The 57124-nt window shown below is 71.5% G+C and carries 49 protein-coding genes and 1 pseudogene (2 of these 50 cut by a window edge); 30 read left to right on the top strand and 20 right to left on the bottom strand.

All coding sequences use genetic code 11. From position 1 onward, the window contains the following. The 4 genes in view from ACQPZA_RS07075 to ACQPZA_RS07090 are tightly spaced (each overlapping or abutting the next) and all read left to right on the top strand, a layout consistent with a single transcriptional unit that may run on beyond the window. Nucleotides 1-455: the 3' portion of an alpha/beta fold hydrolase gene (locus ACQPZA_RS07075; protein ID WP_433279435.1), read on the top strand. It extends 412 nt beyond the left edge of the window; 455 of the gene's 867 nt are visible here — the last part of the coding sequence; its start codon lies beyond the left edge, outside the window; the stop codon is at nucleotides 453-455. After that, nucleotides 452-751: a hypothetical protein gene (locus ACQPZA_RS07080; protein WP_433279437.1), complete on the top strand. Its 300-nt coding sequence runs from the start codon at nucleotides 452-454 to the stop codon at nucleotides 749-751. The genes ACQPZA_RS07075 and ACQPZA_RS07080 overlap by 4 nt, the downstream gene beginning before the upstream one ends. Beyond that, a complete protein-coding gene (locus ACQPZA_RS07085; protein ID WP_169396007.1) occupies nucleotides 744-1025 on the top strand; it encodes an SH3-like domain-containing protein in 282 nt (93 codons plus the stop codon). Before ACQPZA_RS07080 ends, ACQPZA_RS07085 begins: the two co-directional genes overlap by 8 nt. Beyond that, entirely contained in the window at nucleotides 1022-1609 is a 588-nt protein-coding gene (locus ACQPZA_RS07090) for a nitrile hydratase subunit alpha (RefSeq protein WP_433279439.1), read from the top strand. Before ACQPZA_RS07085 ends, ACQPZA_RS07090 begins: the two co-directional genes overlap by 4 nt. Before the next feature lie 5 nt (nucleotides 1610-1614). Here ACQPZA_RS07090 and ACQPZA_RS07095 read toward each other — a convergent pair whose 3' ends face one another. The 3 genes from ACQPZA_RS07095 to ACQPZA_RS07105 form a co-directional block, all read right to left on the bottom strand. Further along, nucleotides 1615-3519, bottom strand: a complete 1905-nt coding sequence (locus ACQPZA_RS07095) for a multicopper oxidase family protein (RefSeq protein WP_433279441.1) — start codon at nucleotides 3517-3519, stop codon at nucleotides 1615-1617. A gap of 544 nt (nucleotides 3520-4063) precedes the next feature. Continuing rightward, nucleotides 4064-4738 (bottom strand): response regulator, encoded by a 675-nt coding sequence (locus ACQPZA_RS07100; protein ID WP_433279443.1) that lies wholly within the window; start codon nucleotides 4736-4738, stop codon nucleotides 4064-4066. 34 nt (nucleotides 4739-4772) lie between these two features. Continuing rightward, nucleotides 4773-5990 (bottom strand): sensor histidine kinase, encoded by a 1218-nt coding sequence (locus ACQPZA_RS07105; RefSeq protein WP_433279445.1) that lies wholly within the window; start codon nucleotides 5988-5990, stop codon nucleotides 4773-4775. 247 nt (nucleotides 5991-6237) lie between these two features. On the opposite strand from ACQPZA_RS07105, the gene ACQPZA_RS07110 reads away from it, so the two are divergent. The 6 genes from ACQPZA_RS07110 to dhaK all read left to right on the top strand — a co-directional run bounded on the left by ACQPZA_RS07110 (nucleotide 6238) and on the right by dhaK (nucleotide 11785). Next, nucleotides 6238-6378 carry a DUF6223 family protein gene (locus tag ACQPZA_RS07110; RefSeq protein ID WP_433279447.1) on the top strand — a complete coding sequence of 47 codons (141 nt, stop codon included), beginning with the start codon at nucleotides 6238-6240 and terminating at the stop codon, nucleotides 6376-6378. A gap of 150 nt (nucleotides 6379-6528) precedes the next feature. Beyond that, nucleotides 6529-8349 (top strand): response regulator, encoded by a 1821-nt coding sequence (locus tag ACQPZA_RS07115; protein ID WP_433279449.1) that lies wholly within the window; start codon nucleotides 6529-6531, stop codon nucleotides 8347-8349. Nucleotides 8350-8419: 70 nt separating this feature from the next. Beyond that, the gene (locus ACQPZA_RS07120; protein ID WP_433279451.1) at nucleotides 8420-9280 is read left to right on the top strand and encodes a class II fructose-bisphosphate aldolase; all 861 of its coding nucleotides are present in this window, start codon (nucleotides 8420-8422) and stop codon (nucleotides 9278-9280) included. A 3-nt stretch (nucleotides 9281-9283) separates the two neighbouring features. Then, nucleotides 9284-10078 carry an HAD-IA family hydrolase gene (locus ACQPZA_RS07125; RefSeq protein WP_433279452.1) on the top strand — a complete coding sequence of 265 codons (795 nt, stop codon included), beginning with the start codon at nucleotides 9284-9286 and terminating at the stop codon, nucleotides 10076-10078. A 2-nt stretch (nucleotides 10079-10080) separates the two neighbouring features. Continuing rightward, nucleotides 10081-10734 carry a dihydroxyacetone kinase subunit DhaL gene (dhaL, locus tag ACQPZA_RS07130; protein WP_169396001.1) on the top strand — a complete coding sequence of 218 codons (654 nt, stop codon included), beginning with the start codon at nucleotides 10081-10083 and terminating at the stop codon, nucleotides 10732-10734. A 55-nt stretch (nucleotides 10735-10789) separates the two neighbouring features. Beyond that, on the top strand, nucleotides 10790-11785 hold the full coding sequence (gene dhaK, locus ACQPZA_RS07135) for a dihydroxyacetone kinase subunit DhaK (protein ID WP_169396000.1): 996 nt from the start codon (nucleotides 10790-10792) through the stop codon (nucleotides 11783-11785). 4 nt (nucleotides 11786-11789) lie between these two features. Here the strand turns inward: dhaK and ACQPZA_RS07140 are convergent, their stop codons facing one another. The 8 genes from ACQPZA_RS07140 to ACQPZA_RS07175 all read right to left on the bottom strand — a co-directional run bounded on the left by ACQPZA_RS07140 (nucleotide 11790) and on the right by ACQPZA_RS07175 (nucleotide 23125). Then, entirely contained in the window at nucleotides 11790-12593 is an 804-nt protein-coding gene (locus tag ACQPZA_RS07140) for a polysaccharide lyase family 7 protein (RefSeq protein WP_433279455.1), read from the bottom strand. A 133-nt stretch (nucleotides 12594-12726) separates the two neighbouring features. Further along, nucleotides 12727-14076, bottom strand: coding sequence for a right-handed parallel beta-helix repeat-containing protein (locus ACQPZA_RS07145; RefSeq protein ID WP_433279457.1), 1350 nt, complete (start codon nucleotides 14074-14076; stop codon nucleotides 12727-12729). Continuing rightward, a complete protein-coding gene (locus ACQPZA_RS07150; RefSeq protein ID WP_433279459.1) occupies nucleotides 14073-16565 on the bottom strand; it encodes a right-handed parallel beta-helix repeat-containing protein in 2493 nt (830 codons plus the stop codon). The genes ACQPZA_RS07145 and ACQPZA_RS07150 overlap by 4 nt, the downstream gene beginning before the upstream one ends. After that, complete coding sequence (locus tag ACQPZA_RS07155; protein ID WP_169395896.1) at nucleotides 16562-17776, bottom strand: glycosyltransferase; 1215 nt, start codon at nucleotides 17774-17776, stop codon at nucleotides 16562-16564. The genes ACQPZA_RS07150 and ACQPZA_RS07155 overlap by 4 nt, the downstream gene beginning before the upstream one ends. Then, on the bottom strand, nucleotides 17773-18690 hold the full coding sequence (locus ACQPZA_RS07160; protein ID WP_433279461.1) for a hypothetical protein: 918 nt from the start codon (nucleotides 18688-18690) through the stop codon (nucleotides 17773-17775). The genes ACQPZA_RS07155 and ACQPZA_RS07160 overlap by 4 nt, the downstream gene beginning before the upstream one ends. 472 nt (nucleotides 18691-19162) lie before the next feature. Continuing rightward, nucleotides 19163-21256: an iron ABC transporter permease gene (locus tag ACQPZA_RS07165; RefSeq protein WP_433279462.1), complete on the bottom strand. Its 2094-nt coding sequence runs from the start codon at nucleotides 21254-21256 to the stop codon at nucleotides 19163-19165. 4 nt (nucleotides 21257-21260) lie between these two features. Next, a complete protein-coding gene (locus tag ACQPZA_RS07170) occupies nucleotides 21261-22256 on the bottom strand; it encodes an ABC transporter substrate-binding protein (RefSeq protein WP_433279463.1) in 996 nt (331 codons plus the stop codon). Then, the gene (locus tag ACQPZA_RS07175) at nucleotides 22253-23125 is read right to left on the bottom strand and encodes an ABC transporter ATP-binding protein (protein WP_433279465.1); all 873 of its coding nucleotides are present in this window, start codon (nucleotides 23123-23125) and stop codon (nucleotides 22253-22255) included. Before ACQPZA_RS07175 ends, ACQPZA_RS07170 begins: the two co-directional genes overlap by 4 nt. Before the next feature lie 50 nt (nucleotides 23126-23175). Between ACQPZA_RS07175 and ACQPZA_RS07180 the strand changes: the two genes are divergently transcribed. From ACQPZA_RS07180 to ACQPZA_RS07220, 9 genes and pseudogenes are all read left to right on the top strand, one after another. Further along, nucleotides 23176-23790 carry an MSMEG_1061 family FMN-dependent PPOX-type flavoprotein gene (locus ACQPZA_RS07180; RefSeq protein ID WP_433279467.1) on the top strand — a complete coding sequence of 205 codons (615 nt, stop codon included), beginning with the start codon at nucleotides 23176-23178 and terminating at the stop codon, nucleotides 23788-23790. A gap of 4 nt (nucleotides 23791-23794) precedes the next feature. Then, a pseudogene (locus ACQPZA_RS07185) lies at nucleotides 23795-25292 on the top strand (amidohydrolase). A 280-nt stretch (nucleotides 25293-25572) separates the two neighbouring features. Continuing rightward, nucleotides 25573-25893 (top strand): 2Fe-2S iron-sulfur cluster-binding protein, encoded by a 321-nt coding sequence (locus ACQPZA_RS07190; RefSeq protein WP_433279469.1) that lies wholly within the window; start codon nucleotides 25573-25575, stop codon nucleotides 25891-25893. Between the two features lies 1 nt (nucleotide 25894). After that, nucleotides 25895-27130 carry an NAD(P)/FAD-dependent oxidoreductase gene (locus ACQPZA_RS07195; RefSeq protein ID WP_433279471.1) on the top strand — a complete coding sequence of 412 codons (1236 nt, stop codon included), beginning with the start codon at nucleotides 25895-25897 and terminating at the stop codon, nucleotides 27128-27130. Between the two features lie 637 nt (nucleotides 27131-27767). Further along, nucleotides 27768-29129: a PepSY-associated TM helix domain-containing protein gene (locus tag ACQPZA_RS07200; RefSeq protein WP_433279473.1), complete on the top strand. Its 1362-nt coding sequence runs from the start codon at nucleotides 27768-27770 to the stop codon at nucleotides 29127-29129. A 315-nt stretch (nucleotides 29130-29444) separates the two neighbouring features. After that, the gene (locus tag ACQPZA_RS07205; RefSeq protein ID WP_433279475.1) at nucleotides 29445-31649 is read left to right on the top strand and encodes a copper oxidase; all 2205 of its coding nucleotides are present in this window, start codon (nucleotides 29445-29447) and stop codon (nucleotides 31647-31649) included. Nucleotides 31650-31718: 69 nt separating this feature from the next. Next, nucleotides 31719-32522, top strand: a complete 804-nt coding sequence (locus ACQPZA_RS07210; RefSeq protein ID WP_433279477.1) for a DUF1775 domain-containing protein — start codon at nucleotides 31719-31721, stop codon at nucleotides 32520-32522. Next, on the top strand, nucleotides 32519-33889 hold the full coding sequence (locus ACQPZA_RS07215) for a copper resistance protein CopC (RefSeq protein ID WP_433279479.1): 1371 nt from the start codon (nucleotides 32519-32521) through the stop codon (nucleotides 33887-33889). Before ACQPZA_RS07210 ends, ACQPZA_RS07215 begins: the two co-directional genes overlap by 4 nt. 26 nt (nucleotides 33890-33915) lie before the next feature. Beyond that, on the top strand, nucleotides 33916-35940 hold the full coding sequence (locus ACQPZA_RS07220; protein ID WP_433279481.1) for a PepSY domain-containing protein: 2025 nt from the start codon (nucleotides 33916-33918) through the stop codon (nucleotides 35938-35940). Nucleotides 35941-35966: 26 nt separating this feature from the next. Here the strand turns inward: ACQPZA_RS07220 and ACQPZA_RS07225 are convergent, their stop codons facing one another. Further along, nucleotides 35967-37355 (bottom strand): MFS transporter, encoded by a 1389-nt coding sequence (locus ACQPZA_RS07225; protein WP_433279483.1) that lies wholly within the window; start codon nucleotides 37353-37355, stop codon nucleotides 35967-35969. 198 nt (nucleotides 37356-37553) lie between these two features. Next, entirely contained in the window at nucleotides 37554-38330 is a 777-nt protein-coding gene (locus tag ACQPZA_RS07230; protein ID WP_433279485.1) for an IclR family transcriptional regulator, read from the bottom strand. Between the two features lie 87 nt (nucleotides 38331-38417). On the opposite strand from ACQPZA_RS07230, the gene ACQPZA_RS07235 reads away from it, so the two are divergent. Then, the gene (locus ACQPZA_RS07235; protein ID WP_433279487.1) at nucleotides 38418-39185 is read left to right on the top strand and encodes an SDR family NAD(P)-dependent oxidoreductase; all 768 of its coding nucleotides are present in this window, start codon (nucleotides 38418-38420) and stop codon (nucleotides 39183-39185) included. A gap of 93 nt (nucleotides 39186-39278) precedes the next feature. Here ACQPZA_RS07235 and ACQPZA_RS07240 read toward each other — a convergent pair whose 3' ends face one another. Further along, nucleotides 39279-40280: an aldo/keto reductase gene (locus ACQPZA_RS07240; RefSeq protein WP_433279489.1), complete on the bottom strand. Its 1002-nt coding sequence runs from the start codon at nucleotides 40278-40280 to the stop codon at nucleotides 39279-39281. A gap of 127 nt (nucleotides 40281-40407) precedes the next feature. Here ACQPZA_RS07240 and ACQPZA_RS07245 point away from each other — a divergent pair, with 127 nt between their 5' ends. Continuing rightward, nucleotides 40408-41268 carry a helix-turn-helix domain-containing protein gene (locus ACQPZA_RS07245; RefSeq protein ID WP_433282705.1) on the top strand — a complete coding sequence of 287 codons (861 nt, stop codon included), beginning with the start codon at nucleotides 40408-40410 and terminating at the stop codon, nucleotides 41266-41268. Between the two features lie 27 nt (nucleotides 41269-41295). On the opposite strand, the gene ACQPZA_RS07250 is transcribed toward ACQPZA_RS07245, so the two are convergent. Further along, nucleotides 41296-41862, bottom strand: a complete 567-nt coding sequence (locus tag ACQPZA_RS07250) for a TetR/AcrR family transcriptional regulator (protein ID WP_433279491.1) — start codon at nucleotides 41860-41862, stop codon at nucleotides 41296-41298. 67 nt (nucleotides 41863-41929) lie between these two features. Between ACQPZA_RS07250 and ACQPZA_RS07255 the strand changes: the two genes are divergently transcribed. Together ACQPZA_RS07255 and ACQPZA_RS07260 are read left to right on the top strand one after the other, a co-directional pair. Continuing rightward, nucleotides 41930-42424: an FBP domain-containing protein gene (locus ACQPZA_RS07255; RefSeq protein WP_169395882.1), complete on the top strand. Its 495-nt coding sequence runs from the start codon at nucleotides 41930-41932 to the stop codon at nucleotides 42422-42424. Nucleotides 42425-42522: 98 nt separating this feature from the next. After that, a complete protein-coding gene (locus ACQPZA_RS07260; protein WP_433279493.1) occupies nucleotides 42523-43461 on the top strand; it encodes a CPBP family intramembrane glutamic endopeptidase in 939 nt (312 codons plus the stop codon). A 29-nt stretch (nucleotides 43462-43490) separates the two neighbouring features. Here the strand turns inward: ACQPZA_RS07260 and ACQPZA_RS07265 are convergent, their stop codons facing one another. Next, nucleotides 43491-45437, bottom strand: a complete 1947-nt coding sequence (locus tag ACQPZA_RS07265; protein ID WP_433279495.1) for a response regulator — start codon at nucleotides 45435-45437, stop codon at nucleotides 43491-43493. Between the two features lie 219 nt (nucleotides 45438-45656). Here ACQPZA_RS07265 and ACQPZA_RS07270 point away from each other — a divergent pair, with 219 nt between their 5' ends. From ACQPZA_RS07270 to ACQPZA_RS07285, 4 genes are all read left to right on the top strand, one after another. Next, nucleotides 45657-45869 carry a hypothetical protein gene (locus tag ACQPZA_RS07270; protein WP_433279497.1) on the top strand — a complete coding sequence of 71 codons (213 nt, stop codon included), beginning with the start codon at nucleotides 45657-45659 and terminating at the stop codon, nucleotides 45867-45869. A gap of 246 nt (nucleotides 45870-46115) precedes the next feature. Beyond that, a complete protein-coding gene (locus ACQPZA_RS07275) occupies nucleotides 46116-46871 on the top strand; it encodes an amino acid ABC transporter substrate-binding protein (protein WP_433279499.1) in 756 nt (251 codons plus the stop codon). Further along, nucleotides 46872-47540, top strand: a complete 669-nt coding sequence (locus tag ACQPZA_RS07280; protein ID WP_246266260.1) for an amino acid ABC transporter permease — start codon at nucleotides 46872-46874, stop codon at nucleotides 47538-47540. Then, entirely contained in the window at nucleotides 47537-48289 is a 753-nt protein-coding gene (locus tag ACQPZA_RS07285) for an amino acid ABC transporter ATP-binding protein (protein ID WP_433279501.1), read from the top strand. Before ACQPZA_RS07280 ends, ACQPZA_RS07285 begins: the two co-directional genes overlap by 4 nt. Here the strand turns inward: ACQPZA_RS07285 and ACQPZA_RS07290 are convergent. Beyond that, entirely contained in the window at nucleotides 48286-50430 is a 2145-nt protein-coding gene (locus tag ACQPZA_RS07290; protein ID WP_433279503.1) for a DEAD/DEAH box helicase, read from the bottom strand. The genes ACQPZA_RS07285 and ACQPZA_RS07290 overlap by 4 nt on opposite strands. A gap of 511 nt (nucleotides 50431-50941) precedes the next feature. Here ACQPZA_RS07290 and ACQPZA_RS07295 point away from each other — a divergent pair. Then, a complete protein-coding gene (locus tag ACQPZA_RS07295; RefSeq protein ID WP_433279505.1) occupies nucleotides 50942-51844 on the top strand; it encodes an LLM class flavin-dependent oxidoreductase in 903 nt (300 codons plus the stop codon). 69 nt (nucleotides 51845-51913) lie between these two features. Here ACQPZA_RS07295 and ACQPZA_RS07300 read toward each other — a convergent pair whose 3' ends face one another. Then, a complete protein-coding gene (locus ACQPZA_RS07300; RefSeq protein ID WP_433279507.1) occupies nucleotides 51914-53092 on the bottom strand; it encodes an acyl-CoA dehydrogenase family protein in 1179 nt (392 codons plus the stop codon). Between the two features lie 291 nt (nucleotides 53093-53383). Here ACQPZA_RS07300 and ACQPZA_RS07305 point away from each other — a divergent pair, with 291 nt between their 5' ends. After that, a complete protein-coding gene (locus tag ACQPZA_RS07305; RefSeq protein WP_433279509.1) occupies nucleotides 53384-54667 on the top strand; it encodes an MFS transporter in 1284 nt (427 codons plus the stop codon). Between the two features lie 38 nt (nucleotides 54668-54705). Here the strand turns inward: ACQPZA_RS07305 and ACQPZA_RS07310 are convergent, their stop codons facing one another. Further along, nucleotides 54706-55209 carry a DUF4142 domain-containing protein gene (locus tag ACQPZA_RS07310; protein ID WP_433279511.1) on the bottom strand — a complete coding sequence of 168 codons (504 nt, stop codon included), beginning with the start codon at nucleotides 55207-55209 and terminating at the stop codon, nucleotides 54706-54708. Between the two features lie 163 nt (nucleotides 55210-55372). Here ACQPZA_RS07310 and ACQPZA_RS07315 point away from each other — a divergent pair, with 163 nt between their 5' ends. After that, entirely contained in the window at nucleotides 55373-56413 is a 1041-nt protein-coding gene (locus ACQPZA_RS07315; protein ID WP_433279512.1) for an amidohydrolase family protein, read from the top strand. A 24-nt stretch (nucleotides 56414-56437) separates the two neighbouring features. Here the strand turns inward: ACQPZA_RS07315 and ACQPZA_RS07320 are convergent, their stop codons facing one another. Further along, a protein-coding gene (locus ACQPZA_RS07320) for an alpha/beta fold hydrolase (protein WP_433279514.1) crosses the window boundary here: on the bottom strand, nucleotides 56438-57124 show its 3' portion. Its footprint extends 147 nt past the window's final position; only the last 687 of its 834 coding nucleotides appear in the window; the start codon falls outside the window, past its right edge; the stop codon is at nucleotides 56438-56440.

Here is a 57124-nt window from a genome sequence, read left to right on the forward strand (position 1 = left end):
CCGTCACCTCGGCGATCGAGGACATGTACGAGACCTACCAGCGCGACGGGCTGGGTCCGGCGATGGCCAAGTTCCTCATCATCGTCAGCTACGACGGGGAGTTCCCCGACGGTTACCGGTTCCCGCCGGTCGACCCCGCGCAGTTCGGCCTTCCCGTCGAGGACGACGGCAGCCGCGACGACGCACTGCTCGGCCAGAACCTGCGCAACTGCACGGGCTACCGGCTCGACCTGGAGGCGCTGCGGGCGTCCGGCGCCCGCATCGTGCCCGCCCGCGGCGAGGCCTCCCACCAGACGCTGGCGGCACGCGGCGCCGATGCGGTCGCGCAGGCGATCGGGGTCGAGCCCGCGCGTTTCCCCGGTGACCACGCCGGCTTCCTGGGCGGCGAGTACGGCATGCACGGTGAGCCGGACGCCTTCGCCCAGCGGCTGCGCGAGGTGCTGGACGGGGCGTGACGGTTACGCTGCACGCCATGGCGCGGGTGAACGACGTCGGTGGGCAGTCGGGCTTCGGACTGATCGCCGTGGAACCGGACGAGCCCCCGTTCCACGCCGACTGGGAGGCACGGGTGTACGCGCTCAACGTCGCGATGCTGCGGCAGGGGGTCTACAACCTCGACCAGTTCCGCGATGCGATCGAGCGGATGCCGCCTGCCGAGTACCTCGCCGCGTCGTACTACGAACGGTGGATGGCGGCCGTGGAGTCGTTGACGGCGGCTGCGGCTCCCGCGCCGCGTGGCGGCGATGACTGAGCCCCGGTTCGCGATCGGCGACCGGGTTCGCGCACGAGCGGTGGACCCACCCCACCACACCCGGGTTCCCCGCTACGCGCGCGGCCAGGTGGGCGAGGTGGTGGAGATCCAGGGCACGTGGCCGCTGGCCGACGACCGGGCGCAGGGGTTCGCGGAGCCGCGGGTCGAGCCGGTGTACACGGTCCGGTTCCCCGCCGGGGCGCTCTGGGGGCCGCCGGGCGGCCACTGGGTGCAGGTGGAGTTGTGGGAGTCCTATCTGGAGGTCGTGGCGTGAGCGGGCACCACTCCGACTCGGAGATCGCCGTCCGGGTACGCAGGCTGGAGGAGCGGCTGATCGACGCCGGCCTCACCAGCGACGAGCAGCTCGACGGCATCATCGGGCAGATCCTGTCCGGTTCGCCGGCGAACGGGGCCCGGGTCGTGGCCCGCTCCTGGGTCGACCCCGCGTTCCGCGGGCGGCTGCTGGCCGACGCGAGCCAGGCGCTGGGCGAGCTCGACCTGTCGATGAGCACCGGGCCGCAGACCCAACGGTTCACCGTCGTGGAGAACACCCCCACGGTGCACAACGTGCTGGTCTGCACGCTGTGCTCGTGCTATCCGATCGGGCTGCTCGGCCCCTCGCCGTCCTGGTACAAGAGCGAGGCCTACCGGGCGCGTGTGGTCCGGGAGCCGCGCGCGGTGCTGGCGGAGTTCGGGCTGGAGCTCCCCGCGGAGACGGAGATCGTCGTGCACGACACCAGTGCCGAGAGCAGGCACATGGTGCTTCCCCTGCGCCCGGAGGGCACGGCCGGCCTGGGCGAGGCCGACCTGGCGGCCCTGGTCACCCGGGAAGGGCTGATCGGAACAGCCGCGGTGTAGCGCGGTCAGCCGTTCATCATCGCCATCATCAGGTTCTGGATGGTCAGCACCGCGGGCGGCATGAGCACGAGCGGCCGCATCATGCCCTCGTCCTCGTGGTCGAGGATGTGGCAGTGGTACACGAACCGGCCGGTCTTCTCGCCGAACCGGCCGGCGACGGTGACCGCCTCGTTCACCGGCACGCCGACGGTGTCCTTCCAGCCGGACTCCGAAACCGCGATCGGCAGGGTCGCGCCGAGCGTGAGTGGCGTGGTCGTGCCACCGAGGGTGGCGTCCAGCCCGGCGGGGTCGAGGGCCCGGCGCTCGATCAGCTGGAAGTTCATCAGGTGGATGTGCATGGGGTGCACCAGCGGCCGACCGACCGGATCCACGTTGAGGAAGGTCCACTTCTCCCAGCTTCCCGACGCGGCGAAGAAGTTGGTGGTCTCCTCGAAGCTCTGGGCCGCGATGCGGAAGGTCCTCGTCCCGCCGGGTACCGCGATCTGGACGATCCCGGCGCCGGTCTTCGCCCGGGGGCCCGCGTCCACGAGCTCCATCATCTTCGGCATGCCGCTGGCGTCCCTCGAGAGCATCACGAAGCGCTCGACCGCGTCCTTCGGCACGTCGGCGGCGGTGATCCGGGTGAAGCTGCTGAGCTTCTTCGGTGGCTGGTAGGCGCGGCCTGTCCGCGGGGCGCCGGCGACCCGGAATTGCATGACCTCGGGGAACGGGATGCCGGCGCCGGGTGCCGGGCTGCCGGCCGGAACGGTGGGGATGGTGTTGACGAGCCGGAGGTTCTTTCCGGCGAACCCGGCGAAGTCGATCAGCAGGTCCACCCGTTCCGCGGCGTTGATCGTCAGCACCCCGTCGACCGGGTGCGCCCTGTCGAGCAGGCCCCCGTCGGTGCCGATCACCTGGATGGCGCCCGTGACCGGCTTGCCGGTCTTCTCGTCGAGAACGGCCAGTGCGTAGCCGCGCGAGACCGAGGCGTTCACCACCCGGAAGCGGTAGGCCCGGGCCTCCACCTCCAGGTACGGCCACACCACACCGTTCACCATGGTGAACGGGCCGGTCGTCGAGACGGCCGGCGGCATGGCCCCGGGCGTGACGGGGCCGGTCAGGACACGCTTGACCAGGATCTGGCCGTTGATCCGGCCGGCGGGGTCCGTGTCGAAGTTGATGTCCGCGAGCATCAGCGGGATCTCGTACGCACCGCTCGGCAGGCCGAGGTGCTCCTCGTCCGGGTCCCGGATGATGTAGTTGCCGATCAGCCCGGCCGTCACGTTCAGGGCGGTGATCGGCATGGCGTGGTCGTGGTAGAAGAGGTGGGCTGACGCGTCCCCGTTGGGGTACTCGCAGAGCTGCGCACCACCGGGCGTGACCCCGGCGTCGGGTAGCCCGTCGGCAACGGCGTTCTGCTGTCCGCCATGGACGTGGACCGAGGTCCACGGCGTCAGCCGGGTGAGCTCGGAGCGCGCCGGAGCCCCCTGCGCGCCGGGCGGGTTGGCGGCCGAGACACCGGGCGGCGGGCCCACGGGCTGCACGAAGACGCCCTTCACCGGGCTGGTGCCGGTGAGCTCGTTCTGCCACGCGATCCGGACCTTCTGACCGCTCTGCACCTCGATCGTGGGGCCGGGGTAGTGGCCCTCGTACGTCCACATCGGAGTGGGCGGCAGCTGGGAGTGCAGCCGGACCTTCTGGGCGACGAGCTTCACCACGTTCGTCACGCCGGTCCGTGGCTTGAGTGTGGGAGGTATCCGCAGGGGGTCCAGGAACGGGGTCAGCGTGGAGACCTGCGGACTCGACGGGCCGTTCGGCAGCGCACCCGACCCCGCCGCGCTCCGCGACATCTCGTCCGCCGACGCCCTGCTGACGTCGCCGCTCAGCAGTTGGGTTCCCCCGTAGACGGCGGCCGCCGCGGCCCCGGTCATTCCGATGAAACTACGTCGACTGTGTTTATCCACAGTGTGGAAACTTTCGCATGGACCACTCCGTCAGATGGTGGGAACCGGCATTTCCGGGGTGGCTCGTGGTATGCCTGCGAGCCATCTGGGGTAATTGTGCGCGACCGGACGACCGCGCGCGGACGGCCAAGATGTCGGATCGGGCGGATAACAGCGTTCCCTGTTTCTCTCCCGTGCCTGACCGCCCGACGCACGGGTTGCATGCGGGGAGCCCTTATTCACTTACGTGTATGAAACCTGGCGAGTTCAGCTTGTGAAACATGGCGCGCGTCACAACGTCGACGATCGGGGGACGCCCCGCGCAAAAGATGCGGAAACGACCTGGATCGCCCGGAAATAGATGACCGTCTCAGTCGGCTGGGTAGCGGTTCCGACCGGTACGTAAGTCGTTTGTTTCATTGCGCCGCGCATCCAGACAGGTGGCCGTCACGAAATGATCAGGGGATCAGCTCGCGCCGGGAGGGCTCCGCGTGCCGAGCCGGCCTGCGGAGCTGCTGCCTGCGGCGCGGGGTCATGGGGCGGGGTCGGGCGGTTCGACCAGGCGGTGCTGGTAGGCCAGGGCGACCAACTGGGCGCGGTCGCGGGCGCCGAGTTTCGTCATGGCCCGGCTGACGTGGGTCTTGACGGTGGCGTGGCTGATGGTGAGGGCGTCGGCGATGTCGGTGTTGCTCAGGCCGTGGGCCACGAGTCCGACGACCTGTTTCTCCCGGGCGGTGAGCTGGGCCAGTGCGTCGGCGTCGAGCCGCGGGGTCCGGTGGGTGAGCCGCGCGATCAGACGGCGGGTCAGGCCGGGGGAGAGGAGGGCCTCGCCGCCGGTGACGACGCGGATGCCGTGCAGCAGTTGGCGGGGTTCGGTGTTCTTGATAAGGAAGCCTGCGGCACCGGCTCCGAGTGCCTCGATCACGTACTCGTCGTGGTCGAAGGTGGTGAGGATGAGCACGTGGACGGCGGCGAGGTCCGGGTCGTCGGCGATCTGCCGGGTGGCGCGCAGCCCGTCGACGCCGGGCATCCTGATGTCCATCAGCACGACGTCGGGGCGGGTCTGGCGGGCCAGGTCCACCGCGGTGGCTCCGTCGGCGGCCTCACCGACCACGATCATGCCGGGCTCGTTGTCGATGAGTACCCGGAAGCCGCCCCGGACGAGGGCTTCGTCGTCGGCGATGAGCACGCGGATGGGCTCGGTCACCGCTTCGCACCCCGGGGGTTCGCGCACGGGGACATCATCGCGGGTTCGGTACGGGCAGCTCGGCGCATACCTCGAAGCCGCCGTCGGGGTGCGGCGCCGCGGTGAGCCGGCCGGACAGCGCGCTGGCCCGCTCGCGCATCCCGTCGATGCCGTGCCCGTGCTGCTCCGCCTCGGTGTGGTGGGTGTCCGCGCCGGTACCGGGGCCGTCGTCGTGGATCCGGATGAGCAGCCGCGCTGGTTCGTGCCCCAGCGTCAGCCGCACGGTGCGAGCCCCGGCGTGGCGGAGCACGTTGGTCAGCGCTTCCTGGACGATCCGGTAGGCGGCCAGATCGACGGGGGCGGGCAGCCGCCGCGGGTCGCCGTCGACGGTCAGCTCCACCCGTAGGCCTGCGGCCTCTGCGGTGTCGAGCAGCTCGGAGAGCCGGTCGAGCCCGCCCCGGGGCGCCCGCGGCTGGCCGGCTTCCTCCGCTGTGGACGTATCCGTGCGCAGGATGCCGAGGATGGTCTTGACGTCGGTGAGGCCCTCGTCGCAGATCTTCTTGATCGTGGTGAGGGCCTCGCGGGCCTGACCGGGGCGTTGTTCGATGACGTGCAGACCCACCCCGGCCTGCACGCTGATCGTGGCCATGGTGTGCCCGAAGACGTCGTGCAGTTCGCGGGCGATGCGCAGCCGTTCCTCGGCCGCGATCCGGCGGGCCCGCTCCTCGCGGCTCCGGGCCTCCCGGGCGAACCGGGCGCGGGTGGCCGCGAGCACCGCCCGGTTGTAGCCGACGGCCGCCCCGGCGCTGCCCGCGGTGGCCACCAGGAGGGCCACCTCCGGGACCACACCGGCGGTCTCGGCGTCGCCGAGCACCACCCGGATCGCGATGATCTGGATCAGCGCGGTGGGCACGGCGCCCGCGACACCCCACCGCCAGCCCCGGTGGGCCGCGAGGGTGTAGCAGCCGATCAGCGGCGCCAGCGTGATCAGCCGCCCGGGATAGGCGCCGAGGAACCAGACGAGGGGCACGGCGTTGAGCACGAGCAGCGCCGCGATCGGGTAGCGGCGGCGCACCGCGACCGCGGCGGCGACCGCCGCCGCCAGCGCGACCGCTCCGGCGTCCAGAGGAGCCGGGCTCGCGGCGGCCGCGGGCCCGACCCCGGCGACCGCGGCGGCGAGGAGCCCGGCCGCCACACCGACACCGAGACCCGCGTCGGCCACGACCGGCGAGAGCCCGCCGCGGCGCACCGCCTCACGCACGGTGGTGACCATTCTCCGCCCTTCGATCCGGGACCAACCGGACACCTGCCCGGATCATCTTGCGGGTGCCACCGCGGGATGTGCATCCACCGGGCGTGGTGTCCCGGCACTACCGCACCGGGCGGGGGCGGCTACCACCGGCGGCTGACCGTACGTCGGGGGCGGCAGCCGGGAGACACCACGCTCGCCCGACGCGCAGGCGCCACCCGCCCACCACTATCGGACACCAGATCCACAAACCTGGCGAAAGGACCCCCCGATGTCCGTCCGACACCTGATCGCCGTCGCTGTCTTCGGCCCCGGCTCCGGCCGGCTCGGAGCCAACCTGGCCGCGGCGGTGGCACTGATCGGCCTGGTACTCGGCGGGCTGACCCTCGCCCGCTCCCGCCACGCCGGCTGACCGGACACCTGTGCCGCACCATGCCGGTGGCGGCGACCGCCACGGTGCGGACCGTGGTGACCAGCCGTTCGAGGGGGAACCGGGCAGCGCCGGCGCGGCTACCATCCGAAACATGGGTGACCGACGCCAGCGCGTGCCGGGGCGGCCGGGGTGAGCGGTGAGGAGACCGTGGCCCTCGGGGGTCGGCAGCGCGCCCGGGTCAGCCCGCACGAGCAGGTCGACGCTCTGACCGGAGCCGTCGAGGACCTCGCCGGTCAGTTCAGCCTGCAGCCGTTGTTGCACCGCATCCTGCGGCGGGCGGTCGTGCTCCTCGGTGGCGACGCGGGCTCGATCTCCACCGTCGACGAGGCGGCCGGAACCTATCGCAAGCAGGTCGACCTCGGCGTCGGCTGCCAGGAGGGCAAGGTCTTCTCGCTGCGCGAGGGTGCCACCGGCGCGGTCGTCTCCAACCGGGCGCCGGTGGTGTTCGACAGCTACTCCCAGGTCAGCGGGGGCCACGTCGCGCCGTCCGACCGGACCCGCCTGCACGCCACCATCGCGGTGCCCATCGAGTGGGGCGGCGAGATCATCGGGGCGTGCGTCGTGTTCAGCACCGATCCGCAGGTTCGGTTCCGGGACGAGGACATCGAGCTGCTGGGTCTGTTCGCCACCCACGCCGCCATCGCCATCGTGAACGCGAGGCTGCACGCCGAGGCCGCCGAGCGGGCCCGGCGACTGGCCGTGAGCGCCGAGCGGGAGCGGGTGGTCCGCGACGTCCACGACACCGTGGCCCGGGCACTCGGGTCGATCCTCCTGCATCTCGACGCCTGCGCCGAGCCGGCCGGGTCGACGCACATCGCCGCGGCCCGGGCGGCGGCCCGGGCCGCGCTCGCCGAGACCCGACGGACCGTGCTCGGCCTCGGGCCCGCCCTGCTCGAGCAGGGCTCGCTCGAGGACGCTGTCTCGGCCGAGCTCGCCTGGGCCCGCTCGACCACGGCGCTGCGCACCGACCTCGTCGTCACCGGCGAGCCGCCCCCGTTGCCACCCGAGATCAGCCAGCAGGCTCTGCGCCTGGTCCAGGAGGCGCTCACGAACGTCGTCATCCATGCCAGGGCGGCGTCGGTCCGGGTCGGGATGATGTACGGCGCCGAGGACGTCGCCGTCGTCGTCGAGGACGACGGCGTCGGGTTCGACCCGGCGGTGCTCACCGATCGCCGGCGGTCCGGCCTCGGCCTGCACGGGATCGTGGCGAGGGCGCACCGGCTCGGCGCCGAGCTCGAGATCGAGTCCACGCCGGGGTGGGGCACGCGGGTCCGGGCGCGGATCCCCTACGAGCCACGCGATGCGGGCAGCGCGGTCCGCGCCGACGTGCCGTGGCGCGTACTGGTCGTCGACGTGCGTCCCGTCGTGCGAGCAGGGCTCGTCCGGCTGCTTGCGCAGGCCGAGCCCGACATCGTGGTCGTGGGCGAGATCGGGGACGCGCGCGAGGTGGTCGACGCGGTGCGGGTGCTCGACCCCCACGTCGTACTGGTCGACCTGCGGATGCCGGTGCTCGACGGCGCCCGGCTGACCTCCTACATCCGCGCCGCCGGACCGGGGGTCTCGGTGCTCGTGATCACCGACGACCTCTCCGACGAGCTGCTGCGCGACGCCGCGCACGCCGGTGCCTCCGGGTGCATCGGGACCGACCTCGACGGCTCGGCGCTCGCGCGTGCCGTGCTCGCCGCGGCCCGCCGGGACGCGCCGCTCACCGAGACCGTGCTCGGCACCTTCCGGGAGCGCGACCGCGCGGGCAACGGCCGGCTCACCAGCCGCGAGCGCGAGGTCCGCACCCTGGTGGAGCTCGGCATGCGCGACAAGCAGATCGCCGACCGGCTCGGGATCTCGGCGAAGACCGTCGAGAAGCATGTGGGGGCACTGCTGCGCAAGACAGGTGCACCCAACCGGACGTCGCTGGCCCGCTGGACGGACCTGTCCGAGGCGACGCGGTAGGGATTTCCCCCAGTCGAAGATGGGGAGAACCACGCCTGGAAATGCGATGCCGCCTGGCTAGCCTGAATCCGTGCCCGTCGTGACGCTCAAGGACATCCTGTCCGATGCCTTCGACAAACGGTACGGTGTGCCCGCGATCAACGTGTTCAACGACCTGACTCTCGAGGCCGTTCTCGCGGCGGCCGTCGAGAAGTCGTCGCCGTTGATCGTGCAGACATCGGTCAAGACCGTGAAGTCGATCGGTGTCGATGTGTTCTATTCCATGTGGACCGCGATGACCGCGGGTATCGAGGTGCCGGTCGCCCTGCACCTCGACCACTGCCCGGAGCGCGAGGTCATCACGACGTGCCTCGACCGCGGCTGGAACTCGGTGCTGTTCGACGCCTCCCACCTGCCCGTCGAGGAGAACACCCGGCAGACCATCGAGGTCGTCGCCGAGGCCCGCAGGCACGGCGCGCACGTCGAGGGGGAGATCGAGTCGATCACCGGGGTGGAGGACGGGATCGGCTCCGACACGGTGGCGCGGCGCCAGGACCTGCAGGTCGCCCTCGACTTCCTCGACGCCACCCAGGTCGATGTCTTCGCCCCGTCGATCGGCAATGCGCACGGCACGTACAAGGCCGCGCCTCAGCTCGATTTCCAGCGGGTCTCCGACATCGTCGCCGTCCATCCCGTCCCCATCGCGTTGCACGGCGGGAGCGGTCTTTCCGACGAGCAGTTCCGCGATTTGATCGACCGCGGTTGCGCGAAGGTCAACATCTCCACAGCGCTCAAGGAGACCTTCATGAAGTCGAGTCTCGCTTTTCTGCAGGAGACCGCGGCCAAGGACAAATGGGACCCGCCGTCGCTGTTCCGGTCGGTGCGGCAGGAGGCCGTCGACATGGCCGGGTCGCTGATGGAGCTGTTCGGCAGCGCCGGCCGAGTCGGCTGACCCGTGCCCGCCCTCGTCTTCGACTGCGACGGTGTCCTCGCCGACACCGAGCGCTACGGCCACCTGCCCGCCTTCAACGCGACGTTCGAGGAGTTCGGCCTTCCCGTCCGCTGGAGCGAGGCGGAGTACGGCGAGAAGCTCCTGGTCGGCGGCGGCAAGGAGCGGATGGCCACGATGCTGACGCCCGACTTCCTCGCCGCGGCCGGGCTCCCGTCCGACCCCGGTGAGCTCGCCGAGCACCTCGCGAGCTGGCACCGCCGCAAGACCGAGATCTACACCGGGATCATCGCGGGCGGGTCGATCCCGCCGCGGCCGGGGGTGCGGCGGATCGCGGAGGAGGCCGCCGACGCCGGCTGGTCGCTCGCCGTGGCGTCCACGTCGGCCGAGGTCTCGGTGTACAGCGTCCTCGCGCACGTGATGGGCGACGCGCTGGCCGGCCGGTTCGCCGTCTTCGCAGGCGACGTCGTCCCCCACAAGAAGCCCGCCCCGGACATCTACCTGCTCGCCGTGTCGGAGCTGGGGGTGTCGCCGGATGACGTCGTGGTCGTGGAGGACAGCCGCAACGGGATGCTCGCCGCGCTCGACGCCGGGCTCGCCTGCGTGGTCACCCCCAGCAGCTACACGGGCGGAGAGGACTTCACCGGCGCCACGCTCGTGGTGTCGTCGCTCGGCGACCGGCAGGAGACCACACGGGTGCTCGACGACCCGTTGGGGCTCGACCCGACGCCGTTCGTCCGCCTCGACCACCTCCGGACGCTCCTCACCGAGGCTGCGCCGCGCCCGTCCAGCAGGGAGTGAGCATGACGTCGCCGTCATCAGCGAATCTCGAGTTCGTCGTCCGTACGATCGCGCAGACCGCCGTGGACAACGAGCGAGCGTTCGGTGAGCTGGACGCGGTCGTCGGCGACGGCGACTTCGGCTACTCCCTGGCTCGCGGGTTCGAGATCGTGCTGGCCGACTGGGACTCCTTCGACCGCACCGAGGCGTCGGGGCTGCTGCAGAAGATCGCCCTGACCATCTCCAAGCGGGTCGGTGGCACGTCCGGCCCGCTGTGGGGCACGGCGTTCCTCCGGGCGTCCGCGGCGGTGAAGGGGAAAACGGAGCTGACCGGCGAGGATGCCGTCGCGATGCTCCGGGGTGCCGCCGAGGGGATCAAGAAGAGGGGCAACTCCGACGTCGGCGACAAGACGCTCCTGGACGCGCTCGTACCGATGACGGACGCGATCGCCGAGCGGCTCGCCGCCGACCCGGCGACGCCCGCCCCCGAGGTCGCGAAGGTCGCCGCGGGCGCCGCCAGGGCCGCCGCCGACGCGACGACATCCATGCAGGCGAGGCGGGGCCGTGCGAGCTACACGGGTGAGCGCAGCGTCGGATCACCCGATGCGGGTGCTGTCGCCGTCGCGGTGATGGCCGAACGTGTCGCCCAGACCTGGCCGGGATCGGCGAGCTCCTGAGCAGCGCGAACGCAGGACGGCGAGTCCCTCAACGACGAGACCGATGGAGTACCGCATGAAGAAGTTCGTCAACGACCCGAAGAACTACGTGCCGGAGATGCTGGAGGGCCTGGCGCTGGCCAACCCGGACACCCTCCGCTACGTCCCGGACTACAACCTCATCATGCGGGCCGATGCCCCGCGTGCGGACAAGGTCTCGATCATCCAGGGGTCCGGGTCCGGTCACGAGCCCGCCCACGTCATGGCCGTCGGCCCCGGCATGCTCGACGCCGCCTGCCCGGGTGACGTGTTCGCCGCCCCGCCCACCGACTACGTCTACGAGACGATCAAGCTGCTCGGCACTCCCAAGGGCGTGCTGCTACTGGTGAACAACTACACCGGCGACCGGATGGCCTTCGACATGGCCCAGGAGCTCGCCGAGGCCGAGGACGTGAACGTCCGCACGCTGTTCATCGACGACGACGTCTCGGTCCAGGACTCCACCTACACCGTCGGCCGACGGGGTGTGGCGGGCAACTTCTTCGTGATGAAGGCGGTCGGGGCAGCGGCCGAGCGCGGTGCCGACCTCGACGAGATCTACCGGATCGGGGAGAAGGTCAACAGCGTCACCCGGACGATGGGCATGGCCCTCACCGCGTGCACGCCGCCCGCGAAGGGGGCACCCCTGTTCGACCTGCCGGCCGACGAGATCGAGATGGGCGTCGGCATCCACGGCGAACCGGGCCGCCGGCGGGTGAAGCTGATGCCGGCCGACGAGATCGTCGACGAGCTGCTCGACGCCGTGGTGACCGACCTGCCGTTCGAGTCCGGCGACCGGGTCGCCCTCATGGTCAACGGCCTGGGCGGCACCCCGATCAGCGAGCTGTACATCGTCTACCGGCGGGCCCACAACCAGCTCGCCGACCGCGGTATCACCGTGGGCCGCAACTACGTCGGCGAGTACTGCACGTCGCTGGACATGGCAGGCGCGTCGATCACCCTCGTCCGGCTCGACGACGAGATCGAGTCCCTGCTCGCCGACCCGGCGGAGATCGCGATCCGGGTGTTCTGACCGCTCACATGGAGTGCTGGACCTGCAGCGAGTAGATGACGACCTCGCCCTCGGCGTCGGGGCTGTCGCCCGTGTCGGTGTTGGACAGGACGTAGGCACCGGCCTTGAAGTACCACCCCGAGCCGCTCAACGGGATGTCGGTGGCGAGCTTGCCGTTGTAGAAAACCTGGATGTGGCTGTCGGCGGCGACGAGCTTGAGGTCGTACGGCGTGCCGAGCTTGTAGGCGGGGTCGATGGTGACCCTGGTGGAGTCCCTGCCGTACTCGGCCACGAGACGCTGACCGATGAGCCGGATCAGCACCACGTCGTTCTTGGCGTCGTGGATCTGGGCACCCACCACCTCTGGCTTGGCCGGGGGCAGCTTCGTGAAGGCTTCGCGGACGGTGAGCGTGTGGGTGCCGCTGGTGTTCGACCAGCTGGCCTTGTCCGCCCCTGTCATCTCGCGGAGCTCGGAGCGCGGGTAGTCGCTGCCCGACGTGGTCGCGCCGCCGGCGTTGGCGGCGAAGACCACGCCGTCCTTGGCGTCGTCGAGGTGGAACCAGGGCCCGCTGAACGTGGCGAGATCCGGTTGGTGGACCTGGTCCGGGTCGCCGTCGTCCCCGGTGGGCAGGGTGAGGTACCAGTTCGAGAGGTCGAGGAGATCGGCCGGGTAGCGCGCACCCGGCTTCGGCGGACCGCCCGGTTCCGGGGTTGCGGGGGCCGGGGTCGCGGGGGCCGGGGTGGTGCTCGACGGCGGCGGCGGGGCGGAGGGACCGGCGCACGCGGTCGCGATCAGCAGTACCGCCAGTGCCGCGGTCATCGGCATCATCCGCCGCATGGTCACCTTTCCGCTCGCCGGGCTACGCCCCGGTGCTGGCAGGGGAACGGAACGGTGCACCCTCATCGGTCGGTTCGTCCTCCGGGTGGTCGTGGCCGGTCGTTCGTTTCTGACGCGACGCGGACTAGTCCGGCGCATTCTTGATGTCGACGTCCCGGTTGTCGTAGACGCTGTTGTCACCCGCGGGGCTCGCGGCAGCGACGTTCAGAACGATACCGGTGCGGTTCTCGAAGATGGTGTTCTTCGAGAGTGTGAATCCGCCCTCGGTGTCGACGTAGAGGCCGTAGCGGACGTTCTCCCCGACCACGTTGTCGCGCACAGTGGTGCGTACGGCGTCGCTGACCAGCCGGAGACCGTCCTGCTGGTTGCCGCGCACCTGGTTCTGCTCCACCACGTTGTCCTGTCCGAGCGACACGCCCACGCCGGTCCCGTGGTTGTCGTAGACGCGGTTGTCACGGATCGTGTCGGTCGACGACTCGTTGATGTTGATGCCCTGGTCGGCGTTGCCGAACGACTCGTTTCCCTCCACGAGGTTCCGGTCGGAGTTCAGGTAGAGCACTATCCCGTGGTCTGCGTTGTTGTAGACGACGTTGTCGCGAATGATGCTGTCGGTGCAGTCATCGGCCAGGATGATCCCGTGTTTGCCGTTGTCGTGCACACTATTGCCCTCGATGCGCAGATCATGCGATTTCGTGTGCGGGTCGATGGCGTACAGCTCGTTGTCGTAGAACTCGTTGTTCTGCACCACGAGGCCGCCGATCTCGAAGGTGTAGAGCCCGTAGTACAGGTTCGAGACGATGCTGTCGGTGATCCGGCCACCGGTGCCCGGCAGGCGCCAGGACAGCCCGTACGACTCGACGTCGCTGTAGCCCAGGTAGCGCAGCTCGGCATGGTCGATCGTCATCTGCGAGCCGTCGCGGGCGAGCAGGAAGCTGCGGCCGTCGGCGTCGTCGGTGTCGACGCGGTTCTGCGTCACGTCCCAGGACGTGACGCAGGTACCGCTGATGTCCAGGCCGCCGCCGAGTGCCCGGACGGACACGAAACCGGCCGGGTCGCTGGTCAGCTTCAGCCAGTGGACGGCCGGCGCGGCGATCTGCAGCGAAGCGCCGGGGAGCACCTGGATGTTCGCGCCGAGCAGCCACTCGCCGGGAGCGACCTCGCGCAGTGCTTCCGGTCGCTTCACCGCCGCGCTCAGATCGGGCAGGGTGACGGCCTCGCCGCGATGGAGAGTGATCGTTTTCGTTGCGCTGTCGTACTGGACGTCCAGGCCCGCCGGCACGGTCCGGGCGGTCCGTGCGGTCTGGGCCACCGCAGGCGCCGGTCGGCTGCAGGGTCGTGCCGGATCGACCGCCGCGGTCGCCGGGACCACGCGGCGGACCAGAGGTGGTGGCACAGACGCGGAACAGGCGCTGCCCAGCAGGGCGAACGCCGCGACGACGAGCACGGCACGGACCGCGGTGGACGTCCGGGTCACTGGTCCGGACCCTGATGCGAACCGGGGCCGCTGAGGGAGCTGCCGGCGAGCTGCCTGCCGGCTCTCTGGGGCGGCGGCAAGCGGTGCTTCGGTCCGGGTCGGGGCCGAAGCCGGGCAGCGGTGACGCGCCGTTGCCGGAAGGCGTGCACCATCTCCAGCAGGATGGCCAGCAGGATCACGGGCACTCCGATCGCCCCGAGCAGGTTGAGGGGCGGCAGGCTGAGATCGTTGATCCCCTGCTGTCCGACCACGCCGCGGATCGCCTCGAGCGCGTGCACGCGCGAGTTGCTCAGCTGGACGGAACTGCCGGCGGCGGCGTACACCCCGGTGTCGATCGCGTCGACGCTGACCCGGTCGGCGCGGACGGATCCGGTCGATCGTGAGTAGATGCCCTGCCGGACGGAGCCGATCGACGTGCCGGAGATGCTGGTGGCCGCGGCGGCGTCGATACCCGTGCTGCCACCGACGATCCGGCCGCCCACGATCCGGGTGTCCGGAGTGAACGTCCGCACCCCGTCGGACGCGACGTGGTTCACCGTCATGTCGGTCACGACGACCCCACTCGTCCCTTCCGCCGTGACGATCCCGTCGTGCCCGTGGTTGACGAGGACGCCCGTGATCGCGACGTCGCTCGCGCCCCGTTCGACCCGCACGCCGGTGCGGGAGTCGTCGACCTGCACGGCGTCCAGCTGGACCTGGTGCCCGCCGACCGCGATGCCTGCGACCTCGGCGCCGGTGAACGTGGACTCGCGCACATCGAGACCGTGGGTGGTCTTCTCGATCACCATGCCGCGGAGGCCACCGGTGCTCCGCATCCGGTCGACCACCGTTCCGTTGCTGTCGACGTGGATGAACAGACCGATCGGCTGGTCGGTTGCGGTGAAGTCGGTGATGACGGAGTTGGTCGACCGGCTCAGATGCATCCCCCCGCCCTTGTCGGATGCGGTCGTGACCCCGTTGATCCGCGCGCCTTGCTGCCCGACGACGGCGACCCCGTAGTCGCCGTTGCCGGTCGTCGAGACGCCGGTGACGGGGCGGCTCGAGCTCACGCCGGTGACGAGTACACCGCTTCCACCGTTGCCCGTCGCGCGGATCCCGCTCATCGTGGTTCCGCGGTCGCCCCTCAGGACGACCCCGTCCGCCATCGAGTCGCTCGCGGTCACGTCCTGGAGCTGCACGCCCACCGATCCGGAGAGCTCGACGCCGGTGCTGTTGCGGGCCAGCGTGGTGCGGATCAGCGAGCCACTGCTGTCGGGGTTGAACAGCACGCCGGCCCGGCCCTGATCGATCCCGATCGGCTGCGTGCCGAGATCGCTGATCGTGGTGTCGGTGGCCTCGAGCCTGCCCCTCGCCGAGACCACGATGGCCGGTCGGCCGGCCGCCGTGGGTGGCAGCGGCTGCTGGGAACCGGGGTCGGCGGAGGTCACCGAGACGCCACGCAGGATGAGCCGGCCACCACCGGTGTAGAGCGAGGCGGCGTCGCCCGGCGTCGCTCCACCGACCAGCTTCAGGGTTCGCACGTCGCCGCCGGAGTCCAGCACCGCGCCGGGGGTCAGGACCACGGCTGCGCTGAGCGCCGCCGTGTTGCCGGCGACCGTCAACCAGGAGCTGGGCAGGTAGCGGTCGAGCGTGCTGATGACGGCGTGACCGGGAAAGGGTTGTCTTCTCATGAGCTGCCCGTCAGCGACCAGGTCGATGTTGTCGGGTCGGAGGATGACCATCCGGCGCGGCTGGCCGTGCGACTCCCACGATGCCCGGACACTGGCGGCATCCGCTGCCAGCTCGGCGGCTTTCCGGGCCGCATCGGTCCGGGTGTTCGGCTGGGCCGGGGCGGCCTCGGTGGGCGAGGGGCCCGGCAGGGGTGCTGCCGGCGTGCGGGGTTCCGGCACGGACGGGGGCGTCGGTTGCTCCGGTTGCTCCGGCCTGAGGGCCTGCGGCGGGGTGCGGACCGGCGGCCGGGCGGGAACTGCCCTCGCGGGTGGCTGCGCCGCGGCGGGTTCCGGTGCGGCGGGTTCCGGTGCGGGGGTCTCCGGTGCGTCGGTCTCTGGTGCGTCGGTGTCCGGCGTGGAGTCTTCCGGTGCGGAGTCTTCCGGTGCGTCGGACTCCGGTCCGTCGGTGTCCGGGGTGTCGGTGTCCGGCGTCTGGGCGGCCGACGGGTCCCCGCGTGGACCGAGCGGCCGGTGCGGGATGTCGCGCGGCCGGGGCGTTCCGTCGGCACCCCGGTCGTGCCGGTGGGGCGGCCGCCTTGCCCGCCGCGACGGATCGCGCCCACGGTCCGGACCCGCGGTGGGTGGTTGCGGACCGTCCGAGTCCGTGCCGGGCGTCTGCGCCGCCCCCGACGTCGCCGCCGCCCGGGCTGCCGGCGCCGTGGTCGTCGGACCGGCCGCGAGCGCCGCGCCGGGCGTCGCGGCGAGGGCGAGCAGCGTGGCGATCGCACACCAGGGGAGCAGTCGGCCGACCCGGTGTCGGCTCGGTCGGGTGCTGGTCATGCCGGTACCCCGTCCGGGGTCGACCCTGGCTGCTCGGTGCGGACGACCTCGCCGTTCTCGACGGCCACCTGCCGGGTGAGCCAGCGCTGCCTGCGGATGGTGAACAGGGCCTGCAGCTTGATCAAGGCCATGATCCACGAGACGACGACGTAGCCGGGGATGAAGAAGAACGAGGAGGGCCGGCGGCGCAGGTGGGGCAACAGCTTCGCCGACCGGCTGATCTGCCACCAGACCGCCAGGACACCGGCGAACACCCAGTTCCGGTTCACCAATGAGTGGATCATGAACGCCGGTCCGAACAGCAGGGTGAAGCTGCTGACGCCCTTGTCGACCATCGTGTAGGCGAGGAAGGGGTGCCGCCACACCCAGCGCCGCGACAGCGCGCGCAGATCGGAACGCCAGGTGTTGCGCGCCCACCTGAGCCGCTGGCGGAAGAAGATCCGCCAGCGGGTGGGGAAGGTCGACCACACCTCGGCCGTCCGTTGCATGTACGTGAGATGGCCGCGTTCCAGGATGAGGGTCGTCAGGCGCTTGTCGTCGCCCGACAGGCACGGCACGCCCCAGAACGTCTCGTGCATGAACTCTTCCTCGACCTCGAGCAGCAGCGCGCGGCGGTAGATCGCCGTGCGTCCGGACAGGCACGACACCGCCTGGCCGAGCAGGCTCTGGCTGGCGTTCTCGTCGAAGTACCGGTGATCGAGGAACATGTCGGTGATGCGGGCCAGGAAGCCCGAGGCCTCGTAGACGTTCTGCCGGGTTCCGACGCCTCCGATCCGGGGGTCCGCGAACGGCTTGCACACCTCGTCCGCGACGTCCGGCGCCCAGACGGTGTCGGAGTCGACGAGGGCGACCAGTTCGGTGCCGGCCGCCCGCCATCCCCGGCGCAACGCGTCCCGTTTCCCCGGCACATCAGTGATCAGCACCCGTACCGGGTAACGGCCGGCGACCTCCTGGCAGTCCGCGTCGGAGACGTCGATGACCAGGATGACGTCGTCGACCCTGTTCGCCAGCCAGGACTCGATCGCGGCGGCGAATATCTCCGGATCCTCCTGGTACACCGGCACGACCACGGTGATCGGCAGGCGATGGTCGTTCATCACCGGCCGGTACAGCACCGCGGGAATCCGCCGTACCAGCCAGCATCCCCACCGGATCAGACCGAGCACGCCGAGTGGCGTGCCCAGCACGTAGTAGTAGAAAGGGAGGGTCATGCCGTCGTGATGCCGGATGCCGCTTTTCCGGCGGCTTCGACCTCCTGTTTGACCACGTTTTCGAGCCGTTCGTTCGTTTCGACCACGGCCTGCAGCAACGGCATGTCGACACCGATCGCGTCGGAGTATCCGAGGAAGCCGCGGGTGTCCTTGGGCAGGCACGCTCCGCCGTAGGGGGCGCCGCCGCGGATCCCGTACTGTGGATTGATCGATCCTTCGGCGGACTTCGCGACCGTCGCCGCGATCGGGTCGAGGTCGAGCCCGATCTCCCGCGCGACGAGCCACATCTCGTTCCAGAAGCTGATCTTCGTGGCGTTGAAGATGTTGTGCGCACATTTGACGAACTCGGCCTCGGCCGGATCGGAGAACGTGCGCATCTCGCCACCGAACGGGGCGAGCAGCGCGCGCAGCTGAGCCACGGCCTGCGGGTCCCGGCTGGCGATGACGGTCATCCACGGGTGGCTGAAGTCCTCCTCCGCGGAGACCGCGCGCAGGAACTCCGGGTTCGTGGCCAGGCGGAACCCGTCACCGGCGGTCATGCCGGAGTTCTCCTCCAGCACCGGCCGCACCAGCTCTTCGGTGGTGCCCGGCGCCACCGTCGACCGCACGACGACGGTGTGCCGTGCGCTCGACCCGGCGAGGGCTCGGCCGACGGCGGCGGACCCCGCCGCGAACGCTCCCAGGTCGTACCCCCGTCCCGCGTTCGGCGTGGGCAAGGTCAGGAAGATGAAGGAGTCGGGCTCGGAGGCCAGGTCCAGCTCCGTGCGTGCGTCCAGGCCCTGGGCCCGGAGGTCACACACTCGTGGCACCGAGATGTCGATGAAGGTCACTGTGTTTCCGGCGGCCCGGAACCCCATGCCTGTCGCTGTTCCGACGACGCCGGACCCAACGACGAATACCCTCGATGGCTGCATTCGCAAGCCTCTCTCGCTCGGCACCGTGATCGATCACTGAGGAGTGTGAGTCTGCAGACCGGATCAAAGGCGCGCACACCGGTGTCGGGTCGCGCCGGGCGCCGGTTTGATCGACTTGTGCGGCGCCTTGGTCAACATTTTCCCAGCTCAAAGGTCTGGGTAGACGTCGCTCTTAGCGGAGCGCCGTTACTCGATGACGAACCGTGTATCAGTGGCCGCCGAGAATAGTGACCAACGCCATCCTCATCTTCGATCATCTCGCATTGCAATCATTTCATAGTGATAAGGTTTATGCGTCGGGCGACCGTTTGGATGCTGATTGTGGTCCCCTTTCGTCGCATTGATCTGCCCGGAGTGTTCCTCCCGCATTCGAGCGCGGCCGGCTCGCCGGGCGGGAAGAGACGATCTGTCCGGGATAACCCGGTCGGCGGCGATGTGCCGGACGTCCCCGCGCCGACCCGCCCCGGAACCGTCAGGCCGCCGGCCGCCGGGAGCGCCAGAGCAGCCACGCGAAGTACGGCGTGCCGATCAGCGACGTGAGCGCGCCCGCGGGCAGCTGGGCCGGCGCGATGACGGTGCGGCCGACGGCGTCGGCGAGCCCGACGAGCAGCGCGCCGAGCAGGGCGGCGACCGGGAGCACGCGGGCGTGCCGGGCCCCGACGAGGGCGCGCGCGGCGTGCGGGGCGACGAGCCCGACGAACGCGAGCACGCCGATCGCGGCGACGGCGGTGGCGGTGAGCAGCGCCGCGGCGCCCAGCAGCAGCACCCGGGTCCGGGAGAGCCGGATGCCGAGCACCTGCGGGGTGTCGTCGTCGACGGCGAGGAGGTCGAGCTCGTGACGCCGCCCGGCGAACAGCGCGAGGGCGAGCAGCAACGCACCGACCACGGGCAACACCTGCGGGAACGTGCGCCCGTACGTCGAGCCGGCCAGCCAGGTGAGCGCCTTCGTCTCGTTGAACGGGTCGGTGGACACGATCATGACGGTGATGAGCGCCATGGCCCCGTAGGAGACCCCGACGCCGATCAGGACGAGCCGGTCGGACGCCATGCCGCCACGCACGGCGAGCCCGAACACGAGTGCGGCGGCGAGCAGCGCACCGAGCGCGGCGCTGCCGGCGAGCGTCCAGACCCCGACGGCCGGGACGACCGTGATCACCACGACGGCCGCGACCCCCGCGCCGCCGCTGACGCCGAGGAGAGCGGGCTCGGCGAGCGGGTTGCGGCAGACCGCCTGCACGGCCGTGCCTGCCACCGCGAGCCCGGCTCCCGCGAACAGGGCTGCGACCACGCGCGGCACCCGCGTGTCCAGCACGAACGTGGTGATCGGGCCGGCGCGACCGGTGAACCAGTTGAGGACGTCGCCTGCGAGGAGCAGCGTGTCACCGAGCAGCAGGCCACCCGCGGCCACGACCGCGGTGGCGGCGAGTGTCACGGCGAGCACGACGAGGAAGCCCCGGCGGTCACGCAGCCGCCCCGGGTGCGCGGCGGCGACCTGCCGCACCGGGCCCGACTCGCGGAACCGGCGGGCCACGGCCACCAGGACGACCGCACCGAAGAGGGTGGTCACCACCCCCGTCGGCACCTCGACGCCGCCCTGCCCGCCGAGCACGAGCCGCACGAGCACGTCGGCCGCGAGCACCACACCGACCCCGGCCAGCGCGGACATGGGCAGCAGCACCCGGTGCCGGCGCAGCCCGGGAACGAGCGGCGCGACGAGCCGGAGGACGGCGGGCGCGCACAGGCCCACGAAGCCGACCGGGCCCGCCACCGTCACCGCGGAGGCGGAGAGCAGCACCGCGAGCACGGTCACGAGCACGCGGGTGCGGCGGACCGGGACGCCCAGCACCGCCGCGGTGTCGTCGCCGAGGCCGAGGACGTCGAGCCTGCGGCCGAGCCCGACGAGACCGGCGAGGGCGAGCAGCACGACCGGACTCATCCGGGTCACCGCGTCGAGCCCGGTCTGCGCGAGCTGACCGCTGCCCCAGGCGTAGAGCCCCGAGGTCTCCTGCGAGAACAGCAGCAGGAGCACGCTCGTGAGCGAGAAGAGCGCGAGTGCGACCGCGGACCCGGCCAGCACGAGCCGGGTCGGCCCCGTGCCGCCGCCCGACAGCGCGAAGACGAGCGCCGCGGCGGCGAGACCGCCGGCGAACGCGAGCAGTGCCGACAGCTCGACGGGCACGACCAGGCCGAACGCCGCGGCGGCGACGACCGCGAAGTACGCGCCCGCGTCGACCCCGAGGGTGTCCGGCGAGGCGAGCGCGTTGCGGCTGACGGACTGCAGCACGGCGCCTGCCGCACCCAGCGCCGCCCCGACCACGACGGCGGCGAGCAGCCGGGGCACGCGCGAGGCGACCAGCACCGCGGCGGTCCCGTCGGTGCCCGATCCGGTGAGCAGCGCCAGCAACTGGCCGACCCCGACACCCGATGTGCCCTGGGTGAGGTGCACGGCGGCGAGCAGCAGCACCGCGCCGACCCCCAGCACGGCAGCGGCGGCGACGCGCGACGGCACCGCACGCGGCGCCGGCCGCGGGTCGGCGGAGACCTCCGAGACCCCGGCCCTGCCCACCGTCTCAGCCGGCCAGTGCCGCGGTGACGGCGTCGACGTACTGCCTCATCGATGCCGGCCCGCCGAACATCCAGATCCCGTCCGGGAGCCGCGTGACGTTGCCGGCCTGCACGAACGGCAGCGACGCCCACACCGCGTTGCCCGCGAGCCCGTCGACGAAGGGGTCGGGGCCGTCGGCGTCGTTGGCGTAGTAGACGAACTCGACGTCCCCGAGCGTGGTCAGGCCCTCGACGTCGGTCGTGGCGAGGCCGTAGTCGGCGTCGCCGGAGAGTGGCCACGCGTTGACGAGGCCGAGCTCCTGCGACACCGACTCGACCAGCGATCCCTCGGTGAACGGGCGGATCGAGAGGCGCCCACCGTCGAGGTAGCCGTCGGCGAAGGCGAACCGGCGCCCGGCCAGGCCGGCTGCCGCCAGCCGCGCCGCGCCGTCGGTGAGTGCGGTGTCGAAGTCGGCGAGCACGCGCTGCGCAGCGGCCTGGGTGCCGGTGAGCGTGGCGACCAGCTCGACGTTGCGGCGCATCTGGCCGATGCTGTCGGAGGCGTCGGCCGGACGCACGAGCACCACGGGCGCGATCGCCTCCAGCTGCGTGACGGCGCCATCGGGCAGGTCGGTGGTGGCGAGGACGAGGTCCGGGCGCAGGGCGGCGATCGCCTCGACGCTCGGCTCACCCCGCACCCCGACGTCGGTGACATCGCCTGCCAGCGGTGCGGCCTTGACCCAGTTGGTGTACCCCTCGACGTCGGCGACACCGACCGGCGGCACGCCCAGCGAGACCAGGTGCTCGGCGACGTTCCACTCGAGCCCGACCGGCCTGGTCGCCGGACCGTCGAGGGTGACCTGCCGGCCACGTCCGTCGGTGACGGTGATGGGTGCGCTGTTGCCGGTGGTGGGTGTTGACCCCGCGTCGTCCGGCGCCTCCGTGGTGCCGCAACCGGCGAGCGCCACGGCGACCAGGACGGTCACCGCCGCCCCTGGACCGCGCCGCCAGGATCGTCTCATCTGGTCTCCTCCGTACTTCCCGCTGTCGCGGTTCCCTTCCTGCGCGTGCTGTGCCGGCCCACCGGCCGGATGCGCAGGGACTCCGTGACCGGGTCGTGGTCGACCGCGACCTCGATCCCGTAGGCCGCGGTGAGGATCTCGCCGGTGAGCACGGCCTCCGGTGGGCCGGCGGCGCGCACCCGCCCGTCGGCGAGCAGCGCGACCTCGTCGGCGACGGCAGCGGCGTGCTCCAGGTCGTGCAGCACCACGCCGACCGCCACCTGGTCGTCGTCGGCGAGATCGCGCATCAGTTCGAGCATCTCGACCTGGTAGCGCAGGTCGAGGTGGTTGGTCGGCTCGTCGAGCAGCAGGACGCCCGTGTCCTGGGCCAGGCAGCAGGCGAGCCAGACGCGCTGCAGCTGGCCGCCGGACAGCTCGTCGACGGGGCGGTCGCCGATGCCCGCCACGCGGGTCGCCTCCATCGCTCGCGCCACCACGGCCGGGCCGGCGACGTCCTCGCGGCCGAACCGGCCGCGGTAGGGGTGGCGGCCGAAGCCGACCACATCGCGCACCGAGAGGCCGACCGGCACCGGCCGGCTCTGCGCGAGCAGGGTGACGCGGCGGGCGAACTCGCGGCGGGTCAGGGCGAGCGCATCCAGCGCTTGGGGATCGCGGTCGCCGCCGATCAGGATCTGCCCGCTCCGGGGCCGGTGCAGCCGCGCGAGCGCCCGCAGCAGGGTCGACTTGCCGCTGCCGTTCGGTCCCACCAGCGCCGTGACGAAGCCGGAACGCAGCCGGACGCCGGCCCCGTGCACGACGTCGACGCCGTGGTAGCCGAGGTCGAGTCCGACGCCGTGCAGCTCGGTGGCCGGTCGGGGAGCGGGGAGCACGAACGGAGGATAGGCTACCTTTACTTGAGCGCAAGGGGGGCATTGATCAGATGCGCACGATCAGTAGTGAGTCCGAGCTCCGCGAGTACGTGCGCGACCCCTCGGCCGCGATCGCGGCCAAGGCGATCGATCACATCGACGACGCGTCCGCGCGGTTCATCGCCGCCAGCCCGATGTTCATCCTCGCCACCAGCGGGGCCGACGGGTCGTGTGACGTCTCGCCGCGTGGCGACCCTGCAGGCAGCGTGCTCGTGCTCGACGCCAGGACGCTCGCGTTCGGCGACCGCAAGGGCAACCGCCGCCTCGACAGCATGCGCAACATCCTCGGCAACCCCGCCGTGGGAATGCTCTTCATCGTGCCCGGGGTCGGCGACACGCTCCGGGTGAACGGCACCGCCCGGGTGGTCGCGGAAGCCCCCTACCTGCCCCGGCTGACGGTCGCCGGAGTCACCCCGGACCTCGCGATCGAGGTCACCGTCGACGAGCTGTTCCTGCACTGCACGAAGGCGTTCGCGCGGTCGGCGCTCTGGGATCCGGAGACGTGGCCCGCCGCGAAAGACGTGCCGTCGGCCGGGCAGATGGTGCGGAGCCAGCACGGCGTTCCGGCGCCGGCCCGGGTGATCGATGCGGCATTGCGCCACGACGCCCGCGTCAACCGATACTGAGCGGATGGACGATCACGGGGACGGCGCGCTCCTGCTGCGCTCGGCCCGGGTGGCGGGCCGGATCGTGGACATCACGATCGAGGCAGGCGTCGTGACCGCGCTCGGCCCGGAGCTGACCGCATCTCGTGGCGCCGAGGTGGTGCCGCTCGACGGGCGCAGTGTTCTGCCCGGGTTGTGGGACAACCACGTGCACTTCGACCAGTGGACGCTGGCGCGCCGTCGGCTCGATCTCGGCTCGGCGCGGTCGGCAGGCGAGGTCGTGGAGCTGGTGGCCCGGCGGATGCGCACCGACCCGCCGGAGCGGGACACCGCGCTCGTCGGCGTCGGGTTCCGGGATGCGCTCTGGCCCGACGCGCCGCATCGCGCCCTGCTCGACCCGGTAACCGGCGGGACACCGGTCGTGCTCGTCTCCGCCGATCTCCACTGCTGCTGGCTGAACTCCGCCGCCGCGCGGACCTACGGCTGGGCCGCCCCATCCCACCGGGGTGCTCCGGGAGACCGACTGGCACCCCATCATGGAGGACACCCGGAAGGTGCCGGCGCACCTGCTCGACGTCTGGGCGCGCGAGGCCGCGCAGGAGGCGGCGGCGCGGGGAGTGGTCGGCATCGTCGACTTCGAGGCGCCGTGGCAGCTCGACGCCTGGGCCGGCCGGGTCGCCCGCGGCTGTACCTCCCTGCGGGTCGTGTCGTCGGTGTGGCCGTCCCATCTCGATGAGGCGATCTCGCGCGGGCTGCGCACCGGCGACCCGATCCCCGGCACGGCCGGACTCCTCACCATGGGCCCGCTCAAGGTCGTGAGCGACGGGTCCCTCAACACCCGCACCGCCTACTGCCAGGACCCCTACCCGGGACTCGAGGGAACGGCGCACCCGTGCGGCGTCCTGCTCGTGGCGCCCGAGGATCTCGTGCCGCTGCTGCGCCGGGCCACTGCCGCCGGGATCGACGTCGCGGTGCACGCCATCGGCGACCGGGCGAACACCCTCGCGCTCGACGCGTTCGCCGCCAGCGGTGCCCGCGGCCGTATCGAGCACGCCCAGTTGCTGTCCGAACCCGACGTGGCCCGGTTCGCCGAGCTCGGGGTCGTCGCGAGCGTGCAGCCCGAGCACGTCGTCGACGACCGCGACGTCGCCGACCGCTACTGGAAGGGGCGGACCGGCCGCGCCTTCCCCTACCGTTCGCTGCGGGACGCCGGGGCCGGGCTCGTGCTCGGGTCGGATGCCCCGGTCGCCCCGCTCGACCCGTGGGTCGCCATCGCCGCCGCCGTCCGTCGCAGCGCCGACGATCGGCCGAGCTGGCACCCCGAGCAGGAGATTCCCTTCGACGTCGCGCTCGCCGCGTCGAACGGGCCGGACGGACCGGTCGGCGTCGGCAGGCGGGCCGACCTGATCGTCACCGAGGACGACCCCGCAGAGCTGGATGCCCCGGCGCTGCGCACGTTGCCGGTGGTGGGGACGATGGTCGGCGGCCGCTGGACGCACCGGGCGGGCCTGGACGCGCGGTGATCGGGGGGTCGCGACCTCACTGCTACCGGACCGGTCATTGAGTTCTTCGTTACGTTGTCTTTACTGTGCGCGATCTTCCAGTTACGCCCGTTGGACATAGTGCGTGGGTCCGCTCGGCGGTCCAGTTCCAGGGCGAACGGAGGCGCAGCCGCACCGACTCATTGCCTTCAGGTCGAAGTCTGCCGCGAAGGATTGCCGTTTCGCCGGCCATTCGCTCTCGACCGGGGCCGATTGTCGCCATCGCCGCCACCGATCCGCTGACCACGAAGAGGAGATGGCCGTGCCCAGTATCACCTACGTCAACGACGACGGCTCACAACAGACCGTCCAGGTGGCTGTCGCCACGAGCCTGATGAAAGCCGCATTGGCCAACCAGGTGCCGGGAATCGTCGGTGAATGCGGGGGCTCGGCCACATGCGGCACCTGCCATGTCTACCTGGACCACAGCACCGAGCAGTTCGCCCCGCCCTCGGACGACGAGGAGGACATGCTGGAGTGGACGGCCGCCCCGCGGGCGGAGAACAGCCGGTTGAGCTGCCAGCTCGTACCCACCCAGGACGGCGCCGAGCTGGTCGTCCGCGTCCCGGTGAAGCAGGTGTGAGGTGAGCGGTGTCGTGCTGGTCGGCGCAGGGCACGCCGGTGTGGAAGCCGCGGCCGCACTGCGCGCGGGCGGCTACCCCGGGCCGGTGACGGTGGTCGGCGCCGAGGGGCGCACCCCGTACGAGCGGCCGCCGCTGTCGAAGGAGATGCTCGACGACGGCGCGGACCCGGCCGCGTTCTCGTTGCGTCCCGAGGCCTTCTTCGACGACCGCCGGATCTCGCTGATCGCCGGGCCGGCGGTCGCCGTCGACCGGGCCAGGCGGGTGGTGGAGCTCGCGGGCGGCCGGTGCGTGGGTTACGACCACCTGGTACTCGCCACCGGCGCCACCCCGCGCCGGCTCGACCTGCCCGGCGTGGCGCTGCACGGGGTGGCCGAGCTGCGCACGCTCGACGACGCGCTCGCGCTGCGCAGCTCGCTGGCCGGGGCCAAGCGGCTGGTCGTCCTGGGCGGCGGGTTCATCGGCATGGAGATCGCGAGCGCGGCGCGCAAGCGTGGTGTCGACGTGTCCGTGCTCGAGGTGAACGACCGGGTGCTCAGCCGGGTGGTGACCCCGCCGGTGTCCGACGCCGTCGCCGCGCACCACCGCGCCGAGGGGGTCCGGCTGTGCCTGGGTGAGCGAGCGGCGAGGGTGGTCGGCCGCGACGGCCGCGCCACCGGGGTGATGACCGACCGCGGCACATTGCTGCCTGCGGACCTCGTCGTGCTCGGCGTGGGCGCGACCGCCGAGGACGGCCTGGCCGCTGCGGCGGGCCTGGCCACGGACAACGGCGTGCTGGTCGACCCGTGGCTCACCACCTCCGACCCCCGGATCAGCGCGATCGGTGACTGCGCGGTGGTGCGCGACCCGGCCACCGGAACGGCCCGGCGGCTGGAGTCCATCCAGAACGCGACCGATCAGGGGCGCTACGTCGCCTCACGCATTCTCGGCGAGACGCGGCGCTACCACGCGGTGCCGTGGTTCTGGAGCAACCAGGGATCGCTGAAGCTGCAGCTGGTCGACGTCGCGGGGGAGCACGATCGGCGGGTCGTCAGCGGCGGCGCAGCGCGCTTCTCCGTCCTCTGCTTCCGGAACGGACTCCTGACCGCGGTCGAGTCGGTCAACGACCCGGGCACCCACCTGGCGGCCCGCCGGCTGCTGGACCGCATGACCCCCACCGAGTCCGAGCTGCTGGACGTCGACTACAACCTGCGGGCACTGGCCCGCCGCGTGATCGCCGGGGAGTCCGCCGTCGCGTGACAGCCGGGGCGAGCCCCGGGGAAGTTCAGGAAAGCCACTTTCAGGCCCTCTCAGGGCAGGAAAGTGGCTTTCCTGCGTCCGGCCGGGTGTGTCCCGCCGCCGGGTCGCGGGCCGCCCGGCAAACGACTGACTAGGCCAAATGGTCGTAAACGTTGCGTGACGGACGTCTCACCCGAGATGGACATCAGGGTGGGGTGGGACGTAACGGACGAGTCACCCAAACGTACTTCGCTGTTACTCCATTCGTGCAAGCATTACGCATCCCGCGACCCAGGGTGACCGCTCAGAAATCGAGCCGATCCCTTCCGGCTCTCGCGGCGATTCCGCACGCCCTCGTGTTCTCGTCCGCATTTTCCTCGCATGTCGAACAAGTCGGGTCGACGACAAGTCAACCGCCGCACAGGGCGGCGAAAGGGTGAACGTCAATGGCTGTAGACAACCCGCGACGGTCCGCCGGAAAAGCACTGTCGCTGGTGGGGTTGGTATCGGGATTCGTCATCTCGGCGCTGGTGGGATTGGTGTCGGGGTTCGTCATCTCGACGCTCGGCCGCCGCCCGTACGCACCGGCACCGCCGCTCGGCCCCAGGCCGGCCTCCGTCCCTGCCGTGGGGCCGGTCCCGCGAGCCGGGGCCGCCTGATGTCCGCGACGATCGAGACCGGCTCGCCCGACCAGCCCGCGCCGCGCGGCTCCGGCCCCACCCCGCCGCCGGGTATCGCTCTGCGCAGGCTCGCCCGTCGGGTCCACCTTCTCGCCGGTCTCGCGATCGCCCCCTTTCTCGCGGTGCTGTGCCTCACGGGGCTCGCCTACGCGGTCGCACCCTCCATCGACGAGGTCGGCTACCGCGATCTGTGGTACGTCGACACCGGCGGCGCCGCACCCCGGCCGGTGTCCGAGCAGGTGGCGGCGGCGCTGGCGACCCGGCCGGGAGCGGAGCTGGCGTCCGTGCAGGTGCCGCCGACCGGCCGGAGCACGGTCGTCGTCCTGGACGAGCCCGGTCTCGCCGACACGGAGGCCCGTGCCGTCTACGTCGACCCCTCCGACAACGAGGTGCTCGGCGAGATCACCACCGTCGGTGGCCGCTCGCCGATGCTGGCATGGCTGCGCGAGCTGCACGGGAACCTGCACCTGGGCGACGTGGGCCGGCTCTACGCCGAGTTCGTCGCCGGCTGGCTGCCGGTGGTGGTGCTCGGTGGGCTCCTCCTGTGGATCGGGGGTCGGCGCAGGCGCACGGCCCGCGCGTTGCTGGCGCCGCGGCTGGCCGGGTCGCCGGAGTCACGCCTCCGCAGCATCCACGGCGCTCTGGGGCTGTGGCTGAGCGTCGGGCTCCTCGCCCTCAGCGTCACCGGGCTGACCTGGTCGAACTACGCCGGTGCCCGGGTGGACGACGCGATCGAACTGCTGGGCGCCCGCACGCCTGCGCTCGCCGTCCCGCCGGTCGGCGTGCTGCCCGGGGTGGAGCCGATGTCGCTCGACCGGGCCCTCGCCGTGGCCGAGGGGGCCGGGCTCGACCGTCCCCTGACCGTCACCCCGCCGGCCGCGGCGGATCGCCAGTTCCGCGTGGCCGAGACGGCCGACGGCCTGCCGATCCGCCGCGACGCGGTCGCGATCAACCCCTACACCGCCGAGCTCACCGACCATCTCACCTGGGCGGAATACCCGCTACTGGCCAAGCTGACGACGCTCGGCATCCAGGCCCACAGCGGCACGCTGCTCGGGCTGGTCAACCAGATCGTCCTGGCGGCCGTGGCCGTCGGAGCTCTCGTCCTGCTCGTGGTCGGCTGCCGCATGTGGTGGCGCAACCGGCCCGTCCGGAGCGCAGGGCCTGGGCCGGGGGACGCCCGCCTCTCCCCGCGCGCGGTGCTCGGCGTCGTGCTGGTGACGGTGCTCGCCGCCTGGGCGATGCCGGTTCTCGGCGTGACCCTCGGCGCCTTCCTTCTCCTCGACCTGATCGTCGGCCGCGTCCGGAAACGGGGTACGGCCGCCGGGCCGGCCCGCTGAGCCAGGAAATCCCCCGATAGGTAGGTCGGGGCTGTAATCGGCACCGGCGTCCGTGTTTTCGGCGTGCGCAAAAACCATGCGGAAAGTCGCTCGACGAAACCATTGTGTGCCCGCGCTGAATTTACGTTCGGTTAACGCCTGCGCTGAATCCGGCAACAATGGGCATGATTCACTTCCCGCGCTCCCCGACCAGCACGTCCGGTGGGGCAGTAATCAGTCAGTACCAAGCAAGAGAGGAAACCCATGTCCGTAACCGCTCCCCAGGGCTCGCTGGGAATCGGAAAGCGACGACGTCGCATCGCCGTAGTAACGGTGATGGCGGCGCTCGGCGCCACGGCGGTGACCGTGTCGCCTGCCGTGGCGCAGCAACCGATCGGAGTCGGCCCACTGCCGATCACCTTCGATCTGACCGATGAGAACGGCAAGTGGTTCGACTCCGGGCTCAACCTGTTCGGCAGCCAGTCGCTCGCGGTCGCCGTACTGCCGCGGCTGGGCACCAGCGTCGCCGTCCCCGGGGTGGGGGGCCCGCTGCTGCCGAGCGATCTCAACGGCCTCACCAATGGCCTGGTAGGTGGGTCGGCACCGGGCGTGGGTGACGCGCTCGGCCTGGACCAGACCCTGGCCGCCGTCAAGGGGATCGGCCAGGCCACGCCGGAGGCCGCGGGACTCGCCCTCGAGGCCGAGTCGTTGATCGGGCAGCTCACCACCCAGGTGGCCGGGCTGCCGGCCGGCGTGCCGGTCAACCTGACCGACCTCCCGGTCGGCGTGGATCTGCAGGGCGTGCTCGACTCGCTCGCGGAGTTCGCGATCGAGGGACCGCCGGTCTCGGTGACGTTCAACGTCGACCCGAGCAGGTCCGAAGGAATCCGCAACCCGGTCGGGCTGATCGCGCCTGCCGAGGCCGACGGTTTCCCGTACGAGAACATGGAAGGCGCATTCTTCGGCAAGAGGACGATCCAGCTCACCGAGCCCGGCTTGTACGCCTTCGCGGACTCGGTCGCGCCCTACATGCTCGGCGCGGTCGTGGTCGACGACCCGCTCACGTTGGGTCTGGACTTCGGCAAGAGCCTGCTGGTGAACGGAAAGGATGAGCCCGTTCCGTCGAACGCGGACATCATCCAGCGGCTGGTGAATGCGTTCTTCACCATCACCAACCCGAACAACTGGCAGATGTACAGCGCAACCGAGGAGGTGGCCTGGAACCCGTTCCAGCCGCCGGCCCCGATCCTGCAGTACGACGCGGACGGGAACCCGCTGCTGGTCCCCAACCTGGACGTCTACTACGACCAGTACTTCAGCTACCCCAAGATGCTGCCGCCGCTGAACGAGCAGCCTGCTGTTCCCGGCGTGGGTGAGGTCTGGATCGACACCCAGATGGAGGACTACGCCGGCAAGGAGAAGCACGGCGCCACGACCAGGATCAACGTCGAGGACTGGACGGTCGAGCGGAAGATCGCAGCCCCCGAGATCAACATGAACAACCCGCACAACATGTGGACCGACAAGGAGTACAAGTACCTCTACCAGACCCAGTGGTTCGACGACGATCTCAGCGTGTTCGACCGGGAGACCGGTGAGCACGTCCGGACCGTCGAGGTCGGGCCGGCCCCCGCGCACGTGATGACCAGGCCGGACACCGACCAGCTGGTGGTCGGTATCAACGCCGGCACGGACATCGTCGAGCTGGCCCCGGGCGCGACGGAGATCACCCGCCGCATTCACACCGACCCCGGGAACAGCATGACGCCCCACCCGCACGCGCACTGGACCAGCCACGACGGCAAGACGGTCGTGGCCCCGAACACGATGACCAGCGAGGCCGTCATCGTCGACATGGAGTCGGGCACCGTCCGGCACGACCCGGTCGGGGAGTTCCCGATCGCCACGTCGATGACGCCGGACTCGAAGAAGGCGTACCTGTCCAACTTCCTGGGCATGAGCATCACGTGCGTCTCGCTGGCGGAGGACGCATGCGCCACCGAGGGCGGCGTGGCGCACAGCGCGGAAATCGACCTCTGGGAGAACTACGACCCGCGGACCGGCCCCACCGGCCCATGGGGCGGCCTGACCATCCAGCTCCCGGTCAGCCCGGACGGCAAGGCGATGCTGGCGGCGAACACCCTGTCCCAGACGGTCTCGGTGATCGACCCGGACACCAACAAGGTGATCAAGGACCTGCCCTGCAACGCCGGTTGCCACGGCGCCAACTTCGGCGCCAAGAAGGGCGGTGGCTACTACGCCTACGTGTCCAACAAGTTCTCCAACGCGATGCAGATCATCGACGTCGACCCGAACGGTGACGGCGACATCACCGACGCCGCCGTGGCCGGCCAGATGGTACTGGGGCAGACCGCGGACACCGCCACCGACGACGAGCTCGTCGCGTACCCCGGAGTGGGCGGCCAGGGCGTCGTGGCCATCCCGCTCGTCTACAACGGCTGGTCCCAGCAGGTCCCCGAGGGCTGGCGGGAAGAGCTGACCTGCGAGCAGCTCAACCCCATCAGCAAGTCCGACTGCTGATCGATCCACCGCAGGTCCGGGGCTGGGCCCGCGCCCAGCCCCGGACCGTTCCCCTTGAGGAGTCTCCCCATGGCCTGCAGCCGGAAGTCCCGTCCCCGAGTCCTGACCGCGATTCTCACGACCGTGCTGGTGTCCGCGATCAGCATGCTGGTCCTGTCGCCTGCCGCGTTCGCGCGGGTGACCATCGTGCCCGGAACCGTGGACGGCGGAGGAACCCAGACGTTCGCCGTCCGCCTCGCCAACGAACGTGACGTGCCGACCACGAGGCTCGAGCTCACCTTCCCCACCGATGTCGCGATTCCGGCCGTCGAGGTCGCCCGGGCCGGCAGATGGACAGCGACGGTCGAGATGCGACCCCTCGACCCGCCGGTCACCGTCGGCGACCAGGTGTTCGACGAGGCCGCGGCCTCGATCGTGTGGGAGGGCGGCGAGGTGGCCCCGAGCCGGTTCGAGCAGTTCCTCGTCACTGCAGGCCCGCTCCCGTCGGACGGCCGGCTGGTGTTCACCGCCGAGCAGGGTTACGCCGACGGCAGCGTCGAGCGGTGGACCGACCCGGCAGCGCCCGGCGACCCCGGGGCGCCGACGATCGTCCTCGTTCCGGGCGCCGCAGCAGCCCAGGCCGACCAGCCGGTCGGGAGCGCGCCCGGCGGGGCCGGCAGCGCTCCGGCCACGAGTGGTGCCGCGGTCGTCGACGACGCCGCAGCCGCGCAGGAGGCCGACCTGACGATCTGGTTCCTGCTGGTGGCCGGCGTCCTGGTCGCCACCGTCGCCGTCGTCGGCTACGGGTTCGTGCAGCGGCGCAAGCCCGCGACGAGGCCGGAGGAGATCCGTACCCCGGTGGAGGCGGTGCCGGAGCGGGAGGTCAGGCGATGACCCCGGCGTGCACGCCCCCTCCGGCTCTCGCTCGGGGCGTGCTCGGTCTCCTGATCGTCGTCGCGGCCTGCTGGGGGACTCTGCTCGCCGCGATGCCGATGCCGGGCGGAGACCCGGTGCTGGTGTCCGTGTCGCCGGGTGCGGGCGAGCTCGTCAAGTCCCCCGACGAGGTGCGGCTCACCTTCGACCGGCCGGTGCCCGCCGGACTGGCCACGGTGCGCATGACCAGCCCGTCCGGCGAGCAGGTCGTAGCCGGTCGGCCGCGCAACCCAGCGGGCGCCGCGGACACCCTCGCGGTGGCGATGCCGCCCACCCGGTACGCCGGGACCTACTCGGTGGCGTGGTCGTTGCCGTCCAGCCGGCTCGAGCCGATCAGCGGAACGTCCAGCTTTGCCGTGTTCGCCCCGACGACGCCCGTGCGCGTGCCGGAGATCGCGACCGAGCGGGACCCGGTCGTCACCGTGGTCCACACGGCGTTCCGGCTGGCCGCCACCGCCGCGTTGACGCTCGGGGTCGGCGTGACCTTCGTCCTCGTGGCGGCGTGGCCTGCCGGTGTCCGGTACGCGCCAGCGGGCCGGCTCATCAAGTACGCGTGGTGGACGCTGGTCCTGACCACGCTCGGCACCATCGTCTCCTTCGGCGCGTACGCCGCCCGGACGTCGCTGGGCGAAGCGTTCGATCCCGCCCTGCTGTCGGGCACGCTCGGGTCGGACATCGGCGCCGGGCTGCTGGCCCGGCTGCTCGTGCTGGTGCCGGTGGCCCTCGGGCTCGTCCAGCTGCTGACGGGCCCGTCCGACGTCACGGCTGCACAGCGACGGTTCCGGGCGGCCGCTGTGCTCGGCGGTGCGGCCGCGCTGATCGCGACGTGGGGTTTCTCCCGGCCGCACGATCCGGAGGGGCCGGCACCGCTCGTGCTCGGTGCGGAGATCGCGCTGCTGCTCGCGGTGGCGGTCTCCGTCGGCGGTCCGGTGGTGCTGTGGCTCCTGCTGCGGGGCGCCGGGGACTCCGTGCTGCGGGTCGCCGTGCCGCGGCTCGCCCGCCTCATGCCGGTGTGCGGGTTGCTCCTGCTCACGGTCGCGGCGGGCACGGCGGGCGGGTGGCAGCTCGTCGCGCTGCTCGTGCTGGTGGCGCTGGTTGTCGGCACCGGGCTGGCCGGCCGCCGGTGGATGCGCCGCCGCGCGGACGTCCGAGGGCTGGACCTGCCCGGGCGGGTGCGGCTGCGCCGGCTGGCTGCGGTCGCCACGGGCGCTGTGGCCGTGGCGCTGGTCGCGGCCGCGGTGTCGGACACGGGCCGGTCCCAGCTCGCACTCGGCGGGTCGACCGGCGGTGACCAGCAGATCCGCACCCACGTGCCCGGCGTGCGATGAGTCCCCGGCACGGCAAGGAGTCCGAGGTGTCCGCCGCCCATGCCAGCCGGCTCTCCGGCGAGCTGACCCGGGGCCCGGCCAGGACACGACCCTCGGCGGGCGCACTGTTGCGCCCGCTCGCCCGCCGGGTGCACTTCCTCGCTGGGATCCTGGTCGCGCCGTTCGTGCTGATGCTGTGCCTGACCGGCCTCGTCTACGTGTTCAGCCCGCAGATCCACGACGATCTGTACGGGCGGCAGCTCTACGTCGACGAGGTCGGCGCCGCTCCGCGCCCGGTGGCCGAGCAGGTCGCCGCGGCGCTGGCCGCCCACCCGGAGGGCGAGCTCCGGTCGGTGGTGCCGCCGCCCGAGCCCGACCGGACCACGCGGGTGAACCTGTCGGTGCCGAGCCTCGCGGGGCCCGGCGAGGCGCGCACGGTCTACGTCGACCCGTACACGAACTTCATCAACGGCGAGCTGACCACCCTCGACGGCCGGCTGCCGGCGAACGTCTGGCTGCGTGAGCTGCACAGCAACCTGCACCTCGGCGAGGTGGGGCGGTGGTACTCGGAGACGGCCGCGAGCTGGCTGCCCGTGATCGTCGGCTCCGGGCTGCTGCTGTGGATCGGCAAGCAGGGGCGTCGCCCACGCAGTGCGCGTGAGCTGCTGGTGCCGGTCGCGCGGGGCAAGGGCGAGCAGACGCGGCTGCGCTCCGTGCACGGGCCACTCGGGATCTGGTTGACGCTGGGCCTGCTCATCATGAGCGTCACCGGCCTGATGATGAGCCGGTTCGCCGGCCGGGGGCTGCTCGACGCGCAGGCGCCCACGCTCACCGTGGCCCCGGTCGGCATCCCGGTGAACGCCACTCCGATCAGCGTCGATCGGGTGCTGGAGGTGGCTCGCGCCGACGGGCTCAGCGGTGAGGTCGACGTGACGTCACCACCTGCGCCGGACCGGCCGTTCACCGTGGTCGAGACGTCGCCGGGACTGCCCATCCAGAAGGACGGCATCGCGGTCGACCCGTACACCGCCGAGGTCGTCGAGCGGATCGGCTGGGACGACTACCCGTTGCTGGCGCAGCTGCGCGTCATCGGCGTCGACCTGCACACCGGCACCCTCTTCGGGCCGGCCAACCAGATCCTGCTGGCGCTGCTCGTGATCGCCACCATCGTGCTGATCCTCGTGGGCTACCGAATGTGGTGGAAGCGCAGCCCGTACTGGAGGCAGTTGCCATCGGGACCGCCGCCCGCCCTGCGCCAGCTCGCGTCGCCGATGGGTGGGGCGGTGGTGGTGGTCGCCGCCGGGCTCGGGTGGCTGATGCCGGCGTTCGGGGTCGGTCTGGTGGCGTTCCTCGTCGTGGACCTCCTGATCAACGCCGTCCGGCAACGACAGGAACGGGTCCGCAGAACCCTCGGCGCCGGCGCGCTCCTCGCCGCGGGCTCCGTGCTCGGCGTAGCGGTGCTGATGGACACGTCCTCGTTCGTCAGCGAGGACGACGCCTCCGGCCCGCACCCGGAGCCGGGCACGCTCGGCCCGTCACCCGAGGCCGAGCGGTCGCCGGGTGCCGTGCTCGAGCAGCCCCCCTCGCGGAACCAGGCCGCCCCGAACGGCGCGCTGGACGCCGGCACTCCTCCGCCCACGTCATGGGAGGCCGTGGCCTTCCCCGACACGGGGCCCGAGGCGCCGGACGGAATCCCCGATGCCGCGCCCGGCGCCAGCGCCGCCACCCCACCCAGCGGTACCGACGCCGGCGGAACCCCGGCGGATCGCTCCGGCGCTGACGACGCCGACGACCAGGACGCCGGTGGCGGCCCGGGCAGCGGGACCCCCGCGGACGGCAACCCGTCCGGCGGCGACTTCCGAAGCGCCGACTCCGGAGACCTCGCCAGTGGGACCAGCTCCCGCCGTGTCGGCGGCACCGGGCAGGCGGTCGCGCCAGCCGCACGGACCGGGCAGAACACCGTCGAGATCGTCGACGACCTCGTTGGCACCCTGACCGAGGTGGCGAAGCCGGTCACCTCCCTCCTGGTCAGCGTCGTGGAGGGGGTGACCGGCGAGCGCGCCGGGAGCTGATGCCGTGCTGTCCGCGGAGGCCGGTATCAGCCGGCGGTCGAGGGGATGTTGCACGACTCGCGCGAGACCAGGGCGCGGTCGCGGTGCTTGAAGATGCCGATCGTCTCCCGGGTGAACAGCGCCATGAGGATCGCGGCCAGCAACTGGAGGGCGGCGAGGAAGTACAGGCCGTAGTCGAAGCCTCGGACGCTGGAGAAACCCCCGCCGAAAGCGATCAGCACGCCCAGCAGGATGGGGGACAGGCCGCCGATACCCTGACCGACCATCTGCAGCCCGTTGCCGATGGCGACCGCGCCCTTCTCGCTGGAGTCCGAGGACAGCGAGTACAGCACCGGGTAGATGGCGTTGGTGGCCATACCCAGGAACAGCTGCACGCCGATGAGCCAGCCGAGGCTGATGCCGGTCTGCTGCAGCAGGAGCACTGCCACGGTCAGCCACAGGAAGCAGATGATCAGCGTGTACTTGCGGCCGAGGCGGTCGGAGACCGTCCCCCAGAGGACCTGGCCGATACCACCGGTGATGGTGAAGATCACGCTGTAGGCCGCGACCTGGGCGAAGTCGTAGTGCGCGACGAACGCGAGATACAGCGGAATCCAGAAGTTGATCCCGGTGTAGATCGCCAGTCCCAGGCCGGACGCTATCGCGCTGACCAGCACGTTCGGGTTGCGCAGCGCCCGGCGGACCGCTCCGGGCGCGGACCCGGCCCCGTCCTGGTCGGCCGCGCCGCCGGTGACCGGGACGGTGAGCCCGCGGGCGCGGGTGTCCGCGACGAAGGCGTCGAACCGGCCGCGGCTCGACGCCCACCAGTAGAAGATCAGGATCGGGATCGTGATCAGCGGCACGAACAGGAACACCAGCCGCCAGTTCTGGCTGCCGAAGCCGGCCAGGATGGCAGCCACCGCCCAGCCGCCGATCAGCGATCCCCACGGGAACGCCGTGTGGTGCAGGCCTTGGGCGAAGCCTCGCCGTTCCACCGGCCACCACTCCGCAACTGCGGTGACCTCGAGCGACTCGCCGGTCCCGCTGAACGCGTTCTTGATCGCCTGCAGGGTGAACAGGCCGGCGAAGCTGTGGGTCAGGATGCCGATCCCGGTGAGCAGGGAGAACACCAGGTAGCCGAGAGCCACCGGCAGTTCGCGGAACTTCCGCGCCCAGCCGTGCCCACCCTTGTCGGACCAGACCGACAGGGGCAGGACCAGGACGGACTGGGCAAGGGTGAGGAATCCGGTGAACAGCCCGAGCTCGCCGGGGGTGACCCGAAACTCTTGAACGATGGATGGTTGGACCAAGAACACCAAGTTGCGCATGATGCCGTTCATGGCGTAAACGAGCCACAACGCGACGAGCACGAGCCAGGAGTATTTGAAACCGATTTTTGCGCGCCGGCGTGAAGGCGCGATCTCGTCAAGTGCCATGCATGCAACCCCTATGTGACATGCCGCGGACAACCCCCCGGCGTCGAGCCGGGGTCGGAGCGTCGCTGCGACGTGGACTTCAAAATAAGCGCGGCGTTCCGCGGCTCGCAATCCCGTACCGCATGGCGAAACGTCCTCGGGAAAGGCGTGAACTGCCCGGCACGCTGCGTACTCGGAATTGCCGGATTTCTGCGTGTCTCAGCCGGCTTGGGTGGTGGGTCTCCTGCCGAGCCGGTGGCTCGCCCGATCGGCCACGGCGCGCACGACCCGGCTGAGTGTCTCCACCCCGGTGGCGCGTAGGCGCAACTCGGGGAGCATCACCGACAGTGCGGCCACCGCTTCGCCGGACGGCTTGCGCACCGCCGCGCCGACCGCGCACACCCCCGGGCGGAGGTAGCTGTGGTTCACCGCGTAGCCGGCTTCGCGTGCCTCGACGAGGACCTTCCGCAGCGCTGACGGATCGGTGATCGTGTCAGGGGAGTGGCTGGTCAGGGGGCCGGCCAGGTACTCGTCGCGCAGGTTGTCGTCCGCAGCCAGGATGGCCAGCCCGCCGGCGACCGCGTGCGGCGGCCAGACCGTGCCGATCTGCGCGACGGTGACGACCGGATGGGTCGACGGGATCGAGTCCAGGCAGACCGCGAACCGGCCGGCCAGAACCGTCAGCAGGACCGTCTCCTGGGTTCTGGCGTGCAGTTCCTCCACGGCCCCGCGCAGCTCATGGCGCAGGTCGATCTCGCTGGACGCCCGCGCGCCGGGGATCAGGCAGCGCGAGCCGAGCCGGTAGCGCGAGTCCTCCAGCTGTTCCAGATAGCCGTTCGCCTGGAGGGTGCGCGCCAGGCGGAACGCGGTGGCCTTCGAGGTGGTGAGCCGGGCGGCGAGCTCGGTGGCCCCCAGGGGCGGCCCTTCCGCGACGGCTTCGAGCATCCGGAGGGCGCGCTCAACGGACGACAGGCCCGCCTCGGTTGACGGTGGCACCCCGTCCAGGCTACTCGGGCCGGTAACGGTTGTGGTTAAGCTGCTTGAGGCACTTTTAGCATACCGAAGTAAGTGAAAGCGGGTGAAATGGACGACTTGCGGCAACTCGTCGGAAAACGCGTGGTTCTCACGGGTGGCGCCACCAACATCGGCCGGGCGACCGCGTTGTTGATCGCCACGCACGGTGCGCGTCTGGTGATCGGTGATCTCAACGCCGAGGGGGCCGAAGAGACGGTCCGCGCCATCACCGACAAGGGCGGTGAGGCTTCCTTCGTGCACACCGACGTCACCGACGAGGATTCGGTGGCCCGGTTGATCGAGACGAGCGCGGAGCGTCTCGGCGGGGTCGACGTGGCCTTCTTCAACGCGGGAATGCAGCGTTCCGGACCGGTCACGGAGTTCAGCGCCGAGGACTGGGACGCGCTGTTCCGGGTCAACCCGCGGCACTGCTTCCTGGGCGCCAAGCACGTGGTGCCCCACATGAAGGCGGCGGGTGGTGGCGTGATCGTCTTCACGGCCTCGCTGGCCGCGGTGAAGGGCGGTCCGGGGCTCACCGCGTACTCGGCTTCCAAGGGCGCGATCGTCGCTTTCGGCCGGGCTCTGGCCACGGAGCTCGCCCCGGTCGGGATCCGGGTGAACACCATCTGCCCCGGCTGGGTGGACACCCCCTTCAACGACCCGGCCGTCGACTTCATGGGTGGGCGCGAGGCCCAGGACGAGGTGGTCAAGCGGATCGTGCCGCTGGGGCGGCAGGCGACGCCGGACGAGATCGCGTCGGGCGTGCTCTACCTGGCGTCGGATGCGTCCTCGTACATGACCGGCCAGATCCTGCTGGTGGACGGCGGCGTGGCGTAGACCCCCGCCCGCGATTGCAGCAAAGCCACTTTCATGCCACCTCGTTGCGTGAAAGTGGCTTTGCTGCAACGGGGGCGGTGCGGGCCGGGGGCCTCAGTTGCCTGCCCCGAGGGTCGACATGAACGCGGGCGGGTAGCGGTCGCCGCGCGCCGCGCCCGCCGGCACCGCCTTCTCGATCTCGGCGAGGTCGTCCGCGGTCAGGTCCAGCTCCACCGCGGGCAGTGCCTCGGCCAGCCGCTCGCGGGTGCGGGCGCCGACCAGCGCCACGATGTCGCCGACGTCGGAGCCCTGCGCGGCCACCCAGGCGATGGCCAGCTGGGCGACCGTGCAGCCCTTCGCCTCGGCAACGCGGCGCAACGCCTCCACCAGCGCGAGGTTGTGCTCCACGTTCCCGCTCGAGAACCGGGGGCTGGAGCCGCGGATGTCACCGGGGGCGGCGCGGTCGGTGCTCCAGTGTCCTGAGATGAGGCCGCGGCTCAGCACCCCGTACGCCGTCAGGCCGATGCCCAGCTCTCGCAGCGTGGGCAGGATGTCCGCCTCCACCGCGCGGGACAGGAGCGAGTACTCGATCTGCAGATCGGCGATCGGGTGCACGGCGTGCGCGCGGCGGATGGTCGCGGCGTCGACCTCCGAGAGGCCGACGTGCCGCACGTGCCCGGCGTCGATCATCTCCGCGATCGCGCCCACCGTCTCCTCGATCGGCACCTTCGGGTCCAGCCGGGCCGGACGGTAGATGTCGATGTGGTCGGTGCCCAGCCGGGTCAGCGAGTAGGCCAGGAAGTTCTTCACCGCCTCGGGACGGGCGTCCGTCCCGCCGAACTCGTGGCCCGGCCCCCGCAGCATGCCGAACTTGACGCTCAGCGCGTAGCTGTCCCGATCCCGGCCGTGCAGCGCCTCGGCGAGCAGCAGCTCGTTGTGGCCCATGGCGTAGAAGTCGCCGGTGTCGATCAGCGTGACGCCCGCCTCCAGCGCGGCGTGGACGGTGGCGATGCTCTCCGTGCGGTCGGCCGCGCCGTAAGCGCCCGACATGCCCATCGCCCCGAGACCCAGCGCGGAAACGGCAGGTCCGGTGCGGCCCAGGGTTCGTGTCTGCATCCCGTGCTCCTTCGTCGTCGATGTCGACACCCACCCTGTGCCCGCGGCGGGACGCACGGGAGCGGAGCGTTCATCGTGGGAGAGCCGCTCCCTGGATCAGCTCGGCGGCCACGAGGAGCATGAGGTGATGGAGCGTGAGCAGCTCGCCGACTTCCTGCGCCGCCGCCGCGAGGCGATCCGCCCGGCCGAGGTCGGTATCCCCGACGGTTCCCGCCGCCGCGCCCCCGGCCTGCGCCGGGAGGAGGTGGCCATGCTCGCCGGCATGTCGGTCGACTACGTCGTACGCCTCGAGCAGGGCCGCAGCAGTCAGCCCTCGACCCAGCTGCTCGGCGCGCTGGCCCGGGCGTTGCGCCTCTCCGACGACGAGCGCGCCCACCTGTTCCACCTGGCCGGCCACCGGCCCCCGCCCGCCGACGGGCTGGCCCGCCTGGCCCGCGCCGGCCTGCTGCGCATGCTCGACCTGCTCGGCGACACCCCGGCACTGGTGCTGTCCGACCTGGGTGAGGTCCTCGCCCAGAACCGGGCAGCGGTCCTGCTGATGGGCGACCTCACCGGCTTCTCCGGTGACCGGCGCTATGTCGTGTACCGCTGGTTCACCGATCGCGCCCCCCGCGCGGTCGGGCCGCCCGAGGAACAGGAGCACCACGCTCGTTCGCTCGTGGCCGACCTCCGCGCGGCCGCGGGCCGCCGGTCCGGCGACGCGGAGGCCGCCGGGCTCGTCGACCGGTTGCTGGCCGCCAGCGCCGACTTCCGCAGGCTCTGGGCCGAGCACGAGGTGGCCGTCCGGCGCGCCGACCGCAAGACCTTCCTGCACCCGCGGGTGGGCCCGCTGCTGATGGACTGCGAGACCCTGGTCACGCCCGACCAGGGCCAGCAGCTGTTGGTGCTCACGCCGGCGGACGCCGAGGCCCGCGAGCGGCTGGAGCTGCTGTGCGTCCTGGGGACCGAGGAGTTCCCGACCGGCGCTGCTGGCGCGCCTGCGCGGTGATGCGGCCGGCGGCGGCGCGACCGGGTGTCACGCGGGCCAGTTCCGCAGGAGGGCGTCGAGGGCGTCGAGGATGCGGGACCAGGTCTCCTGGGTGTCGGGGGCGCTGTGACTGAACCCTCCGCCCATCTCCAGGCTGACGTAGCCGTGCACGACGCTGCCGAGCAGCCGGACCGCGGCGGTGTGATCCGGTTCCGCGAGGTCGTAGCCGCGCAGAATCGCCCGTGCCATGTCGGCGTGCCTGCCGCCCGCGCTGGCGCCCGCCGTCTCCGGGTCGAGCCGCAGCTGTCCGGCGGCGTAGCGGCCGGGGTGCTCCCGGGCGTAGTCGCGGTAGACGTTCGCGTAGGCCGTCAGTGCGTCCTTCCCGGCCCGGCCCGCCAGGGCGCCGGCGAGCAGTTCCGCGAGCTCCTCCAGTGCGAGCAGGGCGATCCGGGTCTTGAGGTCGTGCGAGCTCTTCACGTGTGAGTAGAGGCTCGCGACCTTGACGTCGAACCGCCGGGCGAGCGCCGAGGCGGTGACCTGGTCGAAGCCGGCCTCGTCGGCGAGGTCGGCCCCGGCCCGGACCAGACGTTCGGTGGTGAGCCCGACGCGTGCCATCGCTTCCTTCCACACGGTGTACGCTGCCTAAAGTATTTAGGCAAACTACCATCGTCTTTAGGCAGTCATGAAGCCGCTCAGTGAACGCGACATCCGCTCGTCCTTCGTCAACTGCTCCAAGGGAGAGGCCCAGCGGCTGAAGCTCCCCGCCGGTCTCGACGAGCTGCCCTGGCCGGACCTGGACTTCCTGGGCTGGCGCGATCCGGGCGCTCCCGAGCGCGCCTACCTCGTCGCCGACCACGACGGCCGCCTGGTCGGCGTCGCCCTGCGTGCCGCAGCGGCCGGAGCGCGTGGCTTCACGGCGCGCAGCATCTGCTCGCTGTGCCTGACCACGCGCACCGGCGGCGGGGTGGTGCTGATGAGCGCCCGCCGGACCGGAGCGGCCGGACGCGGGGGCAACTCGGTCGGGCAGTACCTGTGCTCCGACCTGGCCTGTTCCCTCTACATCCGGGGACGGAAGCAGTCAGCGGAGGGAGTGCTCCGCGAGAGCCTGTCCCGGGAGGAGAAGATCGCCCGCACCCTGGCGAACCTCGACGCCTTCCTCACCACGATCACCCGCTAGGCACCCCGCACCGACGCTCCTGCACCTTTCGATGGCATCGGGGATCTTCGATCCTTCGCATCTCGTGACGGACCCGGCCGGATCACAGACTTCGGTACATGACGATCTCGGACAGGAGCACACCGGAGACCGACCGCGGGACGCTGCCCGGCGCGCCGCCACGAGCGCCCGCGCGGGACGGGGGAGTGCTCGGGCCGGTGCGCCGGCACCCGTTGCTCAGCTTCTTCGTGCTCGCCAACCTGATGAGCTGGCTGGCCTGGTTGCCCTACATCCTGTCGCAGAACGGGCTCGGGATCTGGAGCTACCGCTACCCCGACGCCCTGGGCGCCAGCCAGCTCCTGGGGGTGCTGCCCGGCGCCTACCTCGGCCCGATCGCCTCGGCGCTGTTCGTCACCGCCGTCGCCGACGGGCGGCCCGGGTTGCGGCGCTGGCTCGGCCGGATGTGGCGCTGGCGGGTCCGGTGGCACTGGTACGCGATCACCCTGCTCGGGGTCCCCGCGTTCATGCTGGCCTCCGGCTACGCCTTCTCCGGCGGGCAGATCACCGCGCCGTCGGTGATGGTGGTCGCCGCCTACGTCCCCGGCCTGATCATCCAGATGGTCACGACCGGACTCGCCGAGGAGCCGGGCTGGCGCGACTTCGCGCTGCCCCGCATGCAGCGCCGCTTCGGACCGCTGGCCGGCACCATGATCCTGGGGCCGCTCTGGGCGGTCTGGCACCTGCCGCTGTTCCTCACCGAGTGGGGCGGCTGGCCGGACGCGGACTGGACCCGCCCGGTGGTCTTCGCCGCGTTCTGCGTCGCCTTCAACATCGTCATGACCTGGGTGTTCAACCGCACCGGCGAGAGCCTGCCGCTGGCGATGCTGCTGCACGTCAGCGTGAACAACTTCGCCTCGATCGTGTGGTCGGACGTCTTCCCGACCATCGACATCGACCGGGCCCAGCAGGCCATGGCGAGCGGTGCGGCCGTGGCCGCCGTGCTGGTACTGGTCGGGACCCGTGGGCGCCTCGGGTACCGGGCGCCCGATGCCGACTGAGGCGGCCGTCCCCGGGTCGGGCGCCGGACTCAGGCGCTCGGCCCGGGGACGGCGACGACGTGGTTCTGGTAGGCCCAGACGACCGCCTGCAGCCGGGACTGCACACCGAGCTTGGGCAGCATCCGCGCCAGGTGCGACTTCACCGTCGACACCTCGACGACGAGGGTGCGGGCGATCTCGTCGTTCGACATGCCCTGGGCGAGCAGCAGCAGGATCTCGTGCTCCCGGGGGGTGAGCAGGGCCTCGACGGACCGGCCGGCCACCGGCTGCAGGCGACGGCGATGGACGAACTCCTGCAGGATGCGCCGGGTGAGCGTCTGGTCGATGGTGCCCTGACCGGCGGCGACCTGGCGGACGGCGTGGACGATCGCCTCCGGCGGCGCGTCCTTGAGCAGGAACCCCGACGCGCCGGCCTCCAGCGCTCCGAAGACGTAGTCGTCGAGGTCGAACGTCGTCAGAACGAGGACCGGCACCTGCGGATCGGCCTCGGGGGCGCACAGCTCGCGGGCCACCTCGATCCCGTTGCGGCCGGGCATCCGGATGTCGAGGCAGGCGACGTCGGGCACCAGGTCACGGGCCAGCGTCAGCGCCTCGGTCCCGTCCCGGGCCACGCCGACCACCTCGATGTCGGCCTCGGCGCCCAGCAACGCGGACAGGCCGGCGCGCACCAGGTGCTGATCGTCGGCGATGAGCACGCGAATCATGCGGGGTCCTCCGGGAGCGGCGCGGGCGCGCGCATCGTACTGATCATGTCGTCGACCGGGAGCGTCAGGCGTACCTCCCAGCCGCCGTCCGGGGTGGCGCCGTAGGTGAGGTCGGCGCCCACCAGCTGTGCCCGCTCGGCCATCCCGACCAGCCCGAACCCACCGCCGGGCCCCGGGTCGGGTCCGGCGGGAGCGCCGTTGCGCACGGTGATCGTGAGCCGGCGGTCCTGCGGGTCGCTCGATCTCGACCGTGCACCGGGCACCCGGCGCGTGCGCCGCGGCGTTGGCCAGCGACTCCTGCACCATCCGGTAGGCGACGAGCTGAGCGAGCGGGCCCACACCCGCACCGGACTCGGTGCCCCGGTCGGGCACGACCAGGTCGATCTCGGATCCCGTCGCCCGGCGGGCCTCGACGAGCGCGACCACGGCGTCGAGGCTCTCCACGGGCCGGGTGGCGTCGGCGTCCTCGCGCAGCAGGCCGACCAGCCGCCGCAGGTCGTCCAGGACGGCCCTGCTCTGCTCGCGGACCTGGCGCGCCGACTGTTTCGCCGTGGCGGGGTCGGAGTCGATCTGCCGGTCCATCGCCGCGGCCATCAGCGCGATACCGGACATGTGGTGGGCGGCGATGTCGTGCAGCTCCCGCGACATCGCCATGCGCTCGCGCGACACCGCGGCCTGCAGCAGCGCGTCCTGCTCCCGCCGCAGCGCCTGCACCTCGTGGCGACGGGCTTCGCGTGCGTCGCGCTGAGCGGCGACCACCAGCCCGAACAGCAGCGGCAGCCCGACGACGACGAGCCCCTGCAACAACGCGGCGGCGACCGTCGTGCCGATGTCCGGTGTGCCGCTGCGGACCTCGTTGAGGAACTGCGCGGTCGCCAGCAGCAGCGCGGTGACCGCCAGCGCGACCCACAGGCGGCGGAGCGGGCGGGCGACGACGGCGAGGAACACCCCGGCCAGCTCGGCGACGGCGGTCAGGCTGAACGCCCCACCCGGGACCGCCCAGACCAGCACCAGCGGCACGGCGGCCAGGCCCGGTAGGACCGTCGTCGGGAACCGGCCGACCCACGCCACCGCCAGGGCCTGCAGCATCAGCACGACGACCACCGTCCACCAGCCGACACTGCCGAGGCCGGGCAGCAGACCGGCGTCCGGCTCGGCTGCCGTGGCGACCGGCAGCGCGAACAGCAGGCAGATCGAGACCAGCCCGCACACCGTGGCGGGCACCGGCCGGAGCGGGGCACGCGGGCGTGGTGCCTGCGCGGGTCGGGACACGGTCGGCCTCCGCGGTGCTGCTCGTCGTCGCCGGGTGGCGCCGTCCGTGATCATCCGGTACGGCGCGTGAACGCTACCGGCCACCCGCCCGCCTCCATCGAAAGTTGGCGACGGGGAACTGGGTACCTCGGACCGATGTGTCCCGGGGGCGCGGCGGACAGGCTGGACCACATCGGACAGCAACGGGGACACCGTCCCCCACGACGAGAGGTACCTCCCATGACCAGCGATCCCGCCACCCCTGGTACGCACGGCGAGGCCCCGGCTCGCGGCCTCCCGCGCCCTCTCCTGTGGGTGCTCCTGGTCGTCGCCGTCGCGGCCAACGGCATCTCGTCGCTCTCGTCGCTGCCGGTCGCCGTCGGGGCGACGTTCGGCGTGATCGCCCTCGCTCTCGGCGCGCTGCTGGTGCGCGACCACTACCGCCGAAGGTGACCGCGATCTGATGGACTGCGAAACCCTCGTCACGCCGGACCGTCGGGCTGCTCAGCCCGGCAAGATCGTCGCCGAGGTCCCCTGAACCTCCCGGACGACGAGCGGGCGACGGGATCAACGCAGGCACTGCTGCGGTCGGTCGGCGGCGACGTGGAAAAATGCCGTTCGCCGCCTTGGCCGGGCTGCTCGCTGCCGTTGTCCGCGGTATCCCGGGCGCCACTCGTGCCCCATCCGAAGGAGAATCCCGTGCGCCGCACGTTGCTCGCCGCAGCCGTCGCGCTGCTGTCCGCCGTCATGATCGTCGGCTGCAGCGGCGGCTCCGACGCCACCACACTGCGGGTCGGGACCGAGGGCACGTACAGCCCGTTCAGCTTCCAGGGCCCCGACGGCAAGCTCACCGGGTACGACGTCGAGGTCGCCCAGGCCGTCGGGGCGAAGCTCGGGCGCACCGTCGAGTTCGTGCAGACCCCGTGGGACGCGATCTTCGCCGGGCTGGAGTCGAAGCGCTTCGACCTGGTCGCCAACCAGGTGACGATCACCGACGAGCGCAGGGCCAAGTACGACCTCTCCGAGCCCTACACGGTGTCCGAGGGCGTGATCGTCACCCGCGCCGACAACACCGGCATCAGCAGCCTCGCCGACCTGCGAGGCAGGACGACCGCGCAGTCCGCGACCAGCAACTGGGCCGACGTCGCCCGCGGGGCCGGGGCGAACGTGGAGGCCGTCGAGGGCTTCGTGCAGGCCGTCCGGCTGCTCAAGGACGGCCGGGTCGACGCCACGGTGAACGACACCCTCGCGGTGGGCGAGTACCAGAAGACCACCGGCGACACCGGCGTGAAGGTCGCCGGGAGTACCGGCGACACCAGCGAGCAGGCGTTCGCGGCGCGCAAGGACAGCGGTCTGGTCCCCGAGGTCAACCGCGCCCTGGACGAGCTGCGCGCGGACGGCACGCTCGCGCGGATCTCGGAGAAGTACTTCGGTTCCGACGTGAGTGGGCAGTAGTTGGATGCCTCGACCTGGGCGCTGATCGGGCGCAACCTGTGGCCGATGCTGGTCGCCACCGTCACCCAGACGCTCCCGCTGACGGCGATCAGCTTCGCGCTCGGACTGGTGCTCGCGCTGTTCGTCGCGCTGGCCCGGATCTCGAAGGTCGTGCCGCTGTCGGCGCTGGCCCGCGCCTACATCTCCGTCATCCGCGGCACACCGCTGCTGGTCCAGCTGTTCATCGTGTTCTACGCGCTGCCGCAGCTCGGACTGGTGATCGACCCGTTCCCGTCGGCGGTGATCGCGTTCAGCCTCAACGTCGGGGGTTATGCGGCCGAGGTGATCCGGGCGGCGATCCTCAGCATCCCGAAGGGCCAGTGGGAGGCGGCGCAGACCATCGGCATGGGTTACGCGACGACGCTGCAGCGGGTGATCCTCCCGCAGGCGGCGCGCACCGCGGTGCCGCCGCTGTCCAACACGCTGATCTCGCTGGTCAAGGACACCTCGCTGGCCTCGACCATCCTGGTCACCGAGCTGCTGCGGGTCGCCCAGCTGGCGGCGGCGCCGACGTTCGACTTCTTCGCGCTCTACGGGGTCGCCGCCGTCTACTACTGGATCATCTGCCTGGCCCTGTCGTCCGTGCAGAACCGGGTGGAAGCGCGACTGGAGAGGTACGTGGCGCGATGACCGACCTGCTGACCGTGCGGGGTCTGCGCAAGTCGTTCGGCGACCTGCAGGTCCTGCGCGACATCTCGTTCGACGTGCCGGCGGGCACGGTCACCGCGGTGATCGGGTCGTCGGGCTCGGGCAAGACCACGATGCTGCGGACGCTCAACGCCCTGGACCGGGCCGACGCCGGCGTGATCGACATCGGATCCGTCTCGGTCGACTTCGCCCAGCCCGTCGACCGCGCGACGCTCGCCCGGTTCCGCGCCCAGAGCGGCATGGTCTTCCAGTCGCACAACCTGTTCCCGCACCGGACGGTGCTGCAGAACGTCATCGAGGGCCCGGTGATCGTGCAGAAGCGGCCCAAGGCCGACGCGATCGAGGACGCGATGGTGTTGCTGGAACAGGTCGGGCTGGGGGAGAAGGCCGACCAGTACCCGTACCAGCTCTCGGGCGGCCAGCAGCAACGGGTCGGGATCGCCCGGGCACTCGCCCTCCGGCCCACGCTGATGCTCTTCGATGAGCCGACCTCGGCGCTCGACCCGGAGCTCGTCGGCGACGTGCTCCGGGTGATCAAGGACCTGGCCGCGGACGGCTGGACGATGGTGATCGTCACCCACGAGATCCGGTTCGCCCAGCAGGTGGCCGACCAGGTGCTGTTCATCGACGGCGGGGTGGTGCTGGAGTCGGGGCCACCGGCGCAGGTGCTGGGCGAGCCGTCCCACGCGCGCACCCGGCAGTTCCTGCAGCGAATCCTGGACCCGATCTAGCCGGTGAGCTCCTGGGGTGCGTCGGAGACCTCCGACAGCGCGTCGGTCAGCAACGCGACGAGCGCCTCGTGCTGCACGTCGGCCGACGACCCGACCTCCTCCTCCGAGCCGTCGAGCGCCTGGGCGGCGAGGCCGGCCTTGCTGTCGATCAACTCGGCGATCCGGGCGTCGATCGTCTGCGCGGCGATGATGCGCCACGCGGTGACGGGCTGCGCCTGGCCGATGCGGTGGCTGCGGTCGATGGCCTGGGTCTGCTCCGCGGCGGTCCAGGAGAGCTCGGCGAGCACGAGGTTGGAGGCGACCTGGAGGTTGAGGCCCACGCCGGCTGCGGTCAGCGAACAGACCGCGACGGCCACGTCGGGGTCATTGACGAAGGCGTCGATGTTCCGTTGCCGCACCGCGGGGGTCTGGTCGCCTCGGATCGACGAGAAGCGGACCCCCTGCTTGGCGAACGTCTCCTCGGCGACGTCCATCACGTCGACGTGCTTGGCGAAGAAGACCACCTTGCCCGCGCTGCGCGCGAGCTGGGCCGCGTAGTCCGCGGCGAGACCGGCCTTCGCCCGGCCGATGCGCCGCATCATGCTGAAGACGTTCTCGCCGGTCGTCGAGGTGGTCGCGTCCTTCTGCTCCCACTTGGCCACCTGGCGCACGAGGGCGTGGTCGATGCCCTCGACCACGGCACCGGACCGGCGGCCGGCCAGTGCCTCCTCGTACCGCGACACCATCCGGAGGGCGAGGTCGCGTTCGGCCGCTCGGATCGACCGGCCGACCGGCCCGTCCAGCTCGACGGGGAGGTCGGCGATGCGACGGGCGGGGATGTCGGCGGCCACGTCGACCTTGCGACGCCGGACGATGCCGAGGTCGACCACGCATTGGCGCGTCGCGGCGTAGAAACCGGGGTCGGCGGGGGTCAGGCCGGTCTCGTCGAGCGCGTTCATCAGCTCGGCGAGCGGCTTCGTCTCGTCGATCCAGCCGAGGAACTGCCAGATCGCCCGGAAGTCCTCGATGTCGTTGATCAGCGGGGTGCCGGTGAGGGCCATCAGCAGCGGGCGCGCGGTGAAGGACCGGATGCGCTCGGAGAGCGCCAGTACGTGCCGCGAGCGCTGCGAGGACTTGTTCTTGATGAAGTGCGCCTCGTCGACGACCATGCCGCGCAGGCCGAAGTCGCCGAGCCATCCCACGTGGCGGTCGAGCACCTCGTAGTTGACGACGAGGATGTCGGCGAACCCGTCGATCGAGTCGCCGTCGCCGTGAATCACGGTGGCCGAGCGGTGCGGTGTCCACATCCCGGCCTCGCGCGCCCAGTTCGTCTTGACGACGTTCGGCACGACGACGAGCAGCGGGTAGGCGTTGGCGGCCTCCGCGGCGAGCAGTGCCTGTGCGGTCTTGCCCAGACCGGGCTCGTCGGCGAGCAGGAAGGTCCGGTGGCCCGCCGCGGCCGCGGCCACCACCGAAGCCTGGTGGGGCATCAGCTCCAGGCCGCGCGGCGTGTACCGGGAGATCGGTGCGGGGAGGTCCATGCAGGCCGGGGCGCCGCTGCCTGCGCGCTCGAACGAGCTGAGCAGCGGGCCGATCAGCTCCCACGTGGCCAGCCGCGTCCGGCGGGGGGCGCTCGGCCGGGCCGCGGAGGCGTCAGGGGCGAGAAAGGGGTTGGCCAGTTGCCGCGAGATGACCGACCGCGGCATCACGCGGGGCTCGATGGCGGCGGGCGGCGGCTCCGCCGGCGGTAGGTCGTCGGCGGCGGGCTCCATGCCCGCGGTCCGCAGCATCTCCACCTTGAGCGACCGGGCCTCGTCGGAGACGACGGCGTCCTCGGCGAGAAGCGCGAGGAGCGCGGAGTCACGGACGGCGCTCCTCGCGAGGATCGTCGCGATGCCGTCGAGGCGCTTGAGCTGCTCGGCCCGGTGCGTGTCGCTGCCGTTCTCCGCCCGGACCCGGGCGCGCTCATCGCGCAGCAGCAGCGCGACGGCCTGGAACTTCGTGCGCGTCGCGGGCGTGACCCGGCCGCTGCGGAGGGCGGCTTCGACCTCCCGGACGGCTCGCGCGAGCACCGAGTTGACGTCGTCGGGGCCACTGCCACGACGGCGGTCGCGCGGGGCGCTACGGCGAGCCCTCGTCTGGGGCCGGCCTCGTCGAGCCACTAACTCCTCCTTCGGGGTGCCCGGCACGGTCGCCGTGGCAGCCGTGCCGGCCACAGGACTGCGGCCGGGCGATGGGCGTCGCGGGGAGAGAGCCGAAGCGGCTCCTCCGAGACGCGACCCGGGCCCACGGATCTGTGGGAGATCGATGCCGCCCGCGTACGGGAAGGCGTGGCCACTGATCATCCACCAGTCGACGGCTGCGGCATCACCCACGCACAGGGCCGGCGGTCGCCGGACGAGCGGCGTGCGCCAGGGTCGGTTCTCCGTTCCATGGTAGCGCCTGGCGGCCGGTGGGAGGTGGCGGGCGCTACCAGCACGGCCGGGCCGCCCTCGAACCACGCGTTGTCGATGGCCGGCCGCGCGATGACGGTCACCGGACACCTCCGACGTGGTCCGGTGCGTGGCGACGTTCGATGCCCACCGGGACACCGCCCGGCCGTGGTGCCGGGAGTGCCGACCGCGACGATCCTCGCCCAAAGAGGAATGCGATCAGAATCGATAGGATGGCGTTGTGAGATATGCGATCGCGATTCCGCAATTCTACTCGGATGGCTCGTTCGACCCGGGTGCCTTCCGGGAGTACCTGGTGCGTGCGGAGGAGGCCGGGTTTCACAGCGCGTGGACGCAGGAGGCCGTGTTCGGCACGCGTCCGCTGCTCAGCCCGATGGAGGTGATGACCTTCGCCGCCGCGTGCACCGACACGCTCCGGCTGGGCTGCACCGTGTTCGTGTCCACGCAACACATTCCGGCGCAGCTGGCGAAGAGCACGAGCAGCCTGGACCAGCTGTCCCGGGGACGGCTGGACGTCGGGGTCGGCTCGGGTGGGAAGAACCGGCCGTACGCGGCGTTCGGCATGCGGCCCGACCGGTACCTGGCCCGGTTCACCGAGGGCGTCCAGCTGATCAAGAAGCTCTGGACGGAGGAGGGCGTCGAGCACGACGGCGAGTTCTGGCAGCTCTCCGGCGCGACCATCTCGCCCCGGCCGTTCCAGAAACCGCACCCGCCGCTGTGGTTCGGCGGCAGCGGGCCCACGGCGCTGCGGCGGGCCGTCGAGCTGGGCACCGGGTTCTTCGGCGCGGGCTCGGTCCCGACGGTGACGTTCGCCGACCAGGTGCGGTCCGTCCGGTCGCAGACCGAACGGCCGGACTTCGAGATCGCCAAGCGCGTCTACATCGCCATCGACGCCGACGCCGGCCGGGCGCGGGAGCGGGTCAACGCCGAGCTGACGGCGGTCTACGGCGGCCTGTCGCCCGCCGTCGAAGCGGCCGCGATCGCCGGTACTCCGGAGGACTGCGTGCGCGCGGTGCGTCAGGTGATCGAGGCCGGTGCCGAGCTCATCCTGTTCACCCCGCTGTACGACCAGCCCGAACACCTGGACCTGATCGCCGAGGAGATCATCCCGGCACTGGCCTGAACCCGGAGCGCCGGATGACAAACACATCCTGGATGCTGTCGATCGACATCCCCAGTGTGCTGCGAGCCGTCAGTGTCCGGTGGCCGGGTCCTCGCGGTCGTCGGTGAGGACACGGCTGTAGTCGTCGGCGGCCACCCAGGGGCTGACCGCGGCGTGCCGGGTGCCGACCGCGAGATCGCGCCAGAACCGGCCCAGCGGGTACCCCGGGGCGAAAGCGCTGGAGCCGTTCAGGTCGAGGAGCTTCTCCACCGCCAGCCGGCAGTCCTGCACCGCGGCCATCAGCTGCATCCGCGCGTGGGCGAATTCGACGCGCGAGACGGGACGGCCCCGCTCGGCGGTGTCCAGCACGTCGGCCACACCGAGCGTGCGTTGTTCCGCGGTGCGGACGAGGTGGGCGGCGTCGGCGAAGATCCGGCGTGCCGACGGCGACTCGGTCCGGCGCCGGTAGGCGGTGCCGAACACCGGACGGTCGGCCGTCATGACGGGCTCGACCACACCGAGCGCCCCCATCGCCGCGCCGAGCAGGGGGGAGACGGTGTGCAGCGCGACCTGCGTCCGGCGCGCCTCAGGAGGCGGGAGCGGTGTGCCGTCCGGACCTCGGGGTGGGGTCATCACGAAGGCGTCCGGCACGAATATGTCGTCGGCCACGAGGGTGTGGCTGCCCGTGCCCCGCAAGCCGGTGACCCCGTCCCAGGTGCGTTCGATCGTCAGTTCGTCGGTGGGCAGCAGCACCAGGTGCGGCCGGCCGGCCGGCTCGTCGTCGAGCACGGCTGCTCCCACCATCGTCCAGGGGGAGTCCAGGCAGCCCGAGGCGTAGGGCCAGCGTCCGGTGATACGGGTTCCGCCGGGGACCGTCCGGGCATGCCCGGCGGGTTTGGCGGTGCCGCTGATCGACACGTGCGGATCGGTGTAGAAGGCCTTCTGGGCGTCCGCGGTCATCCAGTCGGTGAACATCGACTTGGCGGTCGCCGACACGGCCGCGAGCCACGACGTCGACGGGCACCCGGCGCCCAGCTCCCCGAACACCCGCACCATCGTGCGGTTGTCGGCATCGAGCCCGCCGAACCGGGCCGGGGTGGTCACGGCGAACGCGCCCACCCCGCGCGCCGCGGCGAGGCTCTCCGTCGTGGGTCGGCCGCGTTCCTCCGTGGCCGCCGCGTTCGCGGCGAGGACCGCGCGAGCCCTCCGGGCCAGCTCCCACGGATCAGCGGTGTCCGCGGCCTGGGTGGCATGCAGGTCAGTCGACACGATTCTCCTTCAGAAAGAACAGGTCGTGAGCGATCACGATCTCGACCAAACAGCAGCCGGGGGCACGGGACCATGCGTGAGCTGCCCCGGTTCATACGAGTCCGTGCACCTTGCCGGCACGATCCTGCGATGTCGGTCCCTGCAATGTCGGTTGCCGGTCGGGTGTGCGCCTGGGACGCTCGCTCTCCGAATTGATCCGATCACAGGTGCGGATGGTCCGGCGGACACCGCGCCCGAGCCGTGTGGGTGCGGCGTGAGCACGGTCGCCGGGGCCCGGGTGGGGGACTGCTGATGCGCGAGCGGATCGTCGCCCCGCTGCGCTCCCGCGCTTTCCGGTGGGTCTGGGGCGGCGAGGGCCTGTCGATGCTCGGCGACTGCGCCTTCGACGTCGCCTTCATCTGGCTGGTGCTGCAGGTGACCGGTTCGCCCGTGGCCCTGGCCGGGGCGATGCTGGCGCAGGCCGTCCCGCGGGCTGTGCTGATGCTGCTCGGCGGCGCCATCACCGACCGGTTCTCGCCGCGCACGGTGATGCTGGTGTCGCACCTGACCCGCGGGGCCGCGGTGGGAGCGCTGGGCCTCGTCGCCGCCATCGGCGACGTGGCGGTCTGGCACCTGTTGCTGCTGGCCGCCGTGATGGGCGCGGCCGAGGCGTTCTTCTGGCCGGCCAGCGGCAGCATCCTGCCGTCACTGGTGGCCGCGCGCGACCTGCCGCGGGCCAACGCGCTGGTCGGCCTGGCCGAGCAGGTGGCCCGGCTGGCCGGTCCGGTGCTGGGTGGCCTCGCGGTCGCCGGGGCGGGCCCGGCGCTGGTGTTCCTGCTCAACGCCGTCACCTTCTTCGTGGCGGCGGCGACGCTGCGGGCCGCACCGCGTGCCCCGCGCGACCCGGCCGAAGCCGCGACGTCGGTGACGGCGATCCGCGACGAGATCGTCTCCGGGTTCCGGTACGCCGGGCGGAGCTGGGAGATCCGGGTCGTGTTGCTGCTGATCAGCGCGGCGACGCTGAGCTACAGCGGGCTGTTCGCGGTAGGCCTGCCGGCGCTGGCCGGTACCTTCCCGCAGGGTGCGCTGGCGCTCGGCCTGCTGCTGTCCGCCTGGGGCCTCGGGCAGCTCCTCGGCACGGTGGGGGCCGGCATCACCGGGCTCCCTGCCCGCTGGGGCATTCTGATCATCGGCGTGACCCTGTGCGAGGGGGCCGCTTTCGCCGGACTGGGCTTCCTGCCGAACCCGTGGGCCGCCGCCGCCCTGCTGGTGGTGCTCGGCATCGGTGTCGCCTACTCCACCGACGTCGCGCTGCCCACGTTCGTCCAGACCCGGACGCCGGGCGAGCTGCTCGGCCGGGTGAACAGCATCCTCAACGCGCCGCGGGTGGTGCTCGAGCCGCTGTCGCTGGCGCTGATGGGAGTGGTGGTCGCGATCGACGTCCGGTGGGGTTTTGCGATGGCCGCCGTGCCGATGCTGGCGGTCGGCCTCACCCTGCTGGCCAGCCGGAACGCCCGGCAGTTGCGCATGCCGACCGCCGCGGCCGGGGGCACCGGGGCGGCCGCCCCCTCCGTCCCGGTCGAGTCCGAGACGTAGGAGGCGGCTGCGGAGAAAGGGAATCCCGGAGAGGCAACCTACTTCTCGGGGCCAACCGCATTCAGCTCGCCGATGTGCCGCTCGACGATGCGGTGGGTCTCAGCGGCGAAAGCCTTCAGCTTCGGGTTCGAACTGGACTCGGCCTCCTTGGCGAAGGCTGCTCCGTCCTTGGCGTGGATCGCCTTCATGTCGCTCAGGTAAGCGGCATCGAAGGCCGGCCCGGACAAGGACTTGAGCCCGGTCAGCTCCTTCTGGAACTGCGTGTTCAGTCTGTCGCCGGTCCGGATCCCGGCGTCCGCGGCGATGGATGTGAGCTTGTCACCGACAAGTAGATGATCATGGGCCTCGGTCACGCCCTGGTCCCGGATGTCCTGACTGCCTCCCTGGTCGGCGGCCGCCTGGCCGGCCATCACCTCGAACAGGCCACCCTGGCCGACCATCGCGATGAAGCCGCGATCGGCAGGGGAGACATCATTCGGCGAACCGGCGATACCCAGGGCAGATGCGACAGCCAGCCCGGCGGCAATAACGGTGGTGATCATGTCGAGATTCTAGTCCGCGAAACGCGGACCGTGATCTTGCCGGAGTGGTTGTTCGTGATTGTTCCGGACGCGGGGCGGCCATTGGTGAGCCTCGTCCGTTGTGTCGAATTTCGACGACCACGTGCCGGCACTGCGAGTGGACGAGTGGGGACAATGACGGGGTGTGGACGATTTGCGCGCTAGTGTTGTGCTGGACGGATGTTCAGCGAGCAAGGGGTCGGCCATCACCGTTATCGCGATCGAGGAGCACTGGACCACGCCGGAGCTGACGGCGGCGCTCGACGGCCTCCCGGAGGAGCAGCGGGACGACAGCCTGGCGCTCAACGGGATGGGCGACGCCCGCGCCCGGCTCGAGGACATCGGCGACGCCCGGATCGCAGCAATGGACGAGCAGGGCATCGACGTCCAGGTCATCTCCCTCGCTCCACCGGCGACCGGCCCCCTGCGTCCTGCCGACGCGGTCGCACTCAGCCGGAGAGCGAACGACCTCGCGGCAGAGGCGGTCCGCCGCCACCCGTCGCGCCTGCGCGCCATGGCCACGCTGCCGATGGCCGACCCGGGTGCCGTCGTCGGAGAGCTCGAGCGGGCGGCCGGGCTCGGGCTCGTCGGTGCCATGGTCTACGGCCGTACGGGTGCGACGGCGCTCGACGACCCCCGTTACGACGACCTGTTCGCAGCCGCCGCGGCGCTCCGCCTGCCGATCTTCATCCACCCCCAGATCCCACCGCGCGCGGTCCGCGAGGCCGCGTACTCCGGATTCGACGAGATGACCGAGCTCGGCCTCGCGACGTTCGGGTGGGGGTGGCACTTCGAGGCGGCGGTCGCGGCGCTGCGCCTGATCGTCCGCGGCACGTTCGACCGCCACCCCGACCTGCAGATCGTGCTCGGACACTGGGGCGAGCTCCTGCCCTTCTGGTCCGACCGGACGAACAGCCTGGCTCGCATCGCGGGGCTGCAGCGACCGGTGTCGGACACCATCCGATCGAACATCCACCTCACGTGCTCGGGCATGCTCAGTCCCGCGCTCCTGCATCACGCGCTCGAGGTCACCACGATCGATCGGCTCCTGTTCTCGACCGACTACCCGTTCCAGCACCCGACCGCGGCGGACCTGTCGCAGTTCCTGGGCGAGTTCGCGAGCGATGAGGACCGGCAGAAGTTCACCGCCGGCAACGCGCGGCAGCTGTTCGACATCCAGCCCTGACGAACGGGAATCCGGACACTTGCCTCAGTCGCCGTGTCCGGAGGTGACGCCGGCGAGCAGGTGCGAGAGCAGCTGTGCGGGCGCGTCCTCCTGCAGGAGGTGGCCCGCATCGTCGATCCAGTGCAACTCGGCGTGGGGGATCCGTTCCTGCAACCAGGTGCCGTACTCCGGGGGCAGGATGCGGTCCTCGCGTCCCCAGAGCAGCTTCACCGGCACGGCGATCTCGGCGAGCTTGGCCTCATAGGGTTTCGTGTCGGACTCGGAGAGCTGGCGGTACTGCCGGTAGTAGGCCGCTTGTCCTTCTGGTCCGAGCCAGGGGGCGAGGTGGGCCTTGAGCACGTCGGGACGGAACCCGAGGTGGGTGGCGTTGTTGAGGTGGCTGGTGACGAGGGACTCGTGCGCGTAGCCGGGGAGCTCATCGAAGACCTCGGGGTGGGTGCGGATGAGCGCGAACAGACCCCGCTCCCACGCCCCGCCGCTGACCGCGTCGAAGATGGTGAGGTCGCTGTACGTGGCCCCGTCGAGGAGCAGGGCGCGCAAGACGATGGCACCGCCGATGTCGTTGGCCACAACGCGGGGGCCGCTCAGCTCCCAGTGGGCGAGGAGCTCCACGAACCGGCGAGACTGCGCGGCCAGCGTGAGGTCCTGGCCCTCCTTCTGGTCGGACTGCCCGTAGCCGAGGTGGTCGAAGACGAAGACGGTGTGCTCCAG

This window comes from Pseudonocardia xinjiangensis (genome assembly GCF_050948425.1).
In the GTDB taxonomy this organism is placed as follows: domain Bacteria; phylum Actinomycetota; class Actinomycetes; order Mycobacteriales; family Pseudonocardiaceae; genus Pseudonocardia; species Pseudonocardia xinjiangensis.

Excerpts from the sequence above, each read along its gene's own strand:
- ACQPZA_RS07235 (WP_433279487.1), top strand. The coding sequence starts at position 38,418 with ATGGACGACTTGCGGCAACTCGTCGGAAAACGCGTGGTTCTCACGGGT.
- ACQPZA_RS07285 (WP_433279501.1), top strand. The coding sequence starts at position 47,537 with ATGACCGACCTGCTGACCGTGCGGGGTCTGCGCAAGTCGTTCGGCGAC.
- ACQPZA_RS07155 (WP_169395896.1), bottom strand. The coding sequence starts at position 17,776 with ATGACCCTCCCTTTCTACTACTACGTGCTGGGCACGCCACTCGGCGTG.
- ACQPZA_RS07225 (WP_433279483.1), bottom strand. The coding sequence starts at position 37,355 with ATGGCACTTGACGAGATCGCGCCTTCACGCCGGCGCGCAAAAATCGGT.
- ACQPZA_RS07245 (WP_433282705.1), top strand. The coding sequence starts at position 40,408 with ATGGAGCGTGAGCAGCTCGCCGACTTCCTGCGCCGCCGCCGCGAGGCG.
- ACQPZA_RS07210 (WP_433279477.1), top strand. The coding sequence starts at position 31,719 with ATGGCCTGCAGCCGGAAGTCCCGTCCCCGAGTCCTGACCGCGATTCTC.
- dhaK (WP_169396000.1), top strand. The coding sequence starts at position 10,790 with ATGAAGAAGTTCGTCAACGACCCGAAGAACTACGTGCCGGAGATGCTG.
- ACQPZA_RS07305 (WP_433279509.1), top strand. The coding sequence starts at position 53,384 with ATGCGCGAGCGGATCGTCGCCCCGCTGCGCTCCCGCGCTTTCCGGTGG.
- ACQPZA_RS07140 (WP_433279455.1), bottom strand. The coding sequence starts at position 12,593 with ATGATGCCGATGACCGCGGCACTGGCGGTACTGCTGATCGCGACCGCG.
- ACQPZA_RS07205 (WP_433279475.1), top strand. The coding sequence starts at position 29,445 with ATGGCGGCGCTCGGCGCCACGGCGGTGACCGTGTCGCCTGCCGTGGCG.
- ACQPZA_RS07110 (WP_433279447.1), top strand. The coding sequence starts at position 6,238 with ATGTCCGTCCGACACCTGATCGCCGTCGCTGTCTTCGGCCCCGGCTCC.
- ACQPZA_RS07150 (WP_433279459.1), bottom strand. The coding sequence starts at position 16,565 with ATGACCAGCACCCGACCGAGCCGACACCGGGTCGGCCGACTGCTCCCC.
- ACQPZA_RS07200 (WP_433279473.1), top strand. The coding sequence starts at position 27,768 with ATGTCCGCGACGATCGAGACCGGCTCGCCCGACCAGCCCGCGCCGCGC.
- ACQPZA_RS07260 (WP_433279493.1), top strand. The coding sequence starts at position 42,523 with ATGACGATCTCGGACAGGAGCACACCGGAGACCGACCGCGGGACGCTG.
- ACQPZA_RS07095 (WP_433279441.1), bottom strand. The coding sequence starts at position 3,519 with ATGACCGGGGCCGCGGCGGCCGCCGTCTACGGGGGAACCCAACTGCTG.
- ACQPZA_RS07250 (WP_433279491.1), bottom strand. The coding sequence starts at position 41,862 with ATGGCACGCGTCGGGCTCACCACCGAACGTCTGGTCCGGGCCGGGGCC.
- ACQPZA_RS07105 (WP_433279445.1), bottom strand. The coding sequence starts at position 5,990 with ATGGTCACCACCGTGCGTGAGGCGGTGCGCCGCGGCGGGCTCTCGCCG.
- ACQPZA_RS07240 (WP_433279489.1), bottom strand. The coding sequence starts at position 40,280 with ATGCAGACACGAACCCTGGGCCGCACCGGACCTGCCGTTTCCGCGCTG.
- ACQPZA_RS07160 (WP_433279461.1), bottom strand. The coding sequence starts at position 18,690 with ATGCAGCCATCGAGGGTATTCGTCGTTGGGTCCGGCGTCGTCGGAACA.
- ACQPZA_RS07170 (WP_433279463.1), bottom strand. The coding sequence starts at position 22,256 with ATGAGACGATCCTGGCGGCGCGGTCCAGGGGCGGCGGTGACCGTCCTG.
- ACQPZA_RS07215 (WP_433279479.1), top strand. The coding sequence starts at position 32,519 with ATGACCCCGGCGTGCACGCCCCCTCCGGCTCTCGCTCGGGGCGTGCTC.
- ACQPZA_RS07180 (WP_433279467.1), top strand. The coding sequence starts at position 23,176 with ATGCGCACGATCAGTAGTGAGTCCGAGCTCCGCGAGTACGTGCGCGAC.
- ACQPZA_RS07255 (WP_169395882.1), top strand. The coding sequence starts at position 41,930 with ATGAAGCCGCTCAGTGAACGCGACATCCGCTCGTCCTTCGTCAACTGC.
- ACQPZA_RS07085 (WP_169396007.1), top strand. The coding sequence starts at position 744 with ATGACTGAGCCCCGGTTCGCGATCGGCGACCGGGTTCGCGCACGAGCG.
- ACQPZA_RS07270 (WP_433279497.1), top strand. The coding sequence starts at position 45,657 with ATGACCAGCGATCCCGCCACCCCTGGTACGCACGGCGAGGCCCCGGCT.
- dhaL (WP_169396001.1), top strand. The coding sequence starts at position 10,081 with ATGACGTCGCCGTCATCAGCGAATCTCGAGTTCGTCGTCCGTACGATC.
- ACQPZA_RS07310 (WP_433279511.1), bottom strand. The coding sequence starts at position 55,209 with ATGATCACCACCGTTATTGCCGCCGGGCTGGCTGTCGCATCTGCCCTG.